We start from the raw sequence: 57,671 nt of genomic DNA, 5'->3' as shown, positions 1-57,671 counted from the left end.
TAAGGGCAAAGTGCAGAGCAGTCGGGTAATCACGAGTAAGCGTTTATGCCACCATCGAGGTGGACCAGTTTGTCAATGCCCGCATTCCGCATCAGGGTGCAGGCCCTTACGCTGCGCCGACCGCTGCGGCAGTAGACGAGGTAGGTTTGCTCCCGATCGAGCCGGTCGATCTGTTCGAGAAAATCCGGGCCGAGGTAGTTCAGGTTTACCGCTCCCTCCAGGTGGTGTCCGGCGTATTCTTGTTCATTGCGTACGTCGATCACCGTGCCGGGGGTGGCCGCTTCCCGCAGGCGATCAAATTCCTCCGGACCCACGTTCTTCAGTTCCTGCTTAAGCAGTTGCCAGCGGGGAATGGGGCAGGGGGGCGTGGCATCTTCCATGGGAATCGTACTTTAGGGTCAGGAGCAAAGATAACGGATGAAGTCAGTGATTTGGTTGGGCATAGCGGTAAACCTCCTAATGGCATCCTGCCAAACGGATCCGCCGCCGCCCCGCATTCAGGTAAACGATACCGAACTGCGGATCACCATGGCCGGGCGACCGGTACTCAGTTACCAACTCGCCGAGCAGCTCGAGGAGCCGGTAGACGGAGATACGCTCCCGGCCTATTACAGCCGCAGCGGGTTCATCGATCCGGTTTACAGCCCCGCCGGACGCCTCATCACCGATGCCTTTCCCGTGGGCCACTCCCACCAGCACGGCATTTTTATGGCCTGGACCAGTACCGACTTCCGGGGAGAGGACATCGACTTCTGGAACCAGCAAGACCGAACCGGCACTGCGCGGCACGTGGCCCTCCTCGAAACCATTGATTCGGCGGATATGATCGGCTTCCGCGCACGGTTGCAGCAGGTCAGCAGTAAATACGGTCCGATTTTACAAGAAGACTGGCACATACGCGTCTACGACAGCACCTCCCCCTACGTATGGGACCTGCGCAGCGAACAGACCAACATCACGGACGACACCCTTTTCCTCAATAAGTACAGCTACGGCGGCCTCGGCGTGCGGGGCAGTGCGGAGTGGAATGAGTCTGACTCGCTCATGTACCGCGCACCGGCCAGCTTCCTTACCGACGCCGGTGCCGATCGGGCGGCCGCCAACCATACCCGCCCGGCGTGGACGGCGATATACGGGCCCCTAGACGGTAGCGATGAGGACGGTACGGCCGGACTGGCCGTGTTTTCCCATCCCGAAAATTTCCGCTCTCCACAGTTCGTTCGCGTTCATCCCGAGATGCCCTATCTTTCGGTTACGCCGGTAGTGGAGGCCGGCTTTTTTATCCCTCCGGGGGGTAGTTACGTCTCCCGCTACCGCTTCGTCATCTTCGACGGCGAAGCCGCCGCAGCCAACCTCGACCGATTCGGCTGGACGAACTTCCCCTCCTCCGCTACCCGTCCGCTGATCGACTGAGCCGGAAGGGATACCGTATCTTTTTCTGCATGCGTTGTTACTTATTCCATGGGCAAACACATCATAAGGCGGGTGATCGCGCTGGGCGTAGTGGCCATCTTCGGCATTGTGGGCATGCAGACCTACTGGGTAGCTACTACCTGGAACCTTAACGACACCGAGTTCAGCCAGAAGGCACAGCTGGCCCTCTACGGCGTGGCCCGTCAGTTAGCCGCGGAAAACAAGGCGGACCTGCCGAAACGCGACATCGTACGGCAGCGCAGCAGCAACTACTTCATTGTCAATACGGAAAGCGAGATCGACGCCCAACGGCTGGAGTACCTGATGCAGCAGGAGCTACAGCGGCTCAATCTCGACATCGACTTCGAATATGCCATCTTCGACTGTTCCACCAATGAAATGGCCTACGGCGGATACTGCTACGCCGACACCCCTCAGCTACCCGACGACGGTCCGGTAGCGGGCAGCTACCTGCCGCCCGACGAAAGCCTCCTGTACTATTTCGGCGTGAAGTTTCCCACCCGCATCGGCTACATCTGGCAAAAAATGCAGCTGGTGATCTTTCTGTCGGTGATCCTGATTCTCACCGTCGTATTTTTCATTTACTCCATGATCGTCATTTTGCGTCAGCGCCGGCTGGCGGGCATGCAAAAGGAGTTCATCGACAATATGACCCACGAGTTTAAGACGCCGTTATCGACGATCCGGATTGCGGCGGACGTAATTGCCCGCGACCCGTATGTCGCCAGTGACGCACGGCTTGCGCGCTACGCCCAGCTGATTTACGATCAGTACGAAAGATTAAACGAGCAGGTAGAGAAAGTGCTGCAGATCGCCCGCATCGAAAAGGGCAGCTTCGACGTGCAACGGGAGCAGATCGATCTTCAGGAGCTCCTGCCGCCCTTGCTCAGCAGTGCCCGGGCGCGTACCGAGGAGCGCGACGGTCACCTTACCTGGCAACTGCCCGATCGCCCGATTCCCCTCCACGCCGACCCCCTGCACCTGGCAAACATCCTACACAATTTGCTGGACAACGCGATCAAGTACGGTGGGGAAACCCCCCACATTGCCGTGGTCGGCCGCATTTCCCGGGGGCACCTCCACCTGGCCGTCAGCGACGACGGGCCGGGGATCGCGCCCGAACACCAGGACCGCCTCTTCGAAAAATTTTACCGGGTGCCCACCGGCGACGTGCACGACGTGAAGGGCTTTGGTCTCGGCCTTTACTATGTGAACCAAATCTGCCGCGCGCACCGGTGGAACATTCGGGTCGAGAGTAAGCTCGGTCGTGGTACAACACTGCACCTGCGCATCCCGCTATCCACCACCTCCGAAGCCGTAACCGCATGAGTAAAGCCAGCTTACTGTACGTCGAAGACGACGAAAGCCTTGGTTTCGTCACCCGGGACAACCTGGAGTTGAACGGCTTTGCGGTGACGCACCTGGAGTCGGGCACTGCCGCCGCCACGCTGATCGAGGAGGGTAGACTGAGTTTCGACCTGTGCCTATTTGACGTAATGCTGCCGGGAGTGGACGGCTACGAACTGGCACGGCGCATCCGGGAGCGGGATCAGAACATTCCCATCCTGTTTTTAACGGCGAAAAGCCTCAAAGAGGACCGACTGCACGGCCTACGCATTGGAGCGGACGACTACATCACCAAGCCCTTTAGCATCGAGGAGCTGATCCTGAAGATCGAGGTCTTCCTGCGGCGCAACCGGGTGCGGCCGGCTACCCCCACCTTTGATCCCCGGCAGATCGGCAACTATCGCTTCGATGCCGCCCAGCTGCAACTCTCCTACGGCGAGGAATCCCGGCGGTTGACGCGGCGGGAAGCGGAACTGCTGCAGCTGCTGAACCGCAACCGGGAAAAAGTACTGGAGCGCAGCAAGATACTCGAGCAAATTTGGGGGGAAAACGACTATTTTCTGGGGCGCAGCCTCGATGTTTTCGTGAGCCGGTTGCGCAAGTACTTGAACAAGGATGCCCGCATCAGAATCGAGAACATTCACGGTGTCGGGTTTACCCTTACCATTGCCGACTGAGGCTCACCGTCCGTGCCACATTAGGATGGCCCCAAAGAGCGTAATGAGCAGCAGCAGTACCGTTGCCATACGAATGCTACGGCGCAGGTAATTGCCGAAATCACGGATCGCACCGGCCTGACCGGGATAGGCCGGCACTACCTCTTCTTCCATTCTCCGGGGACTAAGGATTTGGGCGGCGGTAAAATCTACCTCACTTCGTACCAGCACCCGATACGCCCGCATTACCTTAGCGCGGAAGTAAAGATTAACGAATAGCATCGCCAGGAAAAGCACGATAACGGTGGTGAGGAGAAGTACAAACATATTCGAAAGACAGCTGGCCGTCACAATAGGGTGAAAGCCAACAAACACCAGCAGCCCAGGCAGGGTTCTGGTATAAGCACCTCCGACCCAAGACACTATTGAATTATCCCGTTAATTTTTGGAGGAAGAGTATAAAACGTGCAATACCATCGGCCTTGTACTGGTTTTGACTCCAGACTTGTCTTAGAGCAGTTCACCTCCAAGCCCTAACGACTTGCTAACCGATCTTGATGATCTTTCGAATTTTACTCCTTTCCTGGCTGTGCTGGACGACTACCGCTGTGGTCGCTCAATCCTCTGCGTCGCCGTTGGAGGTAGATCCCCGCTATAGTGCGGAGCGGTTGGTGAAGGAAGTATTCGCTACCGATCGGTGCGAAACCATCTTCAACGTCAGACAGATCGGCAGCAATCCGGACGGCATCGGCTACTTTACGGGCTCGGAAGACATTGTGGGTTTCAATCGTGGAATCGTCCTTTCCACGGGAAAAGTGCAGAATGCCGTCGGACCCAACAAGCGAACCAATACCGGTTCACAACTGAGCGGACTGACCCCCGACCCCGACCTTGATCGAGTTTCCACCGGAGCAGTTTACGACCGCAGCGGTATCGAGTTCGACTTCGTGCCGTTGGAGCCGGTCATCACCTTCCGCTACGTTTTTGCTTCCGAAGAATACTGTGAATTCGTAGGGGCTAAGTTTAATGACATCTTCGGCTTTTTTATTAGCGGTCCGGGTTTCGCGGGGCCCTACGCCGATAGCGCGGTCAACATCGCCCTTATCCCCGGTACCCGCCAGTCCGTTTCAATCAACAACGTCAACTACCGCACCAATAATCAGTACTACCTCGACAACGAGTTCGCCGCCACCAAGCAACAGGCCAACTGCGGCGGCAGCACGGAAACCGGTCCTCGTTTCCAATCGATCGAATACGACGGACAGACCGTCATCCTCACCGCTACGGTAAAGGTACAGGTCTGTGAAACTTACCATATCCGCCTACTGGTGGCCGACATCAACGACAGCAACTTCGATTCCGCGGTGTTCCTCGAAGCCGGCAGCTTTGATCTCGGTGCGAGTGTGAGCCTGGAAAGCGAGGGAGGACAGGATGAGCCCATCGTGGTTTACGAAGATTGTACACCCACCACCATGCGCGTGGTGCGGGGGGCCGATAGCCAAATCGACCGGGACCAGACCATAAACTACCGCCTCAGCGATAACTCCGTGGCTACGGATACGGCCGATTTCACCGCCGGCCCGGGCACCGTGACCATACCCGCCGGGCAAATGTTCGCCGAAATTCCCATCTCCGCCCTCTCCGATACGCTGCAGGAAGGCGAAGAGGAGGCGTGGTTGATCCTTGATGTTCCCTGTGCGTGTTACACCGATTCCGTCCGCATCGTCGTGCGGGAAGCCGCCCCGCTGGAAGTCGGACTGGATGACACCTTTTACTACTGCCCGGACAACGGTTCTACCCTCTCCGTCAACGTTGCCGGCGGTGTTCCGCCCTATACGTACGAGTGGAGCTTCGGAAGTCGGGAGGCCGAGCCCGTAGTCGCCGGAACTTTACCCGACACCATTTCGGTTCGCGTCGCGGATGCCTGCGGGGAGGTACAAACGCGCCGTGCGGCAACCCAGGGAAGCGACCCACCCACCGTCGAATTTCCAACCCAGGACCTTACCGCTTGTTGGGGAGAAGAGCAGCAAATCGTAGCCGACCTAACCGGCGTCGGCCCCTTTCGGCTGACGTACCAGATCGATGCCGGTGCCCCGCGGACGGTCCTGATTTCCAACGCGGGCCGGGGCAGTTGGCCCGTAACTCGGAGCGGCGACTACCACATCATCGGAGTTTCGGACCGTGCCTGCTCCACTGAAATCAGTGAACGGCTGCGCGTGGATTTTTACCAGCCCGTCCTGAACACCTCGTTCACCGATCCAACGTGCGCGGGAAGCAACGACGGTACGATCTCCGCCACTCACCTTCCGACCGTAGAACCTTACACCTACCAATTGGATAGCTCGGCAGTAGATGGCCTGGCTTTTACCGGACTGGGCCCCGGGGACTACCTCCTCCAGGTCACGGATGCCCTCGGATGTGTAGATTCGGCCTTCGTTCCTATTCGTGATCCTGAATCGATCCAACCCATTGACCTAACCTGCGACCAGCTCCGACGCCCCCCACTTTCCCTCAATGCCAACGGGGGCATCCCGCCCTATGAATACAGCGTCGACGGCAGCAACTACTTCGGTGGCGAATTATGGAATACCCTCACCCCGGGAACCTACTACCAGCTTAGTATCCGGGATGCCGCGGGCTGTGAGATTCTACAGCCGGAATTCTTTTTCCCTAAGGCCGCCCAACGGTACGTTGCCCTACCTGCTTTCTTCCCACAGGATGCCGGCGGTAACGTCAACATCCGGTTGAACTACCAGGTGCCGAGAAATCAGATTTTCTCGTACCGCTGGGAACCCGCCGAACTGTTTGATTGCCCCACCTGCCCCAACCCAACCCTTACCGCTCCGTACACTCAGGACATCGATCTGATCCTGCAGGATATATACGGTTGTACGGATAGCCTTACCACCTACGTAGCGGTCGATGGTCGGACTCCGTTCTACGTACCCAATGTCTTTAGTCCCAATGGCGATGGCAACAACGACCACGTAGCCATCTTCGCTAATTCCGGTTTGGTCGAGCGGGTCGTGAGCTTCCGTGTCTATACCCGCTGGGGAGAAGTCGTATGGTCCGATGCCGATTTCGCGCCGAATTCAGCCCAGCGCGGGTGGGACGGCTACACGGGAGGACAGCCGGCCAATACGGGCACTTACCTCTGGTCCGCCGAGATTCGCCTCTACAATGGTCAGATCGAGCGGCAGGCGGGGTCTACGCTTCTGATATCAGAGTAAGGTATTCGAGTTCGGCGCGACGAGTCGGAGCAAGGTACTTACGGGCCACCCGGTTGATTTCCTCTACGGTTAACGATAAGTAGCGGTCCATCTCGGTATTGATCAGATCCGGCTCACCGAGCAGGGCGTAGAACACGAGCTCATTGGCACGGCTGCTGATGTTGGCTTCCCGGTAGTGGTTGCGTTGCTCCAACTGATTGATCACCTTCTCCAGTTCTTCGTGGTTGATGCCCTTTTCGATCATTTCACCGATGGCGGCAAAGAGGGCTTCGCGCGCAAGCGAGTAGTCTACGTCCTCACTCGGGCGTGCTTCCACGATGATGCCCCCCGCCTCCAGGTTATCGTTGATGCCGGCACTTACCTCGGCGAAGAGTTCCGTGTCCCGCACGAGACGTCGGTAGAGTAAGGAAGATCGGCCGCCGCCGAGAAGAAAACTGAGCACATCGGTTGCCGGAAAATCGGGATGCATTCGGTCCTCCGTCCGGAAGTGTAAGTAAATGACCGGGCTGGGAACATCGGCCCTGACCGTTAGGTGACGCAGTTCGCGCTGTTCCGGCTCCGCCGTGATGGCCGGGCGTTCCGGTAGGGCGGAAGCGGGGATGCGTCCGAACCAGTGGGCGATGCGGTCGCGTACGGTAGACGGATCGAACTTCCCCGCAATACAGAGGATCGCGTTGTCGGGCCGGTAATATCGGTAGTAAAACTCCTTAACTTCCGCAAGGGTGGCTCCCTGAATGTGACTGATCTCCTGACCGATCACCGGCCACCGGTAAGGGTGTTCGCGGTAAATGAGGGAGTTAAAGTGGTGGTACAGATCGCCGTAGGGCTGTTCGAGGCAGGTCTCCCGAAACTCTTCTACAACGACGCGCTTTTCGTTTTCCAGGGAGCGCTCACTGAAACGAAGCTTGCGCATCCGGTCGCTTTCTAACCACAGGGCGGTTTCCAGATTCTCGGCCGGGAGGACATCGTAGTAGAGGGTATAGTCGCTGCTGGTCACGGCGTTGTTCTCGCCACCGGCCAACTGGAGGGCATCGTCAAAGTTGGGAACACTCTCGGAGCCGGCAAACATGAGGTGCTCGAACAGGTGGGCGAAGCCCGTGCGGTGGGGTGGATCGTTGCGGCTACCTACCTTATACAGTACGTTGACGGTAGCCACCGTGCGCTGCTCATCGTGGTGCAGCAGTACGGTGAGTCCGTTGTCGAGAGTATAGCTTTCAAATTTGATCATACATCAAGGAAAAACCACGAGATATCGGGATAGTTGCTACGTCCGACGGACGGGTCAGTTCAGTCGCCAGAAGTAGGGCGTGAAGAGGACCAAAACGGTGAAAATCTCGAGGCGGCCCACGATCATCACAAAGCTAAGAAACAGCTTCACCGGATCGGACAGCCAGGCAAAGTTATCTACCGGCCCCACTCCGCCAATGCCGGGACCTACGTTGCCCAGACTGGTTGCCATGGCCCCCACGGAGGTTTGAAAATCCAATCCCAACATACTCAGCACCACCGACCCGATCACGAAAAGAATTAGGTAGAGCAGCAGAAAATTAAAGATGTGGGTAATGATCCGCCCCGGCACGATCTGCCCGTTCAACCGCAGGGGAATGATCGCCTGGGGATGAATGATCCGTTTAAATTCCAAAAAGCTGTTCTTGAAGAATACGAGGTTGCGGATGATCTTAATGCCGCCGGCGGTGGAGCCGGCACATGCCCCTAAAAACAACAGCACGAAGCAGATCATGGTAAGGCTGGGCGTCCAGCTGGTATAATCTGCCGAAACGTACCCCGTAGTGGTGACGAGACTCACCACCTGAAACATACTATCCCGGAAACTCTGTTCCAGCGGAACCCCCGTGATGTACCAAATGCGCCCGGTGAAGAACAGCGATACCACCACCACCAGCCCGATATAGGCCTTCAGCTCGTCACTCTGCCATACTTCCGACCAGCGTCGCTTGAGGCTCAGGTACAGCACGGTGTAGTTCACTCCCGCCAAAAACATGAATACGATCAGAATGTACTGGATCAGGGGCGGGAAGGCCGCAGCACTGGCGTTGCGCGTACTGAACCCCCCGGTAGCCATGGTGGTCAGGGCATGGTTAATGGCTTCGAACGGGCTCATTCCCGCCACGAACAGCACGATGCCCTCGGCAACGGTGAGTCCGACGTAAATGAACCACAGCCGTTTAGCGGTTTCACTGATGCGGGGGTGGAGCTTGTCGGAGGTCGGTCCCGGTGCCTCGGCCGCGAAGAGCTCGATGCCGCCGATCCCCAGCAGGGGGAAAATGGCCACCGTCAGGACGATGATGCCCATACCACCGATCCACTGGGTAAGACTGCGCCAGTACAGCAGTCCGCGGGGCTGGATCTCGATGTCGGTCAGGACGGACGCACCCGTAGTGGTCATTCCGGAGACGGTCTCGAAGAGGGCATCCACCACGTCGGGCAGCATGCCGCTGTACAGGTAGGGTAACATACCGAACGATACCATGGCCGTCCAGCTCAGCGCCACGATCAGGTAGCCCTCCCGCTTACGAATGTTCACGTCGGCGGGGCGGGGGAGGGTGTCGTCGCTCGGGCGGCGCTGGGTGGTGAGCCACAGAATCCCGGCCGCCGTGATCGTCGTCAACCCCGCATACAGGAGTGGCAGTACACTCTCCCCGTAGTACGCGCTGAATGGGATACCGGTCCACATCATCATTCCGATGATCAGCAACAGGACGCTGATCACACGGGCGATGGGCCAGAAGTTGATCAATTGGTGCATAAGCCGCTATCGGAACAATTGCTCAAGACGCCGGATGGCCTGCGGCTTGGCGAATACAATCACCCGATCGCCGAGTTGCAGTTGGGAAGCACCGTTAGGAATGATGGTTTCATTCCCCCGAATGATGCCCCCCACGAGGGCCGTATCCGGAAAGTGAAGCTCCTTGAGCGTTTTTTTCGTGAGCTGGTTGCTCTTAGTGATCACGTACTCGATGACTTCGGCATCCACCCCCTGCAGGCTGGTAACGGCCTCCACGTTGCCCTTGCGGATGTAGCGGAAAATGTTGTTCGCCGCCAGCAGCTTTTTGTTGATCAGGGTGTCGACCCCGATGTTCTGACTGATGTGGATGTACTCCTTGTTCTCCACCTGGGCGATGGTCTTGTACACCCCGTGGTTGTGGGCGGTCAGGCAGGCGATGATGTTGGTCTCGCTGTTTCCGGTAAGGGCCATGAACGCATCCATTTTCGACAGTCCCTCCTCCTCCAGGAGGTCGAAGTTGGTGTAGTCGCCCTTCACCACTAACACGTTGTCGAGCTGGGCGGTGATGCTCTTGCAGCGGGCCTTGTCTTTTTCTACGATCGTTACGCTGTAGTCGTGCTGCAATCTTCGGGCGGTAGCAATGGCCAGGTCGGTACCGCCCATGATCATGGCGTTGGTCACCTTCACGTGCTTTTTGCCCACGAATCGCTCCACCAGGTTGGTGTGCTCGGGCCGTGTGATGAAGTAGATGTGATCGTTGCGCCTCAACTCGGTGTGGCCGCGGGGGATGAGCGTCTGGTGGCCCCGCAGAATGGCGATCAGCTGCAGTTCCTTGCGGTCGTTGAGGCCCTCGATCTCGCCGAGTTGGCGCCCGACCAGCGGCGAGTTGGTGTCGAGGGTGATCCCCACCAACGACAGCTTGCCGTCTTCAAATTCGTAGATGTCCGTGAAGGAGCACTTCTTTATGAGCCGCTCGATCTCCACGGCCGCCAGTTGGCGCGGGCTGATGAGCTGATCGATGCCGAGGGAGCAGATCGTTTGTTCGTTGTTGCACTCCAGGTATTCCTCGTTGTCCACCCGGGCAATCACCCGGCCGGCACCCATCTTTTTTGCCAGGATGGCCGACATCATGTTGGTCTGCTCGCTGGTCGTTACCGCCAGCAGCAGGTCGGCGGCACCGACCCTTGCGGTCTCGAGGGTGGACAGGCTGGTCGCGTCTCCCCTGACGGTGAGCACATCGAGGTGGGAACCCGCGTAGTCGAGCACTTCCTGGTCGTTGTCGATCAGTACAATGTTCTGATTTTCCGTTACCAGTAGTTCGGCAAGGTGGAAGCCCACGTCACCGGCTCCGGCGATTACAATATTCATCGTTCTCGATTGGGGTTTGCGGCCGCAAAGTTCGTCATTCCGGACAACATACTTGTTGGCGGGGCCGCGGGTGCAGTGATAACAACCGGAAGCTAGCCTAGTTGATCACTCCCCATCCGGGTTCTCAGTGCGCCGTTTCTCCTGATTCAGGCGATACACGAAGCTAAGCACGACCTGACGGGCCTGCCGCCACTGAAAATCCGATTCTGACCGGTAGGTAGGTTGATCGATGACGGTACGGCTGATGCGGGTATTAAAAAGATCACGGCCACTGAGGGTAATTGTGCCTTTGCCCCGGAGCACGTCGAGCGAGGCACCTACGTCCAGGGCGTAGCTGGCCAGGTTCCGTCCCTGAGGGGTGTTCTGGGGAGCATCGTACTCGAAGGTGACCTGGGTCTGGAGCCGGTCGGAGAGATCCAGGGTCGTCGCGGCGCGGCCGTTCCAGGAGGTAATGTCCACGGCATAATCGATCTCCTGATAATTACCCTCCACCGTGGCGGTGTATAGATTGAAATCGGACGTAACCTTCCACCATTCGGTCAGGTCATAGCTGACGTTGAGCTCCACGCCGTAGGCATTCCGGTCACCCAGGTTGACGGGGAACCGGATGGTGGTGCCGTCCGCGGCGGGCAGGGTGAGTCGCTCGATCACCCCAGTGGTGTAGCGGTAGTACAGGCTGGCCAGGACGGATCCACGGGGTAAGTAGCGGAGCATGCCCGCTTCGTAGGAGTCAGTGTATTCCGGGCGCAGGGTAGGATTGCCGACGGTGTTGTTGCGTGGATTGTTGAAGTTGGAAAAGGGCAACAGCAGCCGAAAGAACGGTCTGCTCAACCGCCGACTGTAACTGACCTGAAACTGCGACAACTCACTGAAGCGGTAAGACACCGAGGCACTGGGAAAAAGATTAAAGTACTTCTGCTCGTTGGTCACTTCCGATTTGAGTAGCGCGGCCGTCACGTCGGAGAGCTCCCCGCGCAGTCCCACCTGTACCCCAAGCGGACCGAATTCTCCGTTGCCGATAAAGTAGGCCGCGGCGATGTTCTCGTTGTACTCCAACTCATCATCGAACTGGGGAAAGACGACGAAGGTCCCGTTCTCGTCGGCCTCCTCCACCCGGAAGGCATTGCGGATGGTGCGGAAGGTAGAGCGCAGGCCACCCTCAATTTTGAGGCTGTCGCTGAAGGGGTGTACGTAGTCAGTCTGCAGGAGCAGGTTGGTTTCGTACTCGGTATTGCTGGCCTTCTGGAGCAGGGGGCCGGATCGATCAGTCGTCGTTTGACTAATATCGGAGAGTTCGATATCGTCGTCGAGGATGTACTGGGCGTCGATGGTCCACACCCGATCTTCGTTACCGTCGAAGGTGCGCTTGTAGCTCAGGGAGGATTCCAGGTTTTGGTTGTCGCTGTCTTCCTCCGTGTCGCGCACGGTGGTGGAGATCAGTTGACCACTTTCGCCAAAGTCGCGGTAGGTGACCGTGGCGATGTTATCGTCCTTTGACTGGCGGTAGAGCAGGGAGCCGGTGAGCTGGTTGTGGTCGTTGATGAACCAGTCGGTACCGAGCTGAAAATTGCCGCCGATGCCCCCGCGGTTTTGGTCGGTTTCGCTATCGTAGCGGGCCAGCAGGCTACCGTCGTCGTTCAGGAACTGTTGTCGGTCGGTGCCGCCACCGGGTGAGCGGCGGTAACTGATGCCAAAATTGGAGAAGAGGTTAAACTGATCGCGGCGGTAGTTGAGGCTGTAGCTGGCTCCGAGATTGTCGGGATAGCCTACGGTGGCCCCGAAGGATCCGTTGATGCCCCGCTGCCGGTTCTTCTTCAGGATGATATTTATGATCCCGGCCTCCCCTTCGGCTTCGTAGCGGGCGGAGGGGTTGGTGATCACCTCTACCGACTCGATGATGTCGCCCTGCATACGGCGCAGCGCATCCAAGTCACCGGAACTGAGCATGGCGGAGGGCTTGCCGTCGACCAGAATACGGACGCCATTGCTGCCGCGCAGGCTCACGTTCCCTTCCGGGTCGACGTTGACGGAGGGTACGTTGTTCAGGATATCGGCGGCGGTGTTCCCGGCACCCGTGAGGTCTTTTCCTACGTTGAATACCCGTTTATCGAGCTTCATCACCATCTGACTTCGCTCGGTGGTCACCTCCACCGTCTCTAGGGCAAGCCCGCTCTGGGTCATGCGGACAGTACCGACATCGATTGCTCCGTCCGTCGGAGCTATCTCGATCCCCCGAATCACCTTATTATCGAAGCCGAGAAACTGGAAAACGAGGTAGTAACTTCCGGGCCCTAGCGAGAGGGTGAAGCTACCGTCCACTTCCGTGGTTGCGTTGCCCTGCATGCTGCTGTCGGCCGCGCTGTACGCGACAGCCGTGGCAAAGCCCAGGGGTTCTCCGTTGCCGTCCTGTACCAGGGAACCGGTGAGCAAAATATCCTGACCCGGGAGGGAAACTCCCGCCAGCAAGAGGAGAATGAGTAGGGATTGCGGCATACGGCTTTTATTATCCGAACGTAGATTGCTTAATTAGGTTATACACTGCACCCGCGGCCCCGCCCACATGGAGAAAAAACAGAAGATACTCAACGATCCCGTTTACGGGTTCATCAGTATACCCTACGGGATACTGTTCGATCTGGTGGAGCATTCATACTTCCAACGGTTGCGGAACATCAAGCAGGTAAGTCTGACGCACTACGTCTATCCCGGCGCACTGCATACCCGCTTCCACCATGCGCTGGGCGCCCTGCACCTGATGCAACAAGCCGTGATCAGCCTGAAGGGCAAGGGGGTAAAGATCAACAAACGGGAAGCGGAGGCGGTCATGATCGCCATTCTACTGCACGACATCGGCCACGGGCCCTTTTCCCATACCCTCGAAAAAACGCTGATCGACGTACACCACGAGGAGTTGAGTCTTCTCTTCATGCAGCGCCTCAACGAAGAATTTCGGGGGCGGCTGGACCTGGCCATTCGCGTGTTTACCGGTAAGTACAAGAAGCATTTCCTGCACCAACTGGTAAGCGGGCAGCTCGACATGGACCGCCTCGATTACCTCAACCGCGACAGCTACTTCACTGGGGTGGCCGAGGGCGTGATCGGATACGACCGCATCATCAAGATGCTCAACGTGGTCGACGACCGGCTCGTGGTCGAGCAAAAGGGCATCTACAGCGTCGAGCGCTTTCTGACCAGCCGGCGGATCATGTACTGGCAGGTTTATCTCCACAAAACCGTCGTTGCGGCCGAGCAGATGCTGCGTCTGATCCTGCACCGGGCCCGCGAACTTGCCGACGCCGGTCAGACCCCCTGGTCGCCACCCTCCTTAGCATATTTTCTCAACCACCGCATCGTCCGGTCGGACTTCTACGAGCGTCGCAACGACCTGCTCGACTGCTTTGCCGCCCTCGACGACACCGACATTAGCACCGCCGTAAAGGCCTGGCAGCAGCATCCCGATCCCCTGCTCTCTTACCTCAGCCACGGCCTGGTCAACCGACGGCTCTTCCGCCTCGAATTCAGCAACGAACCCTTTGCCGAGGAATATGTCGACGGCATCCGTAGGGCACTGGCTCAGAGCACCCAGGTTCCCCGCCAGGCCGCGGCCCACCTCATCATTCAGGGGAAGGAGACCAATAGTGCTTACACCCTTACGAAGGAGGAAATCATGGTGAGCGTCAAACACGGTGAAGTGGTGCCGATGTCGAGCGTGAGCGATTTTGGGATTACGCCGCGGGTGTTTACGAAGTACTTTTTGTGTTATCCGAAGGAGGTGTCGTAGTCGGGGGATGAGATAATTTGAAATGTCAAATTGGAAATTGAAAATTTGCCGGCGCACACTCGCTGCGCTCGAGGCGGTCGTCGGCCGACTGAGGTACGAGGCTCGTCCGCCGACTGAGAAGGGCAATTGAAAATTTATAATGTAAAATTTGCCGGCGCACACTCGCTTCGCTCGGGGCAGTCGTCGGCCGACCGAGGTACGAGGCTCGTCCGCCGACTACTAGGAGAGAAAAGGCGGATTGACAATGTACCGTTTACGATGTACCATGTACCATTTGGCTACCGCACGTGGCAGTTATGACCCGCCGACCGGGTGGGGAGCCCCGACTCGGCGGACGACTTGGCGTCGGCCGACGAGGGGGCGTCGTCGGCCGACCGAGGTACGAGGATCGTCCGCCGACTATAGGAGAATGTACCGTTTACGATGTACCATGTACCATTTGGCTGCCGCACATGGCAGTTATGACCCGCCGACCGGGTGGGGAGCCCCGACTCGGCGGACAACTTGGCGTCGGCCGACGAGGGGGCGTCGTCGGCCGACGAGGGGGCGTCGTCGGCCGACCGAGGGGCGTCGTCGGCCGACCGAGGGGCGTCGTCGGCCGACCGAGGGGCGTCGTCGGCCGACCGAGGCACGAGGATCGTCCGCCGACTGGGGGTTATGCTTTCAGTTTGTCCATTGCATCGAAACCCTTCGGTAGCCGGGCGAGTGTTTCTTCCTTACCTATTGTCTCCAGGATGGCGAAGGCATCCGGGCCGTTGGTAGTGCCGCTGACGGCGAGGCGGAGGATAGGGAGGACCGCTCCGAATCCAAGGCCGGTTTCTTCCATGAAGGCTACGGTGGCGGCTTTGATGTCGGGGGCTTTCCAATGTTTTACTGTGGCCAGCCGTTCGCGCAACTGTTCGAAGGTGGGGCGTAATTCGGGTTTCCACTTCTTGCGGGCCATCTTTTCGTCCGTGATGCCGACGCGTTCGCAGAAGTACCGTCCCTGTTCGTAAAATTCCGGGAGGGTGTGCACGCGCTCCTTGAGCAGCTGCGCGATGCGGGTTGCCCTATCTGGGGTGAGTCCGTGACCGTGACGGGCGAACACTTCCGATACCGCCGGCGCGAGGGCTTCGTCCGGGGTGCCGATCAGGTACTGCTGGTTGTACCATTTGGCCTTTTCGAAATCGTACTGTGCGCCGCTCTTGTTGATGCGGTCAAGATCGAAGGCTTCTACGAGCTCGGTGAGGGAAAAGATTTCCTGTTCGGTACCCGGGTTCCAGCCCAGGAAGGCCAGGAAATTGGTCATTGCCTGGGGTAGGAAACCGGCTTCCCGGAACCCCGTTAATTTTTCTTCTCCTCCGTTCCAGTCCAGGGGAAATACGGGAAAACCGAGCGCCTGTCCGTCGCGCTTACTGAGTTTGCCCTTGCCGTTGGGCTTGAGGAGCAGGGGCAGGTGGGCGAAGGCGGGCATGGTTTTTTCCCAGCCGAAGGCACGGTACAGCAGTACGTGGAGGGCAGTGCTGGGCAGCCACTCTTCACCCCGAATGACGTGACTGATCTTCATGAGGTGATCATCGACTACGTTGGCCAGGTGGTAGGTGGGTAGCCCGTCGGCCTTCATCAATACCTTATCGTCCACTTCCTCGCTACGGAAGGCCACGTCGCCCCGTACGGTGTCCTGGATGTGAATCATTTGACCGGGGTCCACCCGCAAGCGGACGACGTAGGGCGTACCCCCGTCAATCAAGCCGTCGGTTTCTTCCTTCGACAGGCTGATCCCGTTGCGCATATCGCCCCGCGTGGAGGCGTCGTAGCGAAAATTGTGGTTGCCCTGCTCCTTTTCCGTTTCCCGGCGCCGATCGAGTTCTTCTTCGGTATCGAAGGCATAGTATGCATGACCGGAATCAACGAGGTGTTGGGTGTATTTGCGATAAATGTCCTGACGCTCACTCTGGCGGTAGGGGCCAAAATCACCTCCGATTTCGGGACCCTCATCCGGGGTGATGCCCGCCCATTTCAGCGCTTCCCGAATGTATTCTTCTGCCCCCGGAACGTATCTTTTTTGGTCGGTATCCTCGATGCGTAAGACAAAGGTTCCTTCCTGCTTGCGGGCGTATAGGTAATTGTACAGTGCGGTTCTCAGACCGCCGATGTGCAGTGCGCCGGTGGGGGATGGGGCGAATCTGACTCTTACGTTACTCATGACATTGTAATTAAGCAAATGAAGGCTACGGAAAACTTTATTAGGTGAGCAGCATTATTCGCCATTTAAACGTTTCTAATATGACCACGCGGGTCTCCCCATAACCCCACCGGCAAAGGTAGTCAAGCTTAGTTGAGTACCACTCCGTTTTTATCCTGGACAACCCCATACACTCCATTCCAATTTCCCCAAGAAACCAAAGCCATGTACCTGATTAAAACACCGAGGGTTATCCAGAAACTCTTCCCCAATTTCCACTGGCGGGTGGAGGCAAAAAGTCCGCAGCCCAGCATCTACCTGACGTTTGATGACGGGCCCATCCCACACCTTACCCCCTGGGTACTGGAGCAGCTCGCTCAGTACGATGCGAAGGCCACCTTCTTCTGCGTTGGCAACAATGCGCGCCGTTACCCCACCGTACTGCAACAAGTCATCGACGCCGGCCATACGGTAGGCAATCACACCATGCATCACCTCGACGGGTGGAAAACGGACAACGTCCCCTACTTCCACGATGCGCGCCACTGTGCCGTTCAACTGAAGACTTCCCTCTTCCGTCCCCCCTACGGTCGGCTCAAGCCCAGTCAGGCACAGTTTTTACAGCGTCATTATGAGGTGGTGATGTGGGATGTGCTAAGTGGCGATTTCGATCCCGAGCTGACTCCCGAGGATTGCTACGACAACGTGGTTGATAATGCCAAGGCCGGCAGCATCGTCGTCATGCACGACAGCCTGAAGGCCGAGGAGAACGTTCGCGCCATCCTGCCCCGCATTCTGAAGCACTTTACCGAACTTGGGTACACTTTTGCCAGCCTTACTCCTGAGCTGCTTACCAAACCGGGTGTGGTGGCGGATGCGCGGTTGAAAACGGCTTAGGTGGGGGGGGTTAAGTAGAGCGGCCTCTGGTGGGAGACGCTAACCGCAGATTACGCGGAAGGCGTAGATTTTTTCGCGGATTTTGGCCTTTTACTTGCCACTGAGTCGGTCCAGCCCTGCCTTGGCGAGCATGTGCAGGCCGGTGCGGTATTCCGCGGGGGAGATTTCTAGACAGGTCTGGAAATACTTTTTGGCGGTGGTGTAATTCGCCCTTTCTTCTTCTAATAGTCCGGCCTGGAGGGCGGCGTTGCAGGCGTAGTAAGCCGGATTGTTCCGGCCCGTCGTAATTGTGTGTTCGTAGAAGGAGAGGGCACCGGCGTAGTCCTTAAGTCCGCCCAGCACCCGACCGGTCCGGTAGCGGTATTCCAGTTTTTCGTCGGGGCTCAGGGTAGCTAAATTGATCGCGTCTAGTTCGGCCCTGGCACGGAGGAAGTACCCCCCGTCGAAGAGAAGTCTGGCCCGCAGCAATCCTAAGTGGGGGGCATGCGCGGCGGCGGCTTCCCGAACTGCGCTCTCGTCGCCGCCCGCCCGGCTGCCGCCTTCGATCTCGGCCATGGCCCGGTGGTACCGCGGCAGGTTACCTTCCAGTAAGTAAGACCAGGCGATTTTCTGTAGAGCTTCCTCGCGGAAATGACGCCCGGGGTACCGTAACAGAAAGGACTGGAAGTGAGCGCGCGCTTGCGGATTCAGATTACGCAACTTCGCCTGGCCGAGCATAAAGTCCAGGTAAGGAAAATCTGCTTCCGTCCCGCCCCGCCGCTGGCGCTCCAGGAGGACGAGGGCCTCGCCGTTGCGATCGTTGTGCATGAGTACACTGGCCAGAATGAAGCAGTGTAAGTTGTTCTTCGCCGGTTTTAGGTTGAGCGCGGTTATGGAACGGTACGCCAGGTCAGGCCGGTCGGCCAGATGAAGCTCCATGAAGGCGTTGAGTACCCGGGTCTCCAGGTAGAATGGGCCGTCCTTGTCCTGTAGCGCGCGCCTGAGTTCCGCCCGCCCCCCGGCGATGGTGCCCGTCAGGGACGAAAACAGTTCAACGCCCCACTTAAACTGTGGCGGAATAGACCCCACGGCGGCGTGTAGCAATCCCAGGTCCTTGTAAGTAGGCAGGAAATCGGGAAAGCGCTCGGCGTTGTCGCGTAGGTTCTTGTACGCCCGATTGAGGTTCCGAAATGCCGCGAGGTGTCGCTCGAACCGCAGGTCGGTCAGGCTACGGTGCAGGCGGGCTTCGGCCAGTGCATAGTTGTAGTAGGGGGAGGTTTCGTCGCCGCCTTCCAAGGCCACGATGCGCCGGTCGAATCTCTCGGCGAGTTGTCCGTCCAGCCGTTCGTCGCCGGAGAGGTAGAGCCGGAAAAAGTCGATGTAACTCTCCAGGTGATAGGCAACCAAATTGCGGGGATCGGTAGCCCGTAGCGACCGAATGCCGGTTTCGGCCAAATCGAGCTCCAGCCGCATGATGTCCTGGTAAACAGCACTGGCTTCGGGGGTGAAGGCGTAGCTATATTCCGATTTGGCCTGCACCTGCGTCCCCGCAAAAGTGAAGCATAGCAGCAACAGAGAAACAAGACGGTTACGCATAGCGCGCAAAGATACGATCGATGGCAGCGGCCAGCTTTTCGTCCCGCTCCGTGACCGTGTTGCCGGCGTCGTGGCTTGTAAGCTCGATGGAAACCTTGTTATAGACGTTGCGCCACTCGGGGTGGTGGTTCATTTTCTCGGCGGCGAAGGCCACTTCGGTCATGAAGGCGAAGGCCTGGCGGAAGTCGGCGAATTCGAAGTCGCGGTGGAGTTTGTTGTTGGCGTGGGTCCAGGTCATGGGGGGGAGGGGGTGAAGGGTTGAGGGGAGGAGGGATTGAGGGGGGAAGGATTGAGGGATTGAGGGGGAGGGAGGATTGAGGGGGGAAGTTCGGGAAAATGGGGGACTTTGCTGAGGCTGATGGGGTGGAGGAGGAAACCATCGGGGGGGTTCTGCGTTTTGGGCAAAAATCCCTTTTATGTCGCGTTTTCTTTTGACCGTATTGCCCCTGCTGTTTGTCCTACCGTTGTCGGCGCAGAATGATGATCAGCTGGGTGCCTGGTATATGTACTTTTACAATCATTCCTTTGGGGAGGATAGTCAGTGGGGCATTCAGGGGGACGCGCAGTACCGTAACTTCAATCTGGGGGGCGATCTGGAGCAGCTGCTCCTGCGGTCGGGGATAACGTATGCCCCCACGGATGCCGGTATCACCTTTACGCTGGGATACGCTAACATCACGACCGGCACCCAGGGGGATAGCGACGTGAATACCGGAGAAAGCCGCGTGTACCAGGAGGCGCTGTTTCCGCAGCGGATCGGCGGACGCTTCCTGCTCACCCACCGCCTGCGCTACGAACAACGTTGGGTAGAGGGGCAGGACCTGCGGACCCGTTACCGTTACAACCTATTTCTGAACGTACCGCTGAACGATACCGAACTCGGTCGCGGCACGGCGTATCTGGCGCTCTACAACGAACTGTTCATTAACGGGCAGCGCGATATCGGCGGTGGCCGCAGCGTACAGTTCTTCGACCGCAACCGTACCTATCTGGGCGTTGGCTATGGCCTGCGCGACAACCTGCGTACCCAACTGGGGTGGATGCGCCAGACAACGGGCGACCGGGGCAAGGACCAGCTTCAGGTGAGCTTACACCACAGTTGGTAAACGCTACCGGCTACCCAGCACGACGCGGCGGGCAACCGTAACGGCTGCGTTGCGGTCGTGAATCCGTAGTACGTATACGCCGTTGGGGTAGTCACTTACGTTCAGGCGCAGCTTGCCGGCGGTCAGTTCCTGTTGTAGCAACTGGCGTCCGGTGGCGTCGATGAGGGTTACCTGGAGGGTTTCGGTTTCGGAGTACTCCAACTGGAGCCACTGATTGGCCGGATTGGGGTATACCGTTAGCGTTCCCGGCAGTAACTCCCGGACGGCCGTGGTGGCGTCGATCCCGTTGCAGTCTTCGTCGATTCCGTTGCCCTGGATGTCCTGGGCTTTGGGGTAGATAGTCGGGTCGTCGTCGTTGCAGTCTTCATAAAAGTAGAATCCGTCGCGGTCGCGGTCCAGGTCTTTCACGATGGTGGACACCACGGTATTGGTGATCACGGGCCGGTTGAAATCAAAGTAGATGGCTGCCTTGTTCTCGATGCGGGTGAAGTCGGCCAGCAGGCTGTCGGGCCGGATTTCGAAGGTGACGAATCCCTGGCTGCCCTCCGGATTGGTGGTGCTGTCGGGCAGTTCAATGTCGCCGAAGTCGAAGGTCAGGTAGCCGCCCTCCGCCATGTGGGTGGTGTAGGGGTGGCTGCCGTCGATGCGCGTGAAGGAGTTCAGGTCGAGGTGGGCGGATAGCTTATCTTCGATGCGGACGGCGAAGGCGGTATCGTTGCCGTTGTTCTGGAAGCGGATGGTATAGCGGAGGGTCTCGTCGCGCTGGGTATAGTTGCTGTTGCTGGCATCCGGGCGGAAGGGCCATACCTGTTTGTCGTTGGGGTCGACGGCGCAGCGCAGTTCGGTCGAGTAGGCCAGTGTGCTCGTGACGGCACCTTCGCTTGCGGTATTGCCTACCGCATTCGCGGTAATATCGATGGGGTCGCCGGCGAAGGTTTCGTCCGGCATCTTCAGCTCCAGCACGTTGTGGTAGAGTTCGCCGGGGTGAAGGGTATCGAAGGTCAGGGTGTATACGTTTCCTTCCTGGCTGACCGTACCGCGGGAAGCCGACACGAAGGTGACGTTATCGGGTAGGGTGACGGAAGTCGTTCCCTTCACCGGCAGACAACCGTCGTTGCGCACCGTAAGCCAGAAGGGTACTTTGGTGTTGCAGCGTACGCGGCCGGCGCTGAGGTACACGTTTAGGTCGGCCGCGCCGTCCTGAAGTTGCAGGCCGAAGGCTACTTCCGCATGCTGATCCTCGGGGTAGGTAAGCGTGAAGGTATCGGTGGCGGTAGTCTGGAGGTAGCAATCGGGGGTGGTGGAAGTCACCCGGTACGTATTTCCGTTCTCGACGGCGAGGGAGAAGTTTCCGTCTTCGTCGGTATAGACCCATTCCTCTCCGGTGCCTTCGATGCGGACGAGCAGATTGGCCAGGCCGGGCTCATCGCCGTCGCGGGTACCGTTGCCGTTGTTGTCGCGGAAGGCGGAACCCGCAAGGGTACGCTGCTCCTCCACCGTGATGTAGTGTATTTCCTGTCCGAGTACGGGATCGATGGCGGCGAAGTACAGCCGGTCGGATACGGCGGCCAGCGGCAGGTGGGGACCTTCCAGCTCGAAGCCGGCGGCCACTTCCTGCAGGTCATCCGAGCGGGAATCGTACAGGTAAAGCGGACTAAAGGGCGAAATGAAGGCTACGTAATCGCCCAGTCGGACGATCTGCTTCGGGCCGGAGTCGGCCATTTCGGGTACGGTCACCACATCCCGGGTGCCGGCTGTTGTGCCGTCGGTGCGGCCGAGAACCCATTCTCCGGAAGTAGCGCGACGGAAGTAAATAGCCTCCGTTTCTCCGATCTTGAACAACCTGCGGTCGTCGGTCGCTTCCCCCAGGGCAACGAGGGCGGTTGCATCGCCGGTAAGGTAGTTTATCGCGTACAGGGTGCCGGTGGTACCGATGCCCAGTAGTGCGTCGGTGACGTCCACCGATTGGTTTCGACTGACGGCTACCCCCACCTGAGGACCAATGCCGGATGCGTCGATAAAGTAGGTCTGCTCCGTTCCGCCACTACCGGTGAAGCGCGCCAGCGTGTAGTCGCCTACGCGCTCGTAATCCAGCGATGCCGTAGCGTCGAGGACACCCAAATCGTTAGTCACTTCAGTGGATCCGTTATAGGTTGCCGGACCGAAGCCGCCGCCCTGCGGGCGACTGAAGTACACCAGCGACCCGTCAGCAACTGGGTCGGAGACGGAGGGGTAGTTCGCCTGTCCCGTAACCGTGTCGGCCACTACGATGCGGCTGGTTTCGTCCGCCAGATCGGTTTCTATGAGTTGCAGGATCAGTTGGTCGGTATCCGTGGTTCGTTTTTCCCGAACGGCGTAGAGCTTTCCGTCGGCCATTACCGGGGTGGTGTGGGTAAACTTTTTGTCTTCGAGCAGGGGCAGTTCGAGCAGACGCGGGATGGGCAGTCGCGCGTCGATGAGGGCATTGTAGCCCCGGCTACCCGACTGGTAGTGGAAGTAGTAGATGCTCCCAATGTTTCCGAGGGGTAGTAGTCCATCGCGCAACCCCAGGCCGCCCCGGAAGCTGATGGTCGACTCTACCGAGCCGTTGGTGATGTAGTTGACGTCGCCCTCCGCGGCCCAGTACAGCTTATTGCCGACCGGCGCCATCTCGAGAATAGCAACGTCCTGATCGCCGGGTTGCAGGTCCAGGATGTCGAGGTGGTAGGGGATTGCGTCCTGTCCGGCTACCAAAAATGGCAGCAACAGGGAAATAAACAACAGGTAGACTTTCATCAATAGATGGGGTATAACGAGATCGGATAGTATAGAGCAGGGTGCAGGAGCGGGTCTATCGGGGAGAACCAAGACAAATTATTCGCCTTAGGGGTCCGATCAGCCGCGTTTTTATGCAGCACTGCTATAATGCAGTAATGGCTAAACGCCCTGCGCTTTAGATTATTACACGGGGGCGGGGAACGGGCCGCTTCAGTTGTTCCGGAGGGCGTCGATCAATTCGGCTTTGCTCATCTTCGAGCGGCCCGCGATGCCGATGCGCTTGGCTGCGTCATAAAGCTCTTTCTTCGTGCGGTCTTCGTAGTTGGAGGCGCGCCCGCCCTTTTCACTTGCATCGGGCGTATTGGCGATGCGGGCGGCTTTTTGCTTGCTCATTCCTTCGTCGCGAAGGGCCTCGTACTTCTCGTTATCCTTGATGCTGGGACCGTGATTCTTTGCCATGGCTGCATAAGTTGTGTACTCAATAACCAGACCAGATTCGGGGGTGTTCGGGCGGGGACGCGGGTGCAGTATGTTACCGTAAAAGCTAGGCTAATAGGTCGGCAACGCTGAAGTGTACACTGATCGCGGTCGCTCCTGGTGCCTCCGTTCCCGGCATACGGTGCTGCTCCGTCCGGCCCGTCCGGCCACCCAGCCGGTGGTATACCTCCCTGGCGCGGGTGTTACCGGCAAGCACCCAGAGGTACAAGCGGTCGGAGTCACTTTCCTGCCGCACGCATGCGGCACCGGCCCGCATCAACCGTTTTCCCAGTCCCGTTCCCTGCTGGTCCGCGCGTACGTGGAGATTGTCGAGCAGGGAGCCGTCCGCTGCACTGTGATCGAGCATGACGCAGCAGAAGCCCAGTAATGCTCCGTCTCCCTCGGCCAGGATTACCCGCATACGGTCTGTCTCTTCGGCGAAGCGGCGGTGCCATTCGGCGAGTCGCTCGGCTGCTGCCTCCTCCTTTAGGTAAGTGGCCGACATTTCTCCCGCGTAATTTTCCCGCCAGCTGCGGGCGTGGAGGGCGGCAATGGCGGGTACGTCGGCGGCGGTGGCGGGGCGCAGGGAAATAGGCATGTAATCGGTTCGGATTAAGCAGGAAAGGTACACCGTGGGGCGGACCCGCCGCAGAGGATTAATACCGAAGTGGTGTGCTCCGACTTCGACAACGGGACCCTCGACGGATGAATGGTCATTGCACGAATAGCGACGGAGAAGGGGTCGGTTTACCGTCGGGTAAGGGCCGGTCGCCGGCAGCTTACCCGTACATATTGTCTACGTCCATTTCCGCCAATTCGATGAACAGATCCGCAAATTTGGCGGTCACGTCGCGGAAGTACCGTTCCCCCTTTTCGGGGCTCGATTTGCTGGGATCACCAATACCGGTGTCTTCCGAAACCTGCGACCACCGGCGCTCGTGGGCAACCCACCCTTCGGCGAATGCTTTGATCCGGTGCTTTTTCTCGGCTCCGGATCCGGCCTCCGCAAGGGGAAGCACGAGTTCGGGGCGGAGGTACATGACCAGGCTGGTTTCCATCTCATCGGCGTGGTCACCGGCTTCTTCAAAATACCGGGTCTTGTCGAGGGCGCGGAACCAGTCGGAGGTACAGAAGAACATCTCCGGGTATTCGAGCCCCAACTCCTTCAGTAACACCTTGAAGCTGTTGCCGCCGTGGCTGTTAAATACCAGAAGCTTTTTGACGCCCTGGCGGTTGAGGGTTTCGGCCACGTCACGCAGGATCGCCAGCTGGGTCGTCGGATTCAGGTTAATGTCGAGGAAGATATCCGTCTGTCCCGTATTAATACCGAATGGTATGGTTGGGAGGACCATGACCTTCGCTCCCCGTTCCCAGGCGAGGCGGGCGGCCTCTTCGGCGATGCCGTTCGCTTCTATGTTGTCCGTACCGTAGGGTAAGTGGTAGTTGTGTGCTTCCGTAGCTCCCCACGGCAGAATGGCCAGATCGACGGTGGCGTCCTTGAGGTGTTTCCAGTTCGTTTCGGCGAGGATGTAGGGGCGGAGCATGGGGTATCTTGTGTGACGGATTAAGTTCGTAAGCTAACCCATCGGGGACCGCTTTTCCAATCTTTCTCCGCACCTGCGTCCCCGCCTGCTCCTATAGGTATGGTTTTACGAAACGCTGGGTACGCACGGTTTCGCCGGTGCGGAGCCGTACGAAGTAGGTGCCCGGTCGTAAGCTGATGATGTCGATCCGTACGGAGTTGCCGAACGGATGGGTTTGATTCGCCACCCGGTTGCCAACGGCGTCGAAGATGGTCAGCGTAAGGGTGGGGTGACGCTGCGGCCCGAGCAGCTCCAGTCGGATATAGTTGTCGGTGGCCACGGTGGGAACGATGACGAACCCTACTTCCTCGGACGGGCCGGTCCGGACGACCAGTATGGTGCTGTACCGGTAGGCACCATCGAAGTCGACCTGCCGGAGCCGGTAGTAATTGATGCCGTCCGCTGGCGTGGTGTGCGCGAAGTCGTAGTTGTTGGTCCAGTTGCTGTACCCTTGTCCGTAGATTCGGCCTTCGAGGATAAAGTTGACGCCATTGGTGCTGTGCTCGACGTCAAAGTAGTCGTTGCTGGCTTCCATGCTGGTCCCCCAGCGCAGTTGTACGTTGCCGCCTGAGTTAGTGGCCGTAAAGTAGCTGAAGGTGACCGGCAGCATGATGAAGCTTGCGTTGATACAGGATAGCTGGCAGTCGTACTTCTCACAGGCGGCCAGGGTATCGCAACCGGTACAACTGGAGCTCGAATTATCAAGTGCTCCCAAGTCAGTCACGTTGCCCCCACCAAGTACGCTGGTGCCATTTCCCGAGCTTGCGGTAGCCACGGAGATAAACAGATCGAAGGGATCGACGTCGGATGCGATGCCGATGGTAGACAGGAGCAGGGGAAAGGTGATCAGTTCCGGGTCGGAGGTACCGCAATTGCCGGACGAAGCCGCACAAGCCTCCTGCACGTCGAGGTTGCTGACGCACTGCGCACAGCTGGCAGTCCCGAGTGTGATGCTGCCATCGACGTCGTAGACACTGACGCCCACCTTACCTCCTTTGTTCGCGTACTGCACTTCCCGTTCAAATCCGTTGTTTCCGCAGACGCTGTTGGTGTCGATGCCCGCGCCGTAGGAGGCGTCCGTATCGACCAGAAAGTTGTAGCCAAAGTTTCCCTGGGGCGATTTGGCCAGGCGAAACCGGAACAGGATATACTCATCGCCGCTGGTGGGCGCGACGGGAGTGGAATCGATGATGTTGTAGTAGGCGAAATCACCCCCGTCATCGTCCTGAATCAGGTCGGAGTTACCACAGCTGGGCGTGACATCGGATCCTACTTCGTCGATGTCGATGATTGAGATCCAGCCGGTCACACTATTGGGGATGATCTCAAATTCCGCCAGTTCGGTGGTGCCGCTAGTAAAGGTGTCCCCGCTTTCGGTGATGTAGCCATCGCTATCCGGATCCAGCATGGCGTTGTAGATCGCGCTGGTGTGACCGGTGTTGATGATGCCAGGCGTGCACTGGGAGAAGCCGCTCTCCGAGCAACAGCATAGCGATAGAAGGATTGCCGGAGCAAGTGTGTTTTTCACGTTCTGGGATTGTACGGGTCAGCTATCCCTGCCACATGACAGAAGTAGCGTTTGCATGATTAAAAATCCCGCACTTATTTCGAAGGTGCAATCCAGAAGCGACGTCAGGCAATCCGAGGTGGTTGACTGAAGGCATAAGCGTCCCTTGATTAGGCAGTCCCTTAGGAGGGACTCCGGTGAAGGCGCTGTTCGGGAAAGATTCTGCTAGGCAAATGGAGGAGATCGGGTAAAGACTTACACACAAGGTGAATGTCCGAAACATCGGATCAGTAGTCTACGATCAGTATGCGTTTAAACGGGGAAAGTCGGCGGATAGTACCCGGCAAAAAATAATGAAGGATCCCAACAGGGGTGAGTGCACACCGCACATCCGGAATTCCTCGCCCGACAGGATGTTAGGCTATCTACCAAAAAATGTTGTGGGATCACCGTTTTACAAACCGTTCGGTACTGACGGTGCGTCCATCATTCAGCTGGATCAGATAAGGTCCGGGGGGTAGCGTACCAACCGGCAGGTGTACCAAGTCTTGCCCCCTAAACTGCTGCCGTATAAGCTGCCTGCCCAGGTGATCCGTTACGGTGACCGCTAGACTTGCGTCGGTATCCCCCCGCAACAATTTCAGCCGCAACTGGCCATCCGTTACGATGGTGGGAAAAACCACAAACTCAGTAGAGGTAGACTCCCCGAACTGAACCGCTCTGATTGTGCTGAACCGGTGAAAACCGTCGTAGTCGACCTGTTTCAGGCGGTAGTAGTTTGTGCCTACCGTGGGCCTGCGGTGTACGAAATTGTATCCGGCGGTCGGGGTAGCACCTTTGCCGTAGATAAAGCCCAGGGGGGTGAAGGAAATGCCATCAGTACTGTGTTCCAGCTGGAGGTCACCGTTCGCTACTTCGCTCTCCGTCTTCCACCGTAATCCGATGCCGGAGGCCGCGGATTCCGCAGTGAAATAGGTGAAGGAGATGGGTAGGCTCACGAAGTTGGAGTTGAGACAGTTCGACTGGCAATCAAACTCACCGCAGCCCGACTGTGCCGCACAGCCGCAATCATCGGTCTTGGCATTAAGTGCACCCAGGTCCGTCACATTCCCCCCACCGAGTACGCTGATGGCGTTTCCCGAACTAGCCGTAGCTACCATGATGTATAGGGTGGCCGGGTTAATGTCGGAGGATATGCCCAGGTAGGAAAGGGGCAGGGGAACGGTGATAAACTGGGGATCGGGCTTGCCGCAATTACCCGAGGAGGCCGCACGGGCCTGCTGCACGTCATCGACCTTGATGCAGCTGCTACAGAGCGTGCTAGTAAAGGTGGTCGTCCCATCTACATTGTAAACGCTCACCCCCGACTTCCCACCGGCATTGGCGAACTGCACCTCCCGCTCGAAACCGGCATTGCCGCAGGTCGCGTTGGGATCGCTGCCCGCGCCGAAGGCTCCGTCGGTGTCCACGAGAAAGTTATAGCCGAAGTTGCCGTTGGGCGGCTGTGCCAGCCGAAAGCGAAAGAGAATGTATTCGTCCCCGTTGGCGGGAGTGGCCGGGGTGGGGTCTATGATATTGTAGAAGGCGAAGTCTCCTCCGTCGGCATCCTGGATAAGGTCAGGGTTTCCGCAGTTGGGGGTGATGTCCGAGTCGACCTCCCCGTAATCCGGCACCTCGAACCAACCGGAAACGCTGGTCGGGATCACCTCAAATTCAGCTCGTTCGGTGGTTCCGCTCGTAAATTCCGTGCCGGACTCGGTGATGTATCCATCCCCATCGGGATCCAGCATGCTGTTGTATATGCTATCGGTGTGGGGAACGGTGATGATGCCCGTTGTGTCCTGCGCTCGTGCGCTGCATGACCACAGGATGAGGAGGCCAAAAATGTATCGCCAAGGTATATTTTTCATGGTGTTGCTTAGAAAAACCTATGCTTACCTGCCGGCCCGTACGGTGCAACCGAGCAGATCGAAGTAGAGCCAGTGGCCCTATGCCCTTTTGGGAAATAGCAGAGGGGTGGTAAGCGATGGTCCCGTCATCAGACTGCATAAGGCACTAGATGAAGGGGGGTGTAAAGTGAGTTGACGACCAAATATGTCGTTCCGAGAACGAATTTTTCCTCGCAGTAGTACCCGACAGGCTCAAATCCATTGTGGCGACAACAGTGCGTTCATGTCCACACCGTCCGCATCCCGGTAGTTCATCAGGTACTAGGGAGTAGAAAACCTACCTTAGCCGCTGACTTACCGACTTCCATCGACATGCGCGCCCTTCTTATCCTACTCATATCCCTTACCGTCGGTCCGGTGCTATCGGCCCAGCAGTGCGTCGGGAATTTGGGCGAGAATATTTTTACGGACGGCGACTTCGGCAGCGGCTCCGATAACATCCTGGCAACGGACCCGGGCATCGCTCCGGGTTTCGTGTACCAGACCACTCCACCACCGAATGATGGCTTCTACACCATCACCAACGACATGGCCCGGTGGGAACAGTCGTTCGGTACCTGGCGGCGCTTCGGCGACAACAGCAGCGACCCCAATGGGTACATGATGATCGTGAATGCGAGCTTTCAGCCCGGGCTTTTTTACGAGCAGGTGGTCGACAGCCTCTGCGAAAATACCCTTTACCAGTTCTCGGCCGACATCAGCAACATCCTCCGGCGGGGCAGCAACAACATTCTGCCCAATGTTTCCTTCCTCATCGATGGGCAGGAGTACTTCACTACCGGCAACATCCCGGAAGACGATAAGTGGAATACCTACGGCTTTACCTTTACCACCGTACCCGGTCAGACCTCCGTAACGCTGGCGCTACGCAACAACGCCCCCGGTGGAATGGGCAATGACTTAGCCCTCGACAACATCAGCTTTCGTGCCTGTGGTCCCGAAGCGCTCATCCTGCCCCTGGCGGTAGCCAACATTTGTGAAGACGGCAATCCCATCGGACTAAACGCAACCATCAACGGAGACCAGTTCTCCACCCCCGCGGTTCAGTGGCAACGGAGCTTTGACGGCGGCGCTACCTGGGCCGACCTACCGGGCGAAAATGCCACCACCTACCAGCACCGGGAACTGAGTAGCGGCATTTACCACTACCGTTACCTGCTGGCCAACAGTCCGGGCAACCTCAGCAGCCGCAAGTGTCGCATCGTATCCAACACCAAAGTGGTGAACGTGGTGCCGAAGCGCTATACCGTAGTCGACACCATCTGCAACGGGCTGACATTTACGGTCGGAACCTCCGTGTACGGCAGTAGCGGAACGTACGTCGACAGCCTGATCTCTTCCCTGGGTTGCGACAGCATCGTCCGGCTGGAGCTGACGGTGGTTGCCGACCCCGGCCTTACCGGCAACTTTACGGTCACCGATCCCAGTTGCTCTTACACCACCGACGGCCGGGTAACGCTCGACAGCATCCGCGGCGGCCGCTCGCCCTTTCGCTATACTTTTGATGGGCGACCGGCGAATCTTGGTGTCCCCACCGACTCTCTCGGGGAAGGCTCGTACGCCTACCTTCTTGAAGATCGTCACGGCTGCACGACAGCGGACTCGCTGCAGCTGCGCAGCCCCTCTCCCTTTACCGTGGACTTGGGTTCGGATCACAACATCATACTCGGGGAAACCGTGGAAATTACGGTCAGTGGTACCCAGCCGATCGTCGGTTATGTTTGGACGCCGGAGGGCTTAGTTGATTGCGATACCCTTTGTCCGGTCGTGGAAATCCTCCCCACGCGAACCCTTACGCTGGGCCTCGTCGCTACTTCCGACGACGGTTGCGTAGCCAGTGATTCGCTGCTCGTACTGGTGAGGCCCGAACGGTTGGTCTACATCCCTAATGCGATCTCTCCGAACGAGGATGGCCACAACGATCACTTCGCGGTATACGGAAAGGTGCCCAATGTGCAGTTCGTACCGAGCTTGCGGATTTACGACCGTTGGGGTGGAGAAGTGTTTGCCGGCACGGACCTGATCGTGAACGAGGAGTCTAGTGGGTGGGACGGTACCGTGGGTGGTCGGGCCGTACCCTCAGGCACCTACGTCTACGTAGCGGAGGTGGCATTTTTAGACGGGGCGATCGAGCGGTACACGGGAACCTTTTTGGTGGTGGAGTGAGGCACGGTATGTCATGTACCGCAGATTGTGCGCGGATTGTCTTCGCGGATGTTCTGAAGCACTTATCAAGTATTATTCCAGTACCAATAAATACCTGTACGAACCACATGCCAGGGACAGGGTGAAGATCGGGGGGGATATTGGGCACATCGGAACTGTAGTTATTGCAATATCACCGGATGCACACTACTAGACGAAATCCTTGTAGTCCAGCACGGTACGGTCATCTTGCCGGAAGTTCGACTCCTTGGGGTTGCGACCGTAATCGTTGGTTCCGGGCTCGCCATCCTGGAAAAGCATCCAAAGACTATAGAGGGGGACAATTTGCCACCATCCGCTCTTTCCGAGGTCGTGGCAGCGTTTGGCTCCCTGGGAACATCCAAAATAGAAAATTCCGATATAGGGCATAATTATAAGTCCGGGCATTTCGAGTATATCGTCGGCGATAACGATGACAATTTCCATGCATAGGTAGATCACCATAGTAAGTCCGTACTCAAGGCGGCGGATACGACCTTTAAAAGAAAGTGGATTCTGGAACATGGGGGCTTATTTGAGTTGAGGTATGTGGGTCGATGGAAAGGTCGAACGCGCATAATTTTTTAAACGGGTATTGGTGTGCCTTAGTGGGTATATATCGAATTTTAAGAGATGTGATATTATCCTTTAAGTGAATTGGGTACTCATCATAGTAATTGGGATGCGGCTTCGTTAATTGGCGTGGTTGTTCACCGCGGATTGCGCGCGGATTGGTTTCGCGGATTTTCGCGGATTCAGTTTAGCTAGTTGGGTCCGCCTTGCTCCTGCGCCCCGCCGCCCAGGACTGAATGTTTTCGTAAAACCGGAACTTTGTATCTTTGCCCCCCGAAATTCTTACCATGAAAGACCTCTTCGACAAGTTTCGCGAATCCAAAGGGCCGCTCGGTCAGTACCAGGATGTGGCCCACGGCTACTTTTCCTTTCCTAAGCTGGAGGGGGAGCTCGGTCCCCGCATGACGTTCCGCGGTAAGGAATGCATCATCTGGAGCATCAACTCCTACCTGGGCATCACCAACCACCCCGAAGTGCGCAAGGCCGATGCTGAGTCCGCCGCCGAATACGGCCTGGCCTATCCCATGGGTGCCCGCATCATGAGCGGAGAGACGGATGCCCACATCCAGTTAGAGGAAGAACTTGCGGAGTTCACCCAGAAGGAGGCCGCATTGCTGCTGAACTTTGGTTATCAGGGGATTATGTCGATCGTCGATGCCTGCCTAACGCGCCACGATGTGGTGGTGTACGACCGCGACGACCACGCCTGCATCATGGACGGTATCCGGATGCACCAGGGCCCCAAATTTGCCTTTACGCACAACGACATCGACCACTTCCTGGTCCGTATGGAACAGGCGAAAAAGGAGGCTGAAAAGCGGAATTCCGGTATCCTCGTGATCACCGAGGGAGTATTCGGTATGCGCGGCGAGCAGGGCATCCTAAAGGAGATCTGTGCATACAAGGAGAAGTACGGTTTCCGCCTGCTGGTCGACGACGCCCACGGTTTCGGTACGATGGGCGCCACGGGCGCCGGTGCCGGAGAAGAGCAGGGCGTACAGGACCAGATCGATGTGTACTTCAGCACCTTCGCCAAGGCCATGTCGGGCTTCGGTGCCTTCGTGAGTGCCGACCGCGACATCATCGAATTCATGCGCTACAACCTGCGCAGCCAGGTCTTTGCCAAGAGCCTCTGTATGCCGATGGTGAAGGGCGCGCTGGTCCGCCTCAAGCTGCTGCGCGAGCAACCCGAACTGCGGGAAAAGCTGTGGAAGAACGTTCACCACCTGCAAAATGGCCTGCGGGAAGCCGGTTTCGACATCGGCAATACCGGTGCCTGCGTAACGCCCGTATTCCTAAAGGGAAGTACCTACGAGGCCGGTGCCCTGATCTACGATTTGCGCGAGACGTACGGCATCTTTTGCTCGGTCGTGCTGCCGCCGGTCATTCCGAAGGGACAGCTGATCCTGCGCCTCATCCCTACCGCCGAGCATACGGAGACCGATATTCAGGAGACCCTTGATGCCTTCAAGGCCGTGCGGAGCAAGCTGGAAGACGGGACCTACGAGAAAGTGGGGGAGATGTTTAAGGCGGGGGAGATTAATGTGGTGTAGTTTTTTTACGCAGATTGCGCGGAGGGGGCTTAACGCAGATTGCGCGCGGATTCGTTTCGCAGATTTTCGCGGATTTTTGAACTGCGATTGGCTGACGCCAATTTGGTTCCCGAAATTATGGGGTGATTTTATGGCTATTGATCCTTGCGGGAGCCTAGGGCAGTTTCGAGTATGTACCGCTTGATACCGTGCTGCATATTGGCTACGTTGAAGTTCATCAGTAGGCCAAGCGGTTTGCCGGCGAGTTTCAGGTAGGTCAGTAGTTGAGCGGTGTGCACGGGCGCTAACTCTTCCACCGATTTGAGTTCTACGATGATCTCGTTTTCAACCAGCAGATCAATGCGGTAGCCCACGTCGATTTTTTGGTTGTCGTAGACGATGGGTAGAGATACCTGTGACTTGACCAGGTAGCCGCGCTTGCGCAGTTCGTAGATCAGGCACTTTTCGTAGGCTGATTCGAGTAGTCCGGGGCCGAGTGCACGGTGTACGGCAAAGGCTGCGCCACGTATCTCGTAGGTGAGTTGATTTCGATTCATCACACAATGATCGATACGCCCACTCTAATGTGGGTGGAATACTGTTAAATCTGCGAAAATCCGCGAATAAAATCTGCTCTAATCTGCGTTTAACCCCCACGTTGAGCAGCATCAGTACCGCCACCCCTCCAAATCCACCCCCGCCGGCGCCAACTCCCGCACCTTCTCCGCCCACTTCGGTACGAACATCCGGTGATACCGCAGTCGGCTGATGGCATTCGGCTGGGTGGCATCGCCGTTCCAGCAGTGCTCGTCGCGGGCCCCGTAGGTGATCTCTCCACCGAAGTCGTTTGCCCGCAGGAATTTTTCCGTGAGGTAGACGGCATTGTTGAGGTAGTAGTTATCCATCTCGCCGACGTAGATGTTGAGCTTGCCCTTCAACTTCGGGCCGAGGGTAGACCAGTCGCGCTGCAAAATGTGCGTCAGGTCGTAATTCTCCTTCCAGTACTCCGCGACCTCTGGATCGATGCGCCCCGAGAGCTTATCCCAAATACGCTTCGGGTAGCCATCGTCGCCGACGGGGGAATAGACGGCCTCCCAAATATCCCACTGCTGGCCGCTCCGGCTGCGATCGCCGAGGGCCAGCTCGCGCAGGTTCATCTCGCGCAGGGTGCTGGAGACGTGCCCCAGGCTATCGCGCCGCCCCGGCCGCTCCGTTCGCTTGAATTGGCTTTCGAGGTAGTAGGCATTGGCATCTTCATAGAGGTTCACCACGGTGAAGGCCCGGAAGTCGATCGGATCCGGGCAGGCGGCGTAGCAGGTGCCGTACTCGTCGGGGTATTTCACCTGTACGGCGAGCGCCTCCCACCCCCCGGTACTGCCGCCGTATACGAAGCGGGCCCAGCCCTCACCGATCCCCCGGAAGCGGCGCTCGATCTCGGGGATCAGTTCGTAGGTAATGGCATCGCCGTAGGGGCCCACGTTCTCCGAGTTTACGGCGTAGCTGTCGTCGTAGTAGGGGTTTGCATGCTGAATTTCCACGGCGATGACCCGGGGAAAGTCGGGGCCCGTCCACAGTTTATAAAAAGCGTACTGCTCCTGCTGCACGATGCGGTTGTAGCAGGGGATGCCGAAGCGTTCGCTATCCACGCAGGGCAGGTTTTCGTCGGGTGGGGTAGCGCGCCAGTCGCCGAAGTCGGCGGGAAAGTGGCCGTGCATGACCGCCAGAGGGTACTTCACGTCGGGGTGGTTGTCCCAGCCTGCGGGCAGCAGCACGTGGGCGCCGAGGTACATGTCGCGGCCCCAGAATTCGCTCAGTAGTTCGGAGCGGATCCTGATGTGCTTGACGTACTCGGTGTCTTCCGGTTCCGCTATTGCCGGGATGGCTTCGGTGAAGGCCAGCTCGATCGGCGCGGCACGGTCGTCGGTAAGCCGAATCTCGATCGGTTCGCTGAGCAGATTCCCGGGTGCGAGATTCCACTGTTGTCCTTCGCCGCGATCCATGGGCAGTTGCACCGTATGGCCGTCGCCGCGCACGAAGGTTTCGTACTTGTGCAGCAGCACCTGGGCGAAGTAGGCACCCGGGGGCACGTCGGCCAGAGAGGGCAGGGGGTAGCCGAAGGCGGTGGCGTCGACGGTCTTTAGGGTACCGGGCTGCCAGTCGTTCACGTTCATCCCAAACAGCAACTGGGTGCCGGGCCCGTCGACGATCTGGAAGCGCGGCTCGGCGAGGGTGTCCGTAGAGAGCATGAGCAGCAACCGTCCGTCGAGGGCGCTATCGGCCAGACTTTCCGGCAGCGTAACGTGGAAGGTCGTTTGGGCGGGCACGCGGGTGCAGAGGAATACGGTAAGAAAGCAGAGGAATATGGTACGCATTCCGAAATATACACCCACGACGACTGGAGTCTTCAGTCTACTGTAATACTTCGCGGTAAAGGATCGGCTCGCGGTACTCGCGCTTCAGGCTGTAGCGGATGACGTCGAAGGCGGTGACCACGCCCTTCAGCTTTCCGTCGAGGTTGACGACGGGCAGGGTCTTGAAGCGGCGGTCCATAAAGAGCTCGGCGGCAGTGCCGACCTTGTCCTTGGGGGCCAGCTTGACGACGTGGACGTTCATGACCTCGCTCACCGCGCGGTTTTCGCTGTTGCGGTTGCGGCGGCAGTCGCGCCACATGTCGTAGGAGGTGATCAGGCCCAGCAGGCGGCCGGTGCTGTCCACGACCGGCAATTGCTGTAGTTGGTTGCGCAGCATAACCTTAGCTGCGTCACCGACGGATTGGAAAGGGTAGGCGGTTACCACGTCCGTCGACATAATCGTCCGCACTTCTTCGTTCATCATGACAGATTGAATTTTGCGGCTTTCTGGGGTGCTAGTAATATACGGTTTTCGCGGCAACAACTCGCCCCCCTCCCGCGTAGGAATTGCGATATATTTATTACTCCCATACTTCCCCTATTATGGATCCCGTTCGCGCTACTTACCTCACCGCCCTGTGCCTCATTCTGTTGGGGGCGGTACTGACTTGGCAGACCGGGGAGACCTATACCTGGCTCATGCTGCTGCCCGCGATCGCAGCTGCCGGGGTCTATACCCTTTCCCCCCAGATCAGGTGGAGGTACTGGAAAAAGAACCCGCCGGACCTGCCCACCGACATGGCGCCGATCCTGGAGCGCTTCCCGCTGTACCGCTCGCTCGACCTGGACGGAAAGCGGGACTTCCGCCGTCGGACCTTTCTGATCCGGGAAGCGACGGAGTATACCGGTATGGCCATCGATAACATCCCCCCCGACGTACGGCTGATGGTTGCGGCTTCGGCGGCTACAGTGACCTTCCACCGCGAGGAGTTCTTGGTACCCGGCTTCGAGAACGTGGTGTTTTATCCCCACCAGTTCCCGACACCCGAGCACGAACGCCTGCACGCCTCCGAACTTTATCCTCCCGACGGCGTGATCATCTATACACTGAACTACCTCATCCGGTCGGTCGTGGAGCCCGACAAGTACCTGCAACTCGGGATCTACGAGTACACCCGCGCCCTGTTCCATACGGATCCTGGACTGCGGGCAAAAGTTGCCGCCCATTCCCTTACTTTTCCGGAGGTCGAGGAGATTACCGGGTTTTCCGAGGAGGCCCTGAAGGAATTTGTTGGCCTGGAGGAATTGGACCTGCCGGCGATCACGGCAACCGTTTTTCACACCCACGCTGCCGCCCTTGCTCAGCGCCATCCCGGTAAGGCAAATGGCCTGCTTGCGTTGTTTCCCCCTCGTCCGGTCTAGCTCCGAAGTTGGGCACTGCACCATGTTCCTTACCTTTATTGCATTGCTTTATGGAAGAACCCAGCACCCGCGGCCCCGCCCGAAACGATGACGTTGACCACGCGCTGAAGGCCAGTCTGGGTGAGCTAACCGCTGACGAAGAAACCGGCGTAACGGGGCAACCCCTGCCCCCCGACGACCGCGTCGACCTCGACGGACTTCACCAGGCCGCCGAACGCATTCGGGCCGAAGTGGGAAAACTGATCGTGGGACAGCGTGAATTGATCGACCTGTTGATCGTCTCCCTCCTAGCCGGCGGACACGTGCTCGTAGAAGGGGTGCCCGGAATTGCCAAGACGCTTACCGCCCGCCTGATCGCTAAGACCGTCGACGCAGAGTACCGCCGCATCCAGTTTACCCCGGACCTGATGCCGAGTGACTTGACGGGGAGTACCGTACTGCACGCTTCCGATGCCCGTTTTGTCTTTAATCCGGGACCGATCTTCGGCAACCTCATCCTAATTGACGAGATCAACCGGGCACCCGCCAAAACCCAGGCGGCCCTCTTCGAGGTGATGGCCGAACAGCAAGTGACCATCGACGGCACTACCCACGTGCTGCCCGACCCCTTCTTCGTGATCGCTACCCAGAATCCCATCGACCAAGAGGGAACCTACCGGTTGCCGGAGGCCCAGCTCGACCGCTTCCTCGTGCGGGTGGTGGTCGACTATCCGAAACAGGAGGAGGAGCGTGAGATACTTTACCGCTTCCGCAGCGACTTTCAACAACGGCAACAGGAGCAGGTAGAGACCGTCCTGAACCGGGAATCGGTAGCTAAATACCGCGGGGTGGTGGAACGGATCTTTATTCGCGACGAATTGCTGGACTACATCGCCGCCCTGGTGTACCGCACCCGCACCCACCCGGACCTTTACCTGGGGGCCTCTCCACGGTCTTCGCTGGCGATACTGCGGCTGTCCAAAGCCGTTGCCGCCCTGGCCGGACGCGACTACGTGACCCCCGACGACATTCAGCGCGTGGCCTTTCCCGCCCTAAATCACCGCATCATCCTGACCCCCGAGCGGGAGATGGAAGGCTTTGGCACCAAGGACGTGATCAAAGAAATCCTGGAGGGGCTGGAGATTCCCCGCTAGCGCGACTTACCGCAAGTCGAGAATGTTGCCCATGCGGAAGCAACGGCGGCAGCGGGCTTCGTACAGTTCTTTTTCTCCCAGCACTACCGTGTCGGTGTCTGGCGTGAGGCGATAGGAATGGGTGGCCAGGTTGCCGCAGTGGGAGCAAATGGCGTGTACTTTGGTGATGTACTCCGCTACGGCGAGCAGATCGCACATCGGCCCGAAGGGTTTGCCGCGGAAGTCCATATCGAGTCCGGCGATGATGATGCGCTTGCCGCGGTGGGCGAGATCCTGGGTGTGCTTCACGACATCGGCGTCAAAAAATTGGGCCTCATCGAGTCCGATGACCGAAACGTCGTCGGGTACTTCCAGCAACTGGGCGGACCGGGCGATGGGGGTGGCGACAAAGCTGTTGCTGTCGTGGGAGACCACGCTTTCTTCGGCGTAGCGAGTGTCGACGCTGGGTTTAAAGACGGCTACGTGCTGCCCGGCAATGCGTGCGCGCTTCAGCCGGCGGATGAGTTCTTCCGTTTTGCCCGAAAACATCGAGCCGCAGATAACTTCCAACCAGCCGCTGCGTTGACCGCTGAAGTGAGGTTCTAAAAACATGAGGCCGCCGTATTTTGGCGGTCGAAGGTATCAAAATTACGCCAGCCTATGTCTCAATCCAAAGCAGATCGCATCCTGAGCCGCATTACGGCCCTGCACCACAGCCTACAGTTGGACAAGGACGAGAGCGGCCCCTCCGCCCTGGAACGCGACCTGATGCTCGGCTACTTGCGCGAACTTTATGACCTCTACCTCAACGCCGGTGAGGCCCAGCAGCAAGTACGGAAACAATTGGAGAAGACCGATCCGAAACCGCCGCCGCCGCCGCCGCCGCCGGCACCGGCCCCCAAGCCAGAGCCAGCCCCCGAGCCGGTAAAGGTCGCACCACCCCCGCCCCCGGTACCGGAAGCTCCCGTGCCCCCGCCGCCCGCTCCCGCCTACGCCGAGCACACCGCGAAGATCGATCCGGAGTACAGTCGTCCCGCCCCCAATCCGCCGCAACCCGCTCCCCAACCGAATTTAAGTCCGGACGTGGAGGCCCTCTTTAAGGAGGTGGAAACGAACGGCTTCAGCAGCCGCCGCATGCAACCGAAGGTGAATGACCTGACGCGGGCGCTGAGCATCAATAACCGGGTGCTCTTCTCCAATACGCTGTTTCGCAACAACGAGGAGTTGAACCTGGCCCTGAAGGAACTCAATCTGAAGGGCAGCTTCGGTAACGCCCGGGCCCAGCTGATCGATCTCGCCCAGCACCACCACTGGACCGACGAAGAGCGGCAGGAGACGGCGCGTGAGTTTATCGATCTCGTACGCCGGCGCTATGTTTAAAAAATTGCTCCCGTGGCTAATCATAGTTGTCGTCGCCGTCACGGCCTATTTATACGGCCAGGCCGGAAAATCCCAAACTATGCTACCCACCACGGGTAGGGTTGCGCCGCCTCAACCGGAAACTACGACTATCGCCTTCGGCAGTTGCAACCGCCAGGATGCTCCCCAGGGATACTGGGAAACGATCGCCAGTCACCGGCCCGCCGCCTGGCTGTGGTTGGGCGATAACATCTACTCCGATACGGACAACATGGACCGGATGCAGGCCGATTACGACCAGCTCACCGGCACTCCCGAATATGCTGCCTTTGTAGCCACAACCCCACTCATCTATGGCGCCTGGGACGACCACGACTACGGCAAAAACGATGCCGGTAAGGAGTGGTACGCTAAGGATGATGCAAAGCGCCTGATGATGGATTTCCTTCGGGTGCCCGCCGATGCCGCAGTGCGCCACCGGGAGGGAACCTACCAGTCGTACCTGATCGGTAACATCAAGGTGATCTTGCTCGACACCCGTTACTTCCGCGATACCCTCGCTCCTGCAGTACGCAGCGGCGACCGTTACGGCCCGAACGAAACTGGTGATGTGCTGGGCGAACAACAGTGGACGTGGCTGGAAGCTGAACTCCGCGACAGCGACGCCGACGCCCACCTCATCGGCAGCAGCATCCAGGTACTGCCTACCGACCATGGCTACGAAAAGTGGGCCAACTTCCCCAACGCCCGGGCGCGCCTCCTCCGGTTGCTGGCCGATACCCGCCCGGCAATGCCCCTACTGCTGAGCGGCGATCGTCACTTAGCTGAATTCATGGTCGACAGCCTCGGTGAGTATGCGGTCTACGAAATGACATCCAGCGGCCTGACCCACGCCTACGAAAATGCCCGCGAAGCGAACGACAAGCGGATCGGCCCGCTCATCACCGAGCGCAACTACGGACTGCTGCATTTCTCAAGCAATTCTGATGGGGTCCAATTAACTGCTGAAGTCCGCGCCCTCGACGACGATGCTGTGGTGGCTTCCCTCTCCTTACCCGGTGGCAGGACGAACATTGCGGAGGGCGGGACGCTTGATGCCCATAAAGCCCCCGTGTCCCGTACCCTTAAGCCCTGCCCCGAATCACCGAACTGCGTCAGCACCCAATCAACCCAAGCGAAGAAGAAGCGTGACCCCATCCCCTTCACCGGAACGGCGGAAGCCGCGAAAGAGAAACTGAAGGGCATCATAAACAAGCTCTCCCGCACCACGCTCATCGAGGAGAACGACAAGTACCTCCACTATACCTTCACCACCTGGCCGATCCCGTACATCGACGACGTAGAATTCCTGATCGATGCCGACCGCAAGGTCATCCATTACCGCAGCGCCAGCCGGGTAGGACACAGCGATCTGGGCGTCAACAGCCGAAGAATGGCAAAAGTAGTAGCAGCGTTCGAAGCGGAGTGAGCCGGGCGAAATCCGTGTTAAATCAGTGGAATCCGTGGTGCAAAATGTCTCGGCCTAGAAGCCGCTTGACCTAAAACGCTTCAACTGAAATGCCTGAATCTGCGACAAAATCTGCGCCCTCCGCGTAATCCGCGGTGCAAAATGTCTCGGACCAAAGACCACTCGACCTAAAACGCTTAGATCCGTGTTTAATCTGTGGCCATCCGTGGTGAACTTCTTGGACCTAAAAAAGCTCGGCGTGCAACGCCTCGACCTTAGTAGAGATAAGTTTTATAGTACGCCCACCACTTATCCCAGTTCTTGATGACCAGGAAGATGAAGAAGATCAACAGACCGAGTAGCGCGAACCGGACGGCCCGCGCCACCTGCCGATTTTTCTGCCCCCGGGTGCGGTAGCGGTGCCTGGTCGACTGTCTTCCCATGGATGCGAAGATAAGGTGGTTTTAAAAGTCCAGTTCGATCGTATCGCCGGGCTTGATGGAATCCTTTCCGCCCTTACCGTTCAGTTTGGCCTTGTCGGTGGTTGCGGACTTCGCTTTTTGAGTTTCCTGCTCTACCGGGATGAAGGGATCGTTGAGTTCCTTTATGGACACCAGCTTTCCGTCGTGCAGTCGGTTGCCGAGTGACTTCCACCCCTTTACATCGATAAACTCCCACAGTTTGACGGTTGCTTCCTTCTTCTCTCGCTTTTCTCGCCAGGAGTAAGAAATTTCGGGGCTCGGATGGACGCTGGCAAAGTATAATTTACTCTGCTTGTGGTCCGTGATGTAGGTAAAGGCCTGGCCGGGGGAGCTGGTCTCGATATTGAAGCGCTTTACCAGAGTCACCCCCCGCTCACCTTCGTAGTAGACTGCGCTGACCACCATATCCTCCTCATACTTGCCAATGAAGTAGAGGTTGCTGGGATCGTAGCGACGGGTCAGGTCAAGTTCCTCGCGCTCGTAGCTGCCGTCTTGGTAGAGGACCAGCAGGTAGTCGCCGGTATCGAAGCCCCCGAGGAACTGTCCACGTTCGTCTAGATTCAATCGGCCGCTGACTTTATCCATCCACACCTTCATGGCGCCGAGGGTACTCTTGCCTACTTCCTTCAGGGTAACCTTACGGACCGGGTAACGGGTCATAATGTTTCCAGCGGCTCCCCGGCTCTTGATGGCCAGTTCGGCGAAGTCAAAGTCGAAGTTCTTCTGACGGGCCTTGGACGACTGACTGAGCTGAGCGGTGATGATCTCGGCCTCTCCATTCGAGTTTGCGCTGAAGTAGAGCAGCTTTGATCCCTTGTGGCCCTTGGTCAGATTATACTCGCGATCGCGGGTGATGGCCGTAACGTTGAAACGCTTTGCCATGGCCCGGCCGGTTTTGCCGTCGAGGTAGACCATGTTATACGTGGTGCGCTCGTCACCCTTTTTCCACACGTTGACGTGAATAATGTCTTTTCCTACGAAGGTTTTATCCGCGATGCGGGTCACGACGAGGGTTCCGTCCTGCCGGAAGACGATAACGTCGTCCACATCGGAGCAGTCGCACACAAATTCTTCCTTCTTCAGGCTCTGACCGATGAAGCCCTCCTTGCGGTCAACGTAAAGCTTGGTATTGTTTGCGGCAACGGCAGCCACTTGTACCTTCTCGAAGGTGGAGATGGTGGTTTTCCGCTCCCTTCCCTTGCCGTACTTGTCGAGCAGTACCTGGTACCAATTGATGGTGTACGCCGTCAGGTTAGCGAGATCGTGGCGGACCTGGGCCAGCTCCTCCTCAAGCTTCACCATTAGCTCATCGGCCTTGAAGCTGTTGTACTTGGAGATGCGCTTGATGCGAATTTCGGTGAGGCGGGTAATGTCCTCCTCGCTGATGTCGCGCAGGAGCAGAAGCCGCTGGTCGTTACGTTTCTTTTTCTCCTCCGGCTCCCGCACGTACTTCTTCAGTCCGGCGCGGATAAATTGGAGGACCTGTTCAAAATTTTCCGCTTCCTCGATGTCCCGGTAGATGCGCTGTTCGATGAAGATCTTTTCGAGGTTGGCGAAGTGGATCTTTTCCTCGAGCTCCTTCTGGCGAATGAGCAGTTCCTGGCGCAGCAGGTCTTTGGTCTGCTGGGTATTGTACTGCAGGATCTCCTCCACGGTGACGAAGTGGGGCTTATCGCCCTCGATGATCACACAGGCGTTGGGGGAGACCGACAGCTCGCAGCCGGTGAAGGCGTAGAGGGCATCGATGGTGACGTCCGGACTAATGCCCGGTGCCAGTTCGATCAGTAGCTCGACTTCGGCGGCGGTGTTGTCGACCACCTTCTTGATCTTGATCTTACCCTTGTCGTTGGCCTTGATGATGCTGTCGATGAGCGTTTGGGTGGTGAGGCCGTAGGGGATCTCGCGAATGGCAATAAACTTGTTGTCGATCTTCTCGATCGTGGCGCGGATCTTGATGCGGCCACCCCGCTTGCCGGACTGGTAATCGCTTACGTCTACCGTCCCACCGGTCGGAAAGTCCGGATATATCTTCACCTTCTTACCCTCCAGAATCTTAATGCTCGCCTTGCAGAGCTCCTGGAAGTTGTGGGGCATGATCTTGGTGCTCAGACCTACCGCGATTCCCTCCGCACCCTGGGTGAGCAGCATGGGGAACTTCATCGGCAGGTTGACCGGCTCGTTCTTGCGGCCGTCGTAGCTGAGCTGCCAGTCGGTGGTCTGGGGATTGAAGACTACGTCGAGGGCGAACTTCGTCAGCCGGGCCTCGATGTAGCGGCTGGCGGCGGCGGAGTCGCCGGTCAGGGTGTTGCCCCAGTTGCCCTGGGGATCGATGAGTAGGTGCTTTTGCCCCAGATTGACCAGCGCATCGCCAATTGCGGCATCGCCGTGGGGGTGGTACTGCATGGTCTGACCGATGACGTTGGCCACTTTGTGGTAGCGGCCGTCGTCCATTTCCTTAAGGGCGTGGAGGATGCGGCGTTGCACGGGTTTAAGGCCGTCTTCGATGGCGGGTACCGCCCGTTCCAGAATCACGTAGCTGGCGTAGTCGAGGAAGTAGTCTTCGTACATGCCCTTAAGGCCAGTGACTTCGCCGTTGGTTTCTACTCCGTGTTGGTTTTCCATTGCTGCTGTTAAGACTTAGCGCGGTCGGAGACCGCTTTGTGCTAGCGCTGCCGGGAGGCAGCTTTATACGGTCGCCCCGATAGCTATCGGGGGAGACCGCTTTGTACGGAGGGCGAAGATAAGTAAATTCAATTTACTAACAAAATGTTTGAAACACTTGTCCGTCGCGTGGCTGATTGGGCATTCAGGCTTTAATCCCCGATCGGCGACCCGTCCGGTAGCTCGGGAGCGGCTACGGGTTCGTAGCTATCTGGGTTAGTAAGGAAGCTGCGCACGAGCTGGTGGAGGTAGAACTCCTGGTCCGTCGCCCCGTTTTCGGTCTTCAGCTGGTAGTTTCTGAGCTGAGAGAGGGCGCCCGCTACCACGGCATCGCTGATGTCCTTACTGGCCGCGAGCTGGATGAGGTGGTGCACCAGGCGTCGCTCGGTTATACGGGCAAGTTGCTGGGCGTAGTCGTCGCCCGCGTTGCTCCCGACCTGACGGGTAGTGAAGGTGCGAATGCCGTCGAGATAGCCGGTAAGCGACGGCATGGCCTCCCCGAATAGTGCATGTTGCTCGACCACCCGTGCGAGTCGGTCGGGGCGGAGGAGGAAGGAAAGGGTGTTGTCGGCCGCCGATTGTGCCATGGCCAGGGGATCGAGGCCACCCCCGTTCTGGGTATTGAACAGCTCGCGGTTGCGGCCGTAGCCGTAGGCGGGCGGGGGAATGAGTTCATAAAGATTAGTTGGGAGCCGTAGGGCATCCGGAGCCAGGGTAGCCAGCAGGACTTCCGTGGCGGATCGTTGCAGGGCCGGGGCGGTGGGTTGGTACTCCGGCGTCTTGCCCGCTTCCCGCACGCCGTAGTCGTAGGCGTATCCGCCGATCATCTTGGAAACCGCCTCCACCTGGTAGCGGTGCATGAGGTAAAGCGGCACCAGTACGCTTTCCAGTTCGGAAAGGGGCATACCCACGGGGATATTTTTTTCGCTGAACCGCTGCAGGGCTACCTTCCGCAGTTCGAGCAGGCGGTTCATTTCCGCTACGGGGTCGCTGCCGTTGTCCCAGAGGTGCCCTTCGGGCTGACTGCTGCCGGCGGGGCGGGCGTCGGGATCACTGATGTAGCGCAGGCCCAGTCGTTCGTTCTCGGCTAGGATCTCTTGTAAACCGGCCGTTTCCGCGGCGGCATCCCGGAAATCCGTATAGCCGTACTTGATCGTTTGCTTGTCCCACTCACCGATGCCGGTGGCGTAGGCCTGGCTGAAGTCCATCTCCCCGTCATCGGTAAGGGTCACGTAGGGGTGGGGGTAATCCATTACGGACGCCCGGTCGTTGGTGCTGGCGGCGAAGTTATGGGCGAGTCCTAAGGTATGGCCGACTTCGTGGGCGCTGAGTTGCCGCAGTCGGGCCAGAGCCAACTCCTCTAGACGGGGATCGGGGGTGGTGCCGTCCTTACCGTAGGCTTCGATCAATCCCTGGGCAATCAGGAAATCCTGGCGGACCCGCAAACTGCCCAGCAGCACGTGTCCCTTGATGATCTCGCCGGTACGCGGATCGGTCACCGAAGAGCCGTAGCTCCAGCCGCGGGTGCTGCGGTGTACCCAGTTGATCACGTTGTAGCGCACGTCGAGGGGGTCGGCGTCGTCCGGCAGCACTTCCACGCGGAAAGCATCTTTGTAACCGGCAGCTTCGTAGGCCTGATTCCACCAGCGGGCCCCTTCCAGCAGGGCACTCTTCACGGGCTCGGGGGCACCGCGGTCGAGGTAGTACACGATCGGCTCCACCGGTTCGCTCATGGCCGCCGTAGGATCCTTTTTTTCCAGTCGGTGGCGGGTAATGAAGCGCTTCACCAGCGGCTGATCGATCGGCGTGGCGTAATCGGCGTACCCACGGGCGTAGTAGCCGGAGCGGGGGTCGAAAACGCGGGGCGTGTAGCCGTCGTCGGGTAACTCCACGAAACTGTGGTGCATGCGCAGGGTAAAACTTTCGCTGTCGGGTGCCACGCTGCCCACGTTTCTTCCCGTCGGCTCACCGGTGAAGGTGATCGACGCCTCGAATTCCGAATTCTTCGGGAAGTTCTTCGTGTTTTCGGGGTAGAGGGCGCTGCGATCTTCGCTGACCTTGTAGGTACCTTCCTTGCCACGCTTCAGTTTGGCCGCTACCCCGTGGGCGTCACTCATGAGCAGGGGCGTCAGGTCGATCAGTACGGTCTCGTCGGTCTTGGCGACCACCTTGAAGCCCTCGACGACCGACTGCGCAAAGGCCTCCTCCACGCTCCGGGCCTCGGCCGGATTGTCGGAAATGGCGCGGTACTCCAGGTTGCGCTGTTGGAGCAATACCTTCGGTCCCACCCGCCGGAAGAACACCACCCGGGTATTGCCCAGCTGATTACGATCGAGTCCAATGTCGTTGCTGCCCAGGCCAGCGGCCAGGCTGTTTACGTACAGGAAGTCTTCGTTCCAGCGGCCGATCTCCAGGTACACTTTTCCCTCCTCGTCGCTCCAGTAGTAGGGGTAAAACCCATCGTGGCGCTCCATCTCCTTCGTCTTTTCAGCGATGGAGGGGGTGGCTTTTTTCTCTTTTTCCTTATTCTTCTCCTGAGCGGTCAACGGAAGGACGAAGCACAAAATCAGGGTCAGCAAGAAGGGTCGCAAATACGGCATATATCAAGTGGTTGGGACGGGCAACAAGATAAGGCGGGAACGCGGGAGCAGGGTGAATAGGTTGAGCCCTTCCAGGGCGACCCTGCAAGGCGGGCGGGCAGAGCAGGGTCGGCTCAGAAGGCCTCAACCCTGGGATGATGAAAGGCTGAGCCCTTCCAGGGCGACCCGGTGAGGCGGGCAGGCAGGACAGGGTCGGCTTGAAAAGCCTCAACCTTGAGTGATGAAAGGCTGAGCCCTTCCAGGGCGACCCGGTGAGGCGGGCAGGCAGGACAGGGTCGGCTTGGAAAGCCTCAACCCTGGGGTGATGTAAGGTTGAGCCCTTCTAGGGCGACCCGGTGAGGCGGGCAGGTAGAACAGGGTCGGCTTGGAAAGCCTCAACCTTCGGGTGATGAAAGGTTGAGCCCTTCTAGGGCGACCCGGTGGGACGGGCAGGCAAAGCAGGGTCGGCTTAGAAAGCCTCAACCTTGGGGTGATGAAAGGTTGAGCCCTTCTAGGGCGACCCGGTGAGGCGGGCAGGTAAAGCAGGGTCGGCTTGAAAAGCCTCAACCTTGGGGTGATGAAAGGTTGAGCCCGTCTAGGGCGACCCGGCAAGGCGGGCGGGCAGAGCAGGGTCGGCTTGGAAAGCCTCAACCTTGGAGTAAATAGGTTGAGCCCTTCTAGGGCGACCCGGTGAGACGGGCAGGTAAAGCAGGGTCGGCTTGGAAAGCCTCAACCCTGGGGTGATGAAAGGTTGAGCCCTTTTAGGGCGACCCGGTGAGGCGGGCAGGCAGAACAGGGTCGGCTCAGAAAGCCTCAACCTTGGATAGTGTCTCGAACCAGATACCACGCGACCTAAAGCACGAGCACAGCGAGCATCCCCACAAATTGTAAATTGTAAATTGAATATTGTAAATTGTAAATCCCCTTGTACGCCCCCCGCATCCCCCGCCAAGTAACCCTGCGCCACCTGTTCCGACTGGTGCGGCGGCCCATTCCCGTGTTCACGGAATTGCTGGATAGGTACGGGGACAACTTCATTCAGGAGGTCGGCGGGTCACGGACCACCCACTTTACGCGCGACGCGGAGGTAGCCCGCCACGTGCTCCAGCGCAACCACCGCAACTACGAAAAGAGCGAGATTCAGACCGGCCAGATGGGCAAGTACCTCGGCCTGGGTCTGCTGACTAACTCCGGCGACGACTGGCTGCGGCAGCGCCGCCTCATCCAGCCCGGCTTTCACCGACAGCGACTGGCGGCCCTCACCGCGGAAATGCAGCGGGTGATCGAGGAAGAATGCGCCCGGGCAGCAAACAGCGGCCCCGTCGACCTTTTTTCCTTCACCCGCCAAGTGGCTTTCCGCATCATTGTGCGGGCGCTCTTCACCGACGGCTTCGGGGAGGAGGATACGCGGCGGTTGCACGAGATCCTGGACAAGCTGCAGGCCTACATCATCTATCCCATCCGCCTGCCCTTCCTGAGGGGACCGCTTCGCTGGATTGGCCAGGAGCAACGGCACCTCGCACTGGCCACCGAAAGCCGTCAGTTGATCAGCCGGCACATTCGACACCGACAGCAGGGCACCCGCGTCCCCGCCAAAGACGACTTGCTCCAAATGCTGCTCGACACGCGCTACGAGGACACCGGCGAGGGAATGGACGAACGGCAACTGATCGACGAGATCCTGATCCTTTTCGCGGCCGGCTACGAAACCAGCGCCAATGCCCTCGCCTGGACCATCTGGCTCCTCCTTAAACACCCGAACGAACTGGCGCGACTCCGGGACACCCCCGACCCGACCTACCTCACCCAGGTGATCGAAGAAAGCATGCGCCTCTACCCCCCGGCCTGGATCACCGACCGGGTAGCCCTCGGCCCCGACGAGGCGGCCGGATTTACCCTCGACCCCGGCGTGACCATCGGGATTTTTATCCACGGCATCCACCATTCGCCGCGCTACTACGACGCTCCGGAAGAATTCCGCCCCGCGCGCATGCACCCCGACCTGAAAAAAGAGCGACACCCCTTCAGTTTTATTCCCTTCGGCGGCGGACCCCGGCAGTGCATCGGCAGTCACTTCGCGATGCTCGAAATGCAGTTGCTGCTCGGTCATTTGCTGGAGCATTTTGACGTGGAGAGCGTGGGGAAACTACCCGATCCCCAGCCCAAACCCTTCGTCACCCTGCACCAGGACCGGCCGGTACCGATCACGATTAGCCCGCGAAAGGGAAAAAGTATTTAGCTTCGGTCCCATGCGCTACCTGCCCCTTTTTCTGCTTCTGCTGATCGGCTGTAAGGCACCGGTCACCGCCCAGCGCGCCGAACGGGTCCGCTTCATCCTGGATGCCGATACGGCCAACGAGATCGACGACCTTTACGCCATCGCCTACCTCTTCGACGAGCCGGACATCGAATGGCTTGGCCTAAACTCCGCCCAGTGGTTTCACCACTATTCGGGCGACAGCACGGTACACCAGAGTCAGGTACTCAATGAGGAGTTGCTCACCATCGCCGGGCGCATGGACCTGCCGCATCCCGTCGGCGCGGACAGCATTATGGGCATGCCCTGGGGTGGTTTCGAACCCCGCAACAGTCCGGCCGCTCAATTCATCATCGAGCAGGCAAGGGGCGGGGACGCAGGTGCAGAGAAACTGGTCGTAATGTGCATCGGTGCCTCGACAAACCTCGCTTCGGCCATTGCGCTGGCTCCCGACATCAAGGATAGGATAAAAGCATACGTCCTTGGCTTTCAGTACGATGCAGCGGGCGGGTTCTGGAACAAGGACGAGTTTAACATTCGCCGCGACCTCAACGCCGCCAATTACCTGCTGAACGCCGAAGGGCTGGAACTGCATGTCATGCCCACCTCCACGGCCATCCAGTACCAGTGGGATCGCGATACCACCTTTGCCCGGCTGGACCGCAGCGGCGCCATCGGAGCCTACCTGAAGAACCGCTGGGACACCTTCACCGATGCCCAGCGCTGGACAATGTGGGACGTTGCCGCCCTCCAGGCCTTCCTCAAACCCGAACAGGCCACCGAGATCGAGGTAATGACCCCGCCGGAAAACACCCAACGTAAAGTGTGGATGTATACCGACATCGACGAAGCCGCCATGGAAAAGGACTTCTGGAACCGACTGACTACTTACCGATGAAACTCGTTCGTACCACCCCCAGTCACCCCGGTTACCAGCAACTGGTCGAAGCCCTCGACCGGTTTTTGGCCATCACCGACGGGGAGGACCACGCCTTCTACGATCAGTACAATAAGTCGGATGCCATCCAGCACGTGGTTGTGGTTGAGGATGAGGAAGGTAAGGCCGTCGGCTGTGGTGCCATCAAGCCCTTCGACGCGACCTCGGTGGAGATAAAGCGGATGTATACTACCGATGAAGTCCGCGGTCAGGGACTAGCCGGTCGGGTTCTCTCCGAGCTCGAGCGGTGGGCGGCGGAGCTGGGTTACCAGCGGTTAATTTTGGAAACGGGCATTCGACAAACCGCGGCCATACATCTTTACGACAAGCACGGCTACCGTCGCCTTACCGAGAACTACGGCCCCTACGCCGGAGTGGAGGGGAGTATATGTATGGAGAAGTATGTAGAGTAATGCGTAAATGCCGGAGATACCTACGCTCGTAAATAATTAATAGCAGTATTCGAAATTGGTGCCGGCATCTTATAGTCCCACCAATCGTATGGCCTCATCCCGGCTGACGTTACTTCCTCTCTCACTGATGGCAGCGAGCTCATCCGCGGAGTACCGGGTTTCCAGTACTTCCCTGGCCTTTTGCAGGTAAGGCTTAATGACCGTAGGCGTAGGCGCGCCGAGTTCCGACCGCATACACCTGCCTTTGGCCAATGCCAGCGCTGCTTTCTCCAGTTCTCCGGTATCGGCCAGAATGACTCCCGCAAACTCGAATACTTCGCAGGTACCGAGGAGGACACTATACTTGACGTTGATGTCCAGGCTATTCTTTAGGTATTCCCATGCCTTATCAATTTTTCCGGCGTCGTAGGCTATTTTGCTGCGATAATACCAGCCCTTATTGACGTAGTGCACCATTTTCTTATCGTGAAAAATATCGATCCCCCGTTGGATCCAATCGTCGGCCTCTGCGAATAGACCTTTGTCACCGGCCAGGATGCCTTCGATAAAGTCGTCCCACCCGTCGAGTATATAGTGGAGGTTTGTTTTGGTCAGGACGTCGTTCTGATTCTCGCGCCACATCCTTCTCAACTCCTTAATGTTCGCCATATCGTGGTGCAGCTGGGCGAAGTTGACGAGCCCCCAGATGATGACGACCTTGTCCATATTCCGCTTGACGATCCGGAGACCCTCTTCAAAGAGCGCTACCGCCTGGGGATACTGCCCCAGCGCGCCCCTGGCCCTGGCTAAATTTATCGTGGCAAAACCAATCCCCCGCTCGTCCCTGATCTGCTTGCGGAGTTCCAGGCTCCGTTCGAGGGCGGGTGCGGCCTGTAGGGGTATGCCCGCATTGAGGTACGCCCAGCCCAGGTTGTTGTAGGACACGGCCTCGCCCCGGAAGTCCTTCTTGGCTACGTGCATTTCGAGGGCTTCATTTGTGTAAGCGATCCCTTCGCGCGTCGAACCCACGTTGATGAGGGCGAATCCCAGGTGATTCAGGGCATTCGCAATTTCCAGCTCATCACCGATTTCCCTCCAGAACGCAAGGTTTTTTTTGCCCAGACCTACCGCCTCCGCGTAACTCCCGTCGTAGAAGTAGGTTGCGATCAGCCCCTGGGTGATTTTGGCCTTCAGGCGCGATAGGTGTTCGGGGGTTTCCCAGTCAAGCAGACGCTTGGCCAATTGCACGCCTTCCGTCAGCATATTGCGGCAGAACCAGAGGCGCGTGAGGCCCTTTCCCAGCCGTAGGGCCATCTCGTACTCGCGGTTGGCAAATAACCAGGTGACGACTTCCCGGAAATTGGAGAGATCCGCCTCCAGCGCCGAAAACCAGCGCGCCTGGTCGGGGCCCGTTAGGTAGGGCTCCGCTCTCTCGGCCTTGGAGACAAAGTAGGTGGCGTGTGCCCGCTGAACCGCGTCCCGGTCGCCGTGATAGGAAAGTGCCTCGAATGCAAATGCCCGGATCGTTTCCAGCATGCTGAACCGGGGTTCTCCGTCCGTATCGTCCTTGCGATTGAGGAGGCTTTTATCCACCAGCGCCAGCACGAGGTCGACCACTTCTTCGGGAGCGATATTGCTACCCGCGCAAACCGCCTCGATGGCATCCAGGTCGCATCCGCCGGAGAACACGGACAGCCGGTGGAACAGCGTCCGTTCCGGGGGCGGCAGTAATTCGTAGCTCCACTTGATGGCTTGCCGCAGGGTTTGGTGGCGTTCCGGGCGATTAGGGCTACTACCCTTCAGTAGGTCGAGCTGGTGATCCAGTCTGCGCAGCAGCGCGTCGGGGGAGAATAGTTTGATTCGGGCGGCGGCAAGCTCGATCGCCAGCGGTAGCCCATCGAGGCGGTGGCAGATCCGGGCGATTGCCGCCGCGTTTTCGTCGTTGAGCGCAAAACTGGGTTTCACGGCCCGCGCGCGCTGACTGAAGAGGCTTACGGCCGGATTTTTCAGCAGGTGCTCGGCGGTCCGGTTGCCGTTTAGGGTCGGTACTTGCAGGGGATTGACCGGGTACTCCTGCTCCCCCTGCAGGTGCAGCACAATGCGGCTGGTGACCAGGATCTTTACCCCCGGGCATTTGCTGAGGATCTGTCCGATGATCGGAGCGGCGTCAATCACCTGCTCGAAGTTGTCCAGGATCAGCAGGGCCTCCTTGTTACTGAAGAAGTCCGTCAGCTGGTCCACCGTGTTTTTAAAGGGATCCTGGACCAGGTCGAGCACTTTGCTGATCGTCAACTCTACGGAGGATACGTCGGATGCGGAGGCCAGCGGTACCCAGTAAAGGCCATGCTCGAATTGTTCCGCGAAGCTCTCTCCGACCTTTAGCGCAAGCCTCGTTTTGCCGGTGCCGCCGGGACCGCTCAGCGTGACCAGCCGCGACCGGAGGATCAACTCGCGGACCTCGCCGATCTCCTCGTCCCGTCCGATAAAGCTGGTAAGTTGGAGGGGTAGATCGCTAGTGGCGCTGTTCATCGCGTGTCCTTTTCCCGCTAATTCATTTTTTTCGGGAACGGTGAGCCCCGAGGTGGAGAGGGCGTAAATACCCGTGGGGCGGTCCACGTTCTTGAAGTGAAATTTGCCCATAAATTCCGTCGGCAGGTGCGGCTGGTTTTTAATTTGATCGAATACCGCATCCGTGACCAAGACTGCGCCGGGGATGGAAAAAGATTCTACGCGGGAGGCGATGTTTACGCCGTCGCCGTAAACCCCGTCGTCTTCCGTTACGGTCTCTCCCAGGTGGATACCGATTCGGAGGGCGACCTTCGGGGCCTGCCTCAATTGTCGCTGGATTTCGATCCCGCACTCTACCGCATCCACCGCGCTTTCGAAGCTGCTTAGCGTTCCGTCGCCGTAGTACTGCAGGATTTCGCCCCGGTATTCCTCGTGTGCTGCCTGAAACACCTCCCGGTGCCGGTTTCGCTTTACCCGGGCCTCGGCCTCATCGTGCTGCATCAGGGCGGTGTAGCCTACAATGTCGGTAAACATGATAGCAGCCAGCTTTCGACTTAGTATTTCGGACATCGAGGGTAGGTTTTGATCGCTTCGGTCCTCTGTGACCACTACCCTTAAACTAAGCCTTTTTCGGCAGTGTCCAATCCCCCGAACTTAGTAGAGTAGCCTGCTCCTGCGTGCCCGCCCTAGTTCTACGTATTGCGAAAGTGAAAGCCTAGCCCCCGTTCTACGGCGGGCGGGAGGTCCGGGAGGGAGGAACGGGGGATCAGCAGGGAGCTGATGTTGTGCAGGTCACGGAAGATCTTGTGCTGCTCGGCGGTGCGTGCCAAGTAATCGTGGCCGGAGGAGCCGCCGGTGCCGATCTTGTTGCCGATCATGCGCATCACCATCTGTGCGTGGCGGTAGCGCCAGGTGGTAAGCCCTTCGTCGATATTGAGTAGTTCGGTGAGCAGGTTGAAGGGGATGTTCAGGATGGGTTGATCGCGGTACAGGTTGATGAGGAGGGCGGCAATGGTGGCGTCGTAGGAAAGCCGGGCTTCTCCACTGGCTACCATGCGCTCGTGTTCTTCCCGGTCGAGCACGTGTTTGAAGTAGGTGCTGCTGTCTCCGACCATGCGTGAACGCATCTCCTTCATGGAGTCGCTTAACTGGCTGTTGCTGATCTGGGCCTGTTCGTGGCCGATCATGCGATCTACGGCTTCCTGGTAAGCGGCGAGGAAGTCAAAGTCTCCGAAGCGAAGAAAGGGGGTACGCTCCAGCCATTTTTCGATAAGCTCGAAGAGGCTGCCGCCGGTTTCGATGTCGTGGAGGCGGGCCTGCTGCTCCTCGGTGAAGACGATCTTGTAGGACTTGCCGTGGTAGGTGATGCGGTCCTCCTCCCGTAGCCCGAGCGTAGCCTCTACCATGCGGAACTGTACGCTCTGGAAGCCGGAAGCGGGGAAAAGGTAGTCGCGGAAATCAAGGAAGTCGAGCGGCGTCATCGTTTCCATCACCCGGATTTGCTCGATCAGCAGGTCGATGATGGTCGTGATCCTCCGCAGGCGCAGCAGCACGGTGTGCATATTGTCTTCCCGTACGCGCTCTTCGCGGAAGAGTAGCAGCACGGAATCCAGCTCGGTCAGTATTTGCTTGAACCACAGCTCGTACACCTGGTGCATGATGATGAAGAGCGTCTCGTCGTGGGCGGTTTCGCCGGCGGCCGTACTCCGGGGTTTCTGGAGCGATAACAGGGCATCCAGTTCCAGGTATTTGTGGTAGTGAATGGTGGTATACTTGTCGGACTTGCTCATTGGGGGGAAGGTACGGTATCCGGGTCCCAACATCTTTCTTATCCTCCCGTTGAGCGGGTATGAGCATGCTTCGCAAGGGTTTATTTTACGTTGTCGTGGTACTTAGTACCGTGCTGATTGTTTGCGGACTCTTGTCTCTTATTCACGATGTGTCGTACTGGTACTCCAAGATCCTGGATTTTCCACGGGTTCAGTACCTCATCGGGAGTTTGGTTTGCCTGGGCCTGTTTTCGCTCCTGAACCAGCGTTGGAAGCTTCCCGCTATTGCGCTGGCACTCGGCTTGTTGGCATCGATCGGGATACAGTCGGCCTTTATTCTGCCGTATTACCTGGGAGACCGGCCGGTCGCGGAGGCCAATGCGGGCGGTGAGGCCTCGGTAGGCATTATGATCGCGAACGTGCTGATCAGTAATCGATCCTCGGAACCCTTCCTTGAAATGGTTCGCGCCCGCGATCCGGATATGCTGCTGGTAATGGAGGTGAACGACTGGTGGATGGAGCAACTGGCTCCGCTAGATCGGGACTATGCTCACGTGATCGAATTCCCGACGGACAACGCCTACGGCATGGCGCTGTATTCGAAATTCCCCCTCGATGAAAGTCAGATAAAATTCTTTAATCACGACGACGTGCCCTCCATTCATGCGGGGGTTGCTCTGCCGTCGGGAAGGAAGTTCAGATTTCACGGGATGCACCCGGTCGCTCCCGTTCCCAGCAAGGAGTATCCCGACAATCGGGGAGAAAAGGAAGTTGCCCTGGGCAAAGTGGCCGCCATGGTTGCCCAAGATTCGCTCCCCGCCATCGTCGCCGGCGACCTCAACGACGTTTCCTGGTCCAATACCGCTCGGCTGTTTGAGCAGGAGAGTAAGCTGAATAACGTTCGCCTGGGTCGGGGCCTGTATAATTCCTTCGACGCTACCTCTCCCTTTCTGCGGTGGCCCCTCGACCACTACTTCGTTCATGGTGACTTCTCCCTGCTAAAGTTGGAACGCCTACCGAAATTCGGTTCGGATCACTTTCCGATGTATGCGGAGTTTGTGCTGAAGTGATCTAGTGCAACTGAAGCTTCATCGCCCGGCCCGATCGTTTACCGCAGCTGGCGCGTATTTCCTGCTGCCAGGGAGTTTTTCTTCCTCGTTGCTTTTGTCTGCATAAGATGCCAAGGTCTCCGATGAACGCACGGGTAAGGAATATTCACGACTTTTCAGACCGCAGGAGCCTTTTGCATACCTTTTTTTACCAGCTTGTTCATTTAGTTCGGCAGAATTTTCAGTTTTATGTCCTTAGCGTACTAAATTGTCACTCAGCCGCTCAGTATTACCCGATATCCTATTCAACTTTGCGGTGAATGAGAAGCCTTACCTTCTGTTTTGAGCGGTCGATCTACTTGTCTAAGTTTCCTTTTTGCACCTATTCCTTGCCGGTCCTTCACACCGCAACGTCATGAAAAAAAACCTTACTCATCTGTCGGCCCACTATGAAGCAATCTTCATGGCCGCACCTACGGCGCTGCTGATGCTGCGGCCGGACGCCCCTAAGTTTACCATTATAACTGCCAATGATGCCTACGTAGAGGCGACGCTATCCAGTAGGGCCGACTTAATTGGCAAGGGAGTCTTTGATGCCTTTCCGGCCAATCCCGAGGATGGAGCGGTCAGCGGGGCTGATCGCCTGAAGGCTTCCCTCTGCCGGGTGGTGGACACGAAGGAGGAGGATGAGATGCCCGTTCACCGTTACGACCTGCCACCGCCGCCGGGGCAGAGCGGCGGCTTTATGGAGCGGTTCTGGAAACCCGTCAATACGCCGGTGTTTGATCGGCATGGCGCGATCCAGTACATCATCCATCGGGTCGAGAATGTAACGGAAGCCGTGAGGATGGAGCGTGACCACAACCGCTTCTTCGAGTTGGCCACCGAAATTTTGGTCAAGGTCGACTACGAAGGCTACTTTCTGGAGGTGAACTCCGCCTGCGAGTCCGTCCTGGGCTGGACTCCTCAGGATATGATCGGTCAGCGCTGGGTTCAATTCTTGCATCCGGCCGACATCGAAATGACCTATGCTAAACTAGAAAGGGTATTCGAAGGGGAGGAGTGTCGCCACTTTCAAAACCGCTACATCTGCAAGGACGGCAACCACCGCTGGTTGAGTTGGAACACTTTCACCGTACCCGAGGAGCGCGTTATCTACTGCACCGCCACCGACATCACGCAATCCCGACGGTTGCAGGCAGTCACCGAGGGCCAGAAGCGGGCGCTCGAGATGTCCGTACACGGTAACCCCCTACCGTCCATTCTGGAGCAGCTGATCCGGACGATGGAAAATAACTCCAGGATTGGGGTGCGCGCGGCCATTTTGCTAATGAGTGAGGACAAGCAGCACCTGGTGTCCGGCGCAGCACCGAGTTTGCCTTCCGAATACAATCAGGCCGTCAACGGGATGCGCATCGGCCCGGGCCGGGGCTCCTGCGGAACGGCAGCCTCGACGGGCGTGGCGTACTCTGCCGAAAACATCCATACCGATCCCGCCTGGAGTCTCTGTAAGAACATGGCCCTCCGGCACGGCCTGCAGGCTTGCTGGTCAACCCCCATTTTTTCGTCCGCCGGCGAGGTGCTGGGAACGTTTGCCCTCTACTTCGATAAGCCCACAAATCCCAACCGGGATAAGATTCAACTCGCGGGAATAATTTCCCGAACCGCCGGTATGGTAATTGAGCGCGAACAGATCCTGGCGGCCAAACACAAGTGGGGGCAGCAACTGATTCAGGCCCGCAACGACGCCGATGCTGCCAACGTGGCTAAATCGGACTTCCTGGCCAATATGAGCCACGAGATCCGCACCCCCATGAACGTGGTCATCGGCATCTCGGACATTTTAAGTAAACACGAGGAGCTTTCTCCTTCCCAGTCGGCCCTGGTCAATACCCTCGCCAACTCTGCCGATTCCCTGCTCGCCCTGATCAATGATTTGCTGGACCTGTCCAAGATCGAAGCCCGCAGCATTGACCTGGAGCGGGTACCGTTCAACATCGGCAAGATGGTCGAGGACATTGCGGACATGATGGAGATCAGGGCCCGACAGAAAGGACTGAAGTTTACCGCCTTCGGTCACCGCGATCACCAGCAGATCTTACTCGGCGATCCAACCCGCTTGCGTCAGGTGATTCTGAATCTGTGCAGCAACGCCCTGAAGTTTACGGATTCCGGCGAAGTTGCCATCTGCCTGTCGTGTGAGCCATCCGCCACCCGCGACCGCGTTGACGTGTCGATCGCCGTTACGGACACCGGGATCGGGATCGAGGAGAGCAAGATCGACACCATCTTCCAGAAATTTACCCAGGCCGATAGCAGCATCAACCGGAAGTTCGGTGGCACCGGTCTCGGGTTGTCCATCACGAAGATGCTGGTGGAAGTCATGAATGGAAGCATCAACGTCAAGAGCACTCCGGACAAGGGATCTACCTTTACCCTTACCGTTCCCCTAGCAGTAGATGCGGTAGATTCGAATACTA

General features: G+C 58.2%; 43 protein-coding genes (1 of these 43 only partly in view). 18 read left to right on the top strand and 25 right to left on the bottom strand.

Features of this window, described 5'->3' with window-relative positions; genetic code table 11:
• Nucleotides 1-29 precede the first annotated feature (29 nt).
• Nucleotides 30-380, bottom strand: coding sequence for a rhodanese-like domain-containing protein (locus GGR28_RS07175; protein WP_183495087.1), 351 nt, complete (start codon nucleotides 378-380; stop codon nucleotides 30-32).
• A gap of 79 nt (nucleotides 381-459) precedes the next feature.
• Between GGR28_RS07175 and GGR28_RS07170 the strand changes: the two genes are divergently transcribed.
• From GGR28_RS07170 to GGR28_RS07160, 3 genes are read left to right on the top strand one after another with little or no spacing between them, the layout of a single operon-like run.
• Nucleotides 460-1,413, top strand: a complete 954-nt coding sequence (locus GGR28_RS07170) for a DUF6807 domain-containing protein (RefSeq protein WP_183495086.1) — start codon at nucleotides 460-462, stop codon at nucleotides 1,411-1,413.
• 48 nt (nucleotides 1,414-1,461) lie between these two features.
• Nucleotides 1,462-2,763 carry a sensor histidine kinase gene (locus GGR28_RS07165; protein WP_183495084.1) on the top strand — a complete coding sequence of 434 codons (1,302 nt, stop codon included), beginning with the start codon at nucleotides 1,462-1,464 and terminating at the stop codon, nucleotides 2,761-2,763.
• Nucleotides 2,760-3,458, top strand: a complete 699-nt coding sequence (locus GGR28_RS07160; RefSeq protein ID WP_183495082.1) for a response regulator transcription factor — start codon at nucleotides 2,760-2,762, stop codon at nucleotides 3,456-3,458. Before GGR28_RS07165 ends, GGR28_RS07160 begins: the two co-directional genes overlap by 4 nt.
• Nucleotides 3,459-3,461: 3 nt before the next feature.
• Here the strand turns inward: GGR28_RS07160 and GGR28_RS07155 are convergent, their stop codons facing one another.
• The gene (locus GGR28_RS07155; RefSeq protein WP_183495080.1) at nucleotides 3,462-3,764 is read right to left on the bottom strand and encodes a hypothetical protein; all 303 of its coding nucleotides are present in this window, start codon (nucleotides 3,762-3,764) and stop codon (nucleotides 3,462-3,464) included.
• 230 nt (nucleotides 3,765-3,994) lie between these two features.
• Here GGR28_RS07155 and GGR28_RS07150 point away from each other — a divergent pair, with 230 nt between their 5' ends.
• The gene (locus GGR28_RS07150) at nucleotides 3,995-6,667 is read left to right on the top strand and encodes a choice-of-anchor L domain-containing protein (RefSeq protein ID WP_183495079.1); all 2,673 of its coding nucleotides are present in this window, start codon (nucleotides 3,995-3,997) and stop codon (nucleotides 6,665-6,667) included.
• Here the strand turns inward: GGR28_RS07150 and GGR28_RS07145 are convergent.
• The 4 genes from GGR28_RS07145 to GGR28_RS07130 all read right to left on the bottom strand — a co-directional run bounded on the left by GGR28_RS07145 (nucleotide 6,645) and on the right by GGR28_RS07130 (nucleotide 13,274).
• The gene (locus GGR28_RS07145; protein ID WP_183495077.1) at nucleotides 6,645-7,895 is read right to left on the bottom strand and encodes a M16 family metallopeptidase; all 1,251 of its coding nucleotides are present in this window, start codon (nucleotides 7,893-7,895) and stop codon (nucleotides 6,645-6,647) included. The genes GGR28_RS07150 and GGR28_RS07145 overlap by 23 nt on opposite strands.
• Nucleotides 7,896-7,949: 54 nt before the next feature.
• Nucleotides 7,950-9,425 carry a TrkH family potassium uptake protein gene (locus GGR28_RS07140; protein WP_183495385.1) on the bottom strand — a complete coding sequence of 492 codons (1,476 nt, stop codon included), beginning with the start codon at nucleotides 9,423-9,425 and terminating at the stop codon, nucleotides 7,950-7,952.
• A gap of 15 nt (nucleotides 9,426-9,440) precedes the next feature.
• A complete protein-coding gene (gene trkA / locus GGR28_RS07135; protein WP_183495076.1) occupies nucleotides 9,441-10,781 on the bottom strand; it encodes a Trk system potassium transporter TrkA in 1,341 nt (446 codons plus the stop codon).
• A gap of 105 nt (nucleotides 10,782-10,886) precedes the next feature.
• Nucleotides 10,887-13,274, bottom strand: a complete 2,388-nt coding sequence (locus GGR28_RS07130; RefSeq protein WP_183495074.1) for an outer membrane beta-barrel family protein — start codon at nucleotides 13,272-13,274, stop codon at nucleotides 10,887-10,889.
• Between the two features lie 67 nt (nucleotides 13,275-13,341).
• Between GGR28_RS07130 and GGR28_RS07125 the strand changes: the two genes are divergently transcribed.
• A complete protein-coding gene (locus GGR28_RS07125; protein ID WP_183495065.1) occupies nucleotides 13,342-14,562 on the top strand; it encodes an HD domain-containing protein in 1,221 nt (406 codons plus the stop codon).
• A gap of 655 nt (nucleotides 14,563-15,217) precedes the next feature.
• Here GGR28_RS07125 and gltX read toward each other — a convergent pair.
• Complete coding sequence (gltX, locus tag GGR28_RS07120) at nucleotides 15,218-16,747, bottom strand: glutamate--tRNA ligase (RefSeq protein ID WP_183495063.1); 1,530 nt, start codon at nucleotides 16,745-16,747, stop codon at nucleotides 15,218-15,220.
• A 204-nt stretch (nucleotides 16,748-16,951) separates the two neighbouring features.
• Here gltX and GGR28_RS07115 point away from each other — a divergent pair, with 204 nt between their 5' ends.
• Entirely contained in the window at nucleotides 16,952-17,623 is a 672-nt protein-coding gene (locus tag GGR28_RS07115) for a polysaccharide deacetylase family protein (protein WP_183495062.1), read from the top strand.
• A 90-nt stretch (nucleotides 17,624-17,713) separates the two neighbouring features.
• On the opposite strand, the gene GGR28_RS07110 is transcribed toward GGR28_RS07115, so the two are convergent.
• Nucleotides 17,714-19,198, bottom strand: a complete 1,485-nt coding sequence (locus tag GGR28_RS07110; protein WP_183495061.1) for a hypothetical protein — start codon at nucleotides 19,196-19,198, stop codon at nucleotides 17,714-17,716.
• A complete protein-coding gene (locus GGR28_RS07105; RefSeq protein WP_319936713.1) occupies nucleotides 19,191-19,496 on the bottom strand; it encodes a 4a-hydroxytetrahydrobiopterin dehydratase in 306 nt (101 codons plus the stop codon). Before GGR28_RS07105 ends, GGR28_RS07110 begins: the two co-directional genes overlap by 8 nt.
• Before the next feature lie 118 nt (nucleotides 19,497-19,614).
• Here GGR28_RS07105 and GGR28_RS07100 point away from each other — a divergent pair, with 118 nt between their 5' ends.
• Nucleotides 19,615-20,304 carry a DUF2490 domain-containing protein gene (locus GGR28_RS07100; RefSeq protein WP_183495059.1) on the top strand — a complete coding sequence of 230 codons (690 nt, stop codon included), beginning with the start codon at nucleotides 19,615-19,617 and terminating at the stop codon, nucleotides 20,302-20,304.
• Between the two features lie 3 nt (nucleotides 20,305-20,307).
• Here the strand turns inward: GGR28_RS07100 and GGR28_RS07095 are convergent, their stop codons facing one another.
• From GGR28_RS07095 to GGR28_RS07070, 6 genes are all read right to left on the bottom strand, one after another.
• Entirely contained in the window at nucleotides 20,308-23,079 is a 2,772-nt protein-coding gene (locus GGR28_RS07095; protein WP_183495058.1) for a DUF7619 domain-containing protein, read from the bottom strand.
• Between the two features lie 192 nt (nucleotides 23,080-23,271).
• Nucleotides 23,272-23,520 (bottom strand): DUF7218 family protein, encoded by a 249-nt coding sequence (locus GGR28_RS07090; protein ID WP_183495057.1) that lies wholly within the window; start codon nucleotides 23,518-23,520, stop codon nucleotides 23,272-23,274.
• Between the two features lie 85 nt (nucleotides 23,521-23,605).
• The gene (locus GGR28_RS07085; protein ID WP_183495056.1) at nucleotides 23,606-24,136 is read right to left on the bottom strand and encodes a GNAT family N-acetyltransferase; all 531 of its coding nucleotides are present in this window, start codon (nucleotides 24,134-24,136) and stop codon (nucleotides 23,606-23,608) included.
• Between the two features lie 181 nt (nucleotides 24,137-24,317).
• Nucleotides 24,318-25,082: a creatininase family protein gene (locus GGR28_RS07080; RefSeq protein WP_183495055.1), complete on the bottom strand. Its 765-nt coding sequence runs from the start codon at nucleotides 25,080-25,082 to the stop codon at nucleotides 24,318-24,320.
• A 91-nt stretch (nucleotides 25,083-25,173) separates the two neighbouring features.
• The gene (locus GGR28_RS19310) at nucleotides 25,174-26,649 is read right to left on the bottom strand and encodes a T9SS type A sorting domain-containing protein (protein ID WP_183495054.1); all 1,476 of its coding nucleotides are present in this window, start codon (nucleotides 26,647-26,649) and stop codon (nucleotides 25,174-25,176) included.
• A gap of 425 nt (nucleotides 26,650-27,074) precedes the next feature.
• Nucleotides 27,075-28,538, bottom strand: coding sequence for a T9SS type A sorting domain-containing protein (locus GGR28_RS07070; protein ID WP_183495053.1), 1,464 nt, complete (start codon nucleotides 28,536-28,538; stop codon nucleotides 27,075-27,077).
• A gap of 351 nt (nucleotides 28,539-28,889) precedes the next feature.
• On the opposite strand from GGR28_RS07070, the gene GGR28_RS07065 reads away from it, so the two are divergent.
• A complete protein-coding gene (locus GGR28_RS07065; protein WP_183495052.1) occupies nucleotides 28,890-30,743 on the top strand; it encodes a gliding motility-associated C-terminal domain-containing protein in 1,854 nt (617 codons plus the stop codon).
• A gap of 189 nt (nucleotides 30,744-30,932) precedes the next feature.
• Here the strand turns inward: GGR28_RS07065 and GGR28_RS07060 are convergent, their stop codons facing one another.
• Nucleotides 30,933-31,286, bottom strand: coding sequence for a DUF805 domain-containing protein (locus GGR28_RS07060; RefSeq protein ID WP_183495051.1), 354 nt, complete (start codon nucleotides 31,284-31,286; stop codon nucleotides 30,933-30,935).
• Nucleotides 31,287-31,621: 335 nt separating this feature from the next.
• Here GGR28_RS07060 and GGR28_RS07055 point away from each other — a divergent pair, with 335 nt between their 5' ends.
• The gene (locus tag GGR28_RS07055; protein WP_183495050.1) at nucleotides 31,622-32,887 is read left to right on the top strand and encodes an aminotransferase class I/II-fold pyridoxal phosphate-dependent enzyme; all 1,266 of its coding nucleotides are present in this window, start codon (nucleotides 31,622-31,624) and stop codon (nucleotides 32,885-32,887) included.
• A 134-nt stretch (nucleotides 32,888-33,021) separates the two neighbouring features.
• Here the strand turns inward: GGR28_RS07055 and GGR28_RS07050 are convergent, their stop codons facing one another.
• The 3 genes from GGR28_RS07050 to GGR28_RS07040 all read right to left on the bottom strand — a co-directional run bounded on the left by GGR28_RS07050 (nucleotide 33,022) and on the right by GGR28_RS07040 (nucleotide 35,701).
• Complete coding sequence (locus GGR28_RS07050) at nucleotides 33,022-33,423, bottom strand: GxxExxY protein (RefSeq protein WP_183495049.1); 402 nt, start codon at nucleotides 33,421-33,423, stop codon at nucleotides 33,022-33,024.
• 111 nt (nucleotides 33,424-33,534) lie between these two features.
• Nucleotides 33,535-35,238 (bottom strand): alpha/beta hydrolase-fold protein, encoded by a 1,704-nt coding sequence (locus GGR28_RS07045; protein WP_183495048.1) that lies wholly within the window; start codon nucleotides 35,236-35,238, stop codon nucleotides 33,535-33,537.
• Between the two features lie 37 nt (nucleotides 35,239-35,275).
• Nucleotides 35,276-35,701, bottom strand: coding sequence for a CBS domain-containing protein (locus GGR28_RS07040; protein ID WP_183495047.1), 426 nt, complete (start codon nucleotides 35,699-35,701; stop codon nucleotides 35,276-35,278).
• Nucleotides 35,702-35,820: 119 nt separating this feature from the next.
• Between GGR28_RS07040 and GGR28_RS07035 the strand changes: the two genes are divergently transcribed.
• Complete coding sequence (locus GGR28_RS07035; protein WP_183495046.1) at nucleotides 35,821-36,639, top strand: zinc-dependent peptidase; 819 nt, start codon at nucleotides 35,821-35,823, stop codon at nucleotides 36,637-36,639.
• A gap of 50 nt (nucleotides 36,640-36,689) precedes the next feature.
• Nucleotides 36,690-37,772 (top strand): AAA family ATPase, encoded by a 1,083-nt coding sequence (locus GGR28_RS07030; RefSeq protein ID WP_183495045.1) that lies wholly within the window; start codon nucleotides 36,690-36,692, stop codon nucleotides 37,770-37,772.
• A 6-nt stretch (nucleotides 37,773-37,778) separates the two neighbouring features.
• Here GGR28_RS07030 and GGR28_RS07025 read toward each other — a convergent pair whose 3' ends face one another.
• Nucleotides 37,779-38,363, bottom strand: a complete 585-nt coding sequence (locus GGR28_RS07025) for a thymidine kinase (RefSeq protein WP_183495044.1) — start codon at nucleotides 38,361-38,363, stop codon at nucleotides 37,779-37,781.
• Nucleotides 38,364-38,411: 48 nt separating this feature from the next.
• Between GGR28_RS07025 and GGR28_RS07020 the strand changes: the two genes are divergently transcribed.
• Nucleotides 38,412-39,131, top strand: a complete 720-nt coding sequence (locus GGR28_RS07020) for a hypothetical protein (protein ID WP_183495043.1) — start codon at nucleotides 38,412-38,414, stop codon at nucleotides 39,129-39,131.
• Between the two features lie 79 nt (nucleotides 39,132-39,210).
• Nucleotides 39,211-40,578 (top strand): DUF1499 domain-containing protein, encoded by a 1,368-nt coding sequence (locus GGR28_RS07015; protein WP_183495042.1) that lies wholly within the window; start codon nucleotides 39,211-39,213, stop codon nucleotides 40,576-40,578.
• Between the two features lie 254 nt (nucleotides 40,579-40,832).
• Here the strand turns inward: GGR28_RS07015 and GGR28_RS07010 are convergent, their stop codons facing one another.
• The 3 genes from GGR28_RS07010 to GGR28_RS07000 all read right to left on the bottom strand — a co-directional run bounded on the left by GGR28_RS07010 (nucleotide 40,833) and on the right by GGR28_RS07000 (nucleotide 46,300).
• Nucleotides 40,833-41,000 (bottom strand): hypothetical protein, encoded by a 168-nt coding sequence (locus GGR28_RS07010; protein WP_183495041.1) that lies wholly within the window; start codon nucleotides 40,998-41,000, stop codon nucleotides 40,833-40,835.
• Between the two features lie 21 nt (nucleotides 41,001-41,021).
• Entirely contained in the window at nucleotides 41,022-43,661 is a 2,640-nt protein-coding gene (locus GGR28_RS07005; protein WP_183495040.1) for a DNA gyrase/topoisomerase IV subunit A, read from the bottom strand.
• A 191-nt stretch (nucleotides 43,662-43,852) separates the two neighbouring features.
• Nucleotides 43,853-46,300: a zinc-dependent metalloprotease gene (locus GGR28_RS07000; protein ID WP_183495039.1), complete on the bottom strand. Its 2,448-nt coding sequence runs from the start codon at nucleotides 46,298-46,300 to the stop codon at nucleotides 43,853-43,855.
• Between the two features lie 904 nt (nucleotides 46,301-47,204).
• Here GGR28_RS07000 and GGR28_RS06995 point away from each other — a divergent pair.
• Genes GGR28_RS06995 through GGR28_RS06985 form a run of 3 tightly spaced genes read left to right on the top strand, consistent with a single transcriptional unit; the run spans nucleotide 47,205 to nucleotide 49,886 of the window.
• Nucleotides 47,205-48,518: a cytochrome P450 gene (locus GGR28_RS06995; protein WP_183495038.1), complete on the top strand. Its 1,314-nt coding sequence runs from the start codon at nucleotides 47,205-47,207 to the stop codon at nucleotides 48,516-48,518.
• Nucleotides 48,519-48,528: 10 nt separating this feature from the next.
• Nucleotides 48,529-49,434, top strand: a complete 906-nt coding sequence (locus GGR28_RS06990) for a nucleoside hydrolase (RefSeq protein WP_183495037.1) — start codon at nucleotides 48,529-48,531, stop codon at nucleotides 49,432-49,434.
• On the top strand, nucleotides 49,431-49,886 hold the full coding sequence (locus GGR28_RS06985) for a GNAT family N-acetyltransferase (protein ID WP_183495036.1): 456 nt from the start codon (nucleotides 49,431-49,433) through the stop codon (nucleotides 49,884-49,886). The genes GGR28_RS06990 and GGR28_RS06985 overlap by 4 nt, the downstream gene beginning before the upstream one ends.
• Before the next feature lie 69 nt (nucleotides 49,887-49,955).
• Here GGR28_RS06985 and GGR28_RS06980 read toward each other — a convergent pair whose 3' ends face one another.
• On the bottom strand, nucleotides 49,956-52,907 hold the full coding sequence (locus GGR28_RS06980) for a tetratricopeptide repeat protein (protein WP_183495035.1): 2,952 nt from the start codon (nucleotides 52,905-52,907) through the stop codon (nucleotides 49,956-49,958).
• A 158-nt stretch (nucleotides 52,908-53,065) separates the two neighbouring features.
• Nucleotides 53,066-54,163: a tryptophan 2,3-dioxygenase family protein gene (locus GGR28_RS06975; RefSeq protein ID WP_183495034.1), complete on the bottom strand. Its 1,098-nt coding sequence runs from the start codon at nucleotides 54,161-54,163 to the stop codon at nucleotides 53,066-53,068.
• Between the two features lie 95 nt (nucleotides 54,164-54,258).
• On the opposite strand from GGR28_RS06975, the gene GGR28_RS19030 reads away from it, so the two are divergent.
• A complete protein-coding gene (locus tag GGR28_RS19030) occupies nucleotides 54,259-55,212 on the top strand; it encodes an endonuclease/exonuclease/phosphatase family protein (protein ID WP_221233830.1) in 954 nt (317 codons plus the stop codon).
• Between the two features lie 355 nt (nucleotides 55,213-55,567).
• Nucleotides 55,568-57,671: the 5' portion of a PAS domain-containing hybrid sensor histidine kinase/response regulator gene (locus tag GGR28_RS06965; protein WP_183495032.1), read on the top strand. 461 nt of this gene lie beyond the right edge of the window; only the first 2,104 of its 2,565 coding nucleotides appear in the window; it begins with the start codon at nucleotides 55,568-55,570; its stop codon lies beyond the right edge, outside the window.

The sequence above is a fragment of the Neolewinella aquimaris genome, assembly GCF_014197245.1.
Taxonomy (GTDB): Bacteria; Bacteroidota; Bacteroidia; order Chitinophagales; family Saprospiraceae; genus Neolewinella; species Neolewinella aquimaris.
This window is presented reverse-complemented; position numbering and strand designations above follow the sequence as displayed.

What these genes read in the sequence shown, in the direction of transcription:
- GGR28_RS07055 (WP_183495050.1), top strand. Translation starts at nt 31,622, where the DNA reads ATGAAAGACCTCTTCGACAAGTTTCGCGAATCCAAAGGGCCGCTCGGT.
- trkA (WP_183495076.1), bottom strand. Translation starts at nt 10,781, where the DNA reads ATGAATATTGTAATCGCCGGAGCCGGTGACGTGGGCTTCCACCTTGCC.
- GGR28_RS06980 (WP_183495035.1), bottom strand. Translation starts at nt 52,907, where the DNA reads ATGTTTACCGACATTGTAGGCTACACCGCCCTGATGCAGCACGATGAG.
- GGR28_RS07010 (WP_183495041.1), bottom strand. Translation starts at nt 41,000, where the DNA reads ATGGGAAGACAGTCGACCAGGCACCGCTACCGCACCCGGGGGCAGAAA.
- GGR28_RS07160 (WP_183495082.1), top strand. Translation starts at nt 2,760, where the DNA reads ATGAGTAAAGCCAGCTTACTGTACGTCGAAGACGACGAAAGCCTTGGT.
- GGR28_RS07090 (WP_183495057.1), bottom strand. Translation starts at nt 23,520, where the DNA reads ATGGCAAAGAATCACGGTCCCAGCATCAAGGATAACGAGAAGTACGAG.
- GGR28_RS06990 (WP_183495037.1), top strand. Translation starts at nt 48,529, where the DNA reads ATGCGCTACCTGCCCCTTTTTCTGCTTCTGCTGATCGGCTGTAAGGCA.
- GGR28_RS07130 (WP_183495074.1), bottom strand. Translation starts at nt 13,274, where the DNA reads ATGCCGCAATCCCTACTCATTCTCCTCTTGCTGGCGGGAGTTTCCCTC.
- GGR28_RS07065 (WP_183495052.1), top strand. Translation starts at nt 28,890, where the DNA reads ATGCGCGCCCTTCTTATCCTACTCATATCCCTTACCGTCGGTCCGGTG.
- GGR28_RS07030 (WP_183495045.1), top strand. Translation starts at nt 36,690, where the DNA reads ATGGAAGAACCCAGCACCCGCGGCCCCGCCCGAAACGATGACGTTGAC.
- GGR28_RS06975 (WP_183495034.1), bottom strand. Translation starts at nt 54,163, where the DNA reads ATGAGCAAGTCCGACAAGTATACCACCATTCACTACCACAAATACCTG.
- GGR28_RS07070 (WP_183495053.1), bottom strand. Translation starts at nt 28,538, where the DNA reads ATGAAAAATATACCTTGGCGATACATTTTTGGCCTCCTCATCCTGTGG.
- GGR28_RS07050 (WP_183495049.1), bottom strand. Translation starts at nt 33,423, where the DNA reads ATGAATCGAAATCAACTCACCTACGAGATACGTGGCGCAGCCTTTGCC.
- GGR28_RS07170 (WP_183495086.1), top strand. Translation starts at nt 460, where the DNA reads ATGGCATCCTGCCAAACGGATCCGCCGCCGCCCCGCATTCAGGTAAAC.
- GGR28_RS07110 (WP_183495061.1), bottom strand. Translation starts at nt 19,198, where the DNA reads ATGCGTAACCGTCTTGTTTCTCTGTTGCTGCTATGCTTCACTTTTGCG.
- GGR28_RS07080 (WP_183495055.1), bottom strand. Translation starts at nt 25,082, where the DNA reads ATGCTCCGCCCCTACATCCTCGCCGAAACGAACTGGAAACACCTCAAG.
- GGR28_RS07095 (WP_183495058.1), bottom strand. Translation starts at nt 23,079, where the DNA reads ATGAAAGTCTACCTGTTGTTTATTTCCCTGTTGCTGCCATTTTTGGTA.
- GGR28_RS07000 (WP_183495039.1), bottom strand. Translation starts at nt 46,300, where the DNA reads ATGCCGTATTTGCGACCCTTCTTGCTGACCCTGATTTTGTGCTTCGTC.
- GGR28_RS07035 (WP_183495046.1), top strand. Translation starts at nt 35,821, where the DNA reads ATGGATCCCGTTCGCGCTACTTACCTCACCGCCCTGTGCCTCATTCTG.
- GGR28_RS06985 (WP_183495036.1), top strand. Translation starts at nt 49,431, where the DNA reads ATGAAACTCGTTCGTACCACCCCCAGTCACCCCGGTTACCAGCAACTG.
- GGR28_RS07025 (WP_183495044.1), bottom strand. Translation starts at nt 38,363, where the DNA reads ATGTTTTTAGAACCTCACTTCAGCGGTCAACGCAGCGGCTGGTTGGAA.
- GGR28_RS07015 (WP_183495042.1), top strand. Translation starts at nt 39,211, where the DNA reads ATGCTACCCACCACGGGTAGGGTTGCGCCGCCTCAACCGGAAACTACG.
- GGR28_RS07115 (WP_183495062.1), top strand. Translation starts at nt 16,952, where the DNA reads ATGTACCTGATTAAAACACCGAGGGTTATCCAGAAACTCTTCCCCAAT.
- GGR28_RS07085 (WP_183495056.1), bottom strand. Translation starts at nt 24,136, where the DNA reads ATGCCTATTTCCCTGCGCCCCGCCACCGCCGCCGACGTACCCGCCATT.
- gltX (WP_183495063.1), bottom strand. Translation starts at nt 16,747, where the DNA reads ATGAGTAACGTAAGAGTCAGATTCGCCCCATCCCCCACCGGCGCACTG.
- GGR28_RS07005 (WP_183495040.1), bottom strand. Translation starts at nt 43,661, where the DNA reads ATGGAAAACCAACACGGAGTAGAAACCAACGGCGAAGTCACTGGCCTT.
- GGR28_RS07045 (WP_183495048.1), bottom strand. Translation starts at nt 35,238, where the DNA reads ATGCGTACCATATTCCTCTGCTTTCTTACCGTATTCCTCTGCACCCGC.
- GGR28_RS07155 (WP_183495080.1), bottom strand. Translation starts at nt 3,764, where the DNA reads ATGTTTGTACTTCTCCTCACCACCGTTATCGTGCTTTTCCTGGCGATG.
- GGR28_RS07100 (WP_183495059.1), top strand. Translation starts at nt 19,615, where the DNA reads ATGTCGCGTTTTCTTTTGACCGTATTGCCCCTGCTGTTTGTCCTACCG.
- GGR28_RS07125 (WP_183495065.1), top strand. Translation starts at nt 13,342, where the DNA reads ATGGAGAAAAAACAGAAGATACTCAACGATCCCGTTTACGGGTTCATC.
- GGR28_RS07020 (WP_183495043.1), top strand. Translation starts at nt 38,412, where the DNA reads ATGTCTCAATCCAAAGCAGATCGCATCCTGAGCCGCATTACGGCCCTG.
- GGR28_RS07150 (WP_183495079.1), top strand. Translation starts at nt 3,995, where the DNA reads ATGATCTTTCGAATTTTACTCCTTTCCTGGCTGTGCTGGACGACTACC.
- GGR28_RS07040 (WP_183495047.1), bottom strand. Translation starts at nt 35,701, where the DNA reads ATGATGAACGAAGAAGTGCGGACGATTATGTCGACGGACGTGGTAACC.
- GGR28_RS07165 (WP_183495084.1), top strand. Translation starts at nt 1,462, where the DNA reads ATGGGCAAACACATCATAAGGCGGGTGATCGCGCTGGGCGTAGTGGCC.
- GGR28_RS07175 (WP_183495087.1), bottom strand. Translation starts at nt 380, where the DNA reads ATGGAAGATGCCACGCCCCCCTGCCCCATTCCCCGCTGGCAACTGCTT.
- GGR28_RS07145 (WP_183495077.1), bottom strand. Translation starts at nt 7,895, where the DNA reads ATGATCAAATTTGAAAGCTATACTCTCGACAACGGACTCACCGTACTG.
- GGR28_RS07060 (WP_183495051.1), bottom strand. Translation starts at nt 31,286, where the DNA reads ATGTTCCAGAATCCACTTTCTTTTAAAGGTCGTATCCGCCGCCTTGAG.